This is a genomic window from Comamonas sp. (assembly GCF_036643215.1).
In the GTDB taxonomy this organism is placed as follows: Bacteria; Pseudomonadota; Gammaproteobacteria; order Burkholderiales; family Burkholderiaceae_C; genus Comamonas.
The window spans coordinates 1-56,439 of record NZ_JAVXSJ010000021.1 but is presented as its reverse complement, the minus strand read 5'-3'; the positions used below and the strand labels follow the sequence as shown (position 1 = coordinate 56,439).

The window sequence follows — 56,439 nt, the reverse complement described above, 5'->3', positions numbered from 1 at the left end:
TTTTGGTGGCGACGGCTGCTGCGCCGCCCAGCACCAGTGCGCCCAGACCGATAGCGGCCACCTTGTCGCCATTTTTGAACTCGGTATAGGTTTGGCCGCTGTTGTAGTCGAAGCCGGTCAGCACTTTCTGAAACGCTGCGGTGTTCTGGCTCAGGGTCTCGGTGTCAGACACCAGAGTGGCCGTCATCACGCCACCACGACCCAGAATGCGCGAGGTGTAGTTCACATTCTTCTCGCCCGATTCATCGCGCAGACGCAGACCCCATTCCAGGCGCTTGGTGGCCATGTCGTAGTGGGGAGCCACCTGCCAGCCGTCGGTGTAGAGGGCGGCCAGACCCAGTTTCTTGCGCTCTTCATTGCCGGCCTTGTCGCCAGACTTCATGGACTTGAGCAAATCGTCTGCATCGATTTTCTCGTCGTCCTTCACATAGCCGGTGTCGTCATAGGAGAAGACGGCAAACCAGTCCAGCGACTTGGGTGCTATCAAAAAATGATCGCTGCTGGGCGGGTTGCCAAAGGCTTGCAGCAGCTTGGAGGTATCGGCCTGACCAAGGAAGGCATAGCCCGATGGAATCTGAACGCTGGCCTCACCGGCGATTTCGCCTTTACCGCTTTCCTGCCAGTTCAAGGCCTTGATTTCAGCAGGCAGCTCTGGCGCGGATTCGGTCTTGGCCCAAACCCCCAGAGACAATGAAATGCCGAGCAGGGCGGCGGCAATGGTTTTTATCATGCGATGAACTCCCGTGTTATGAATCTATTAATGAAAGCTATTTTTATCAGATATTGATAGTTTTATGCAAACACCAATGACGAAGCTGATGTAAATACGCCGCAGCGCCGAGCGGGCGGAAACTGAGCTGACCAAAGCAGCGAGATTGATAGCGCCGGGCGCTTGTAGCATCAGGGGAAACTGCTTTATCTCAAAGGAATTTTTCATGACTGTGACTGAGACCTCTACCCAGACTCCCCACCCTTCATCCTTTTTAGCCCCGCACGCTCATCTGGGTATGGGCAGCTGGCATCTGGGTCAAGGGCGCCGTAGCTGGGATGAGGAAAAGCGGGCCTTGCTGACCGGTCTGCAACTGGGGCTGACGCTGATCGACACGGCCGAGATGTATGGCGACGGTCTGTCTGAAGAGTTGATCGGCGACGCGCTACGGGACTGGCCCGCCAGCCAGCCGCAGCCTTTTCTGGTCAGCAAGGTGCTGCCCATGAATGCCAGTCGCAATGGGGTTAAGCGTGCGTTTGAAGCCAGCGCCTATAAGCTGGGCGTGGACTGCATCGACCTGTACCTGCTGCACTGGCGCGGCAACACCCCGCTGGCCGAGACCGTGGCCGCGCTGGAAGAGCTGAAGGCGCAGGGAAAAATTCGGCACTGGGGCGTCTCTAATTTCGACACCGACGATATGCAGGAGCTGTGGCAGGTGCCCGGCGGGCGCAATTGCGTGGTCAACCAGGTGCTCTACAACGTCTTTAGCCGAGGCATTGAATATGACTTGCTGCCCTGGTGCGTGCAGCATGGTGTGACCGTTATGGCCTATTGCCCGCTGGGGCATGGCGAGCTGGTGGATGAATCGTTGCTGGCGGACATTGGCGAGCGGCATGGCGTCAGCGCCAGTGTGGTGGCCCTGGCTTGGGCCATGCGCAGCGGTCATGTGGTGGCCATCCCCGAAAGCGGCTCTAGTGAGCATGTGAGAGACAACGCCCGGGCGCTGCAGCTCAAACTCACTGAGCAAGATCTGGCGCTGATTGACAGCGCATCACCTGCGCCGCTCCAAAAAGAGCCGCTGGATATTCTTTAAGAGCGTAAACAGGCTCTAACCCAGATAGATAGTCCAAAGCCGTGCCTGCTATGCCCTATGCTAGATAGTTGACATATTAGCTACCTGAGAAAAAGAGACAACACGGTGGAGACTATCCAGACAATGGCGAAGCGGGGCCTGAACCCCTCATGGATCATCGTTGCAGCGGGCGTCAGTGCTTCGCTGCATGTGGGCAAGCTGCCGCCGGCCGTGCCCGTGCTGCAGCAAGAGCTGGGCATATCGTTGGTGCAGGCTGGCTTTTTGCTCTCTACCGTGCAGGTCGCAGGCATGGCGTTTGGGCTGGTGGTGGGGCTGGGGGCCGATAAATGGGGGCTGCGGCGCAGCATGCTGGTGGGGCTGGCACTGATTGCCTTGTCCAGCATGGTGGGGGCTGCTGCCACGGGCTTTGCCTGGCTGCTGGCGCTGCGCGTGCTGGAAGGCATGGGCTTTTTGCTGATCGCCATGCCCGCGCCGGGCCTGATTCGCCGCAGCGTCAAACCGTCTGAGCTGGGTGCGCGCATGGGCTGGTGGGGCTCTTATATGCCTATTGGCAGTGCTATTGGCCTGTTTCTCGGCCCCTGGGTGCTGCAGGCGACCAGCTGGCAGACCTGGTGGATTGCGCTGGGTTGCACCTCCATTTTGGCCTTTTTGGCGGTATGGCGCATGGTACCTGCGGATGCTGCTCATGCTTTGGTAGCAACAACGCCTAGCAATGATGGCTGTCGGCCGCGCCTGGCGCTTACGCTGCGCAGCCCCGGGCCATGGCTGGTGTCGCTGGGCTTCATGCTGTATTCGAGCCAGTGGATGGGTGTCATCGGCTTTTTGCCCACGCTTTATGGGCAGGCAGGGCTTAGCGCCAAGCTGGCAGGCGTGCTCACTGCGGCGGTGGCGGCGGCCAATTTGCTGGGCAATGTGGCTTCTGGCAAGTTGCAAAAGCGTGGCTGGAGCCCCGCGCGCTGCTTGCAAACCGGTTTTGTACTGATGGGCCTGTGCGCGCTGCTGGCCTATGTGCAGGTTGGCGGCGAACCGCTTGCGCCGCTGTGGCTGCGTTTTGTGGCGGTGTTTTTGTTTTCGGCCACGGGCGGCCTGATTCCGGCCACCTTGTTCACCACGGCTATGCATCTGGCACCCAGTCCATCAACGGTGTCGACCACTGTGGGCTTTATGCAGCAGTGGTCTTGCGTAGGCCAGTTTGCCGGACCTCCACTGGTGGCCGCCGTAGCCATGCGGATGGGCGGCTGGCAGTTCACCTGGCTGGTGACGGGCAGCATGTGCGTGCTTGGCTGGTTGCTGGCGCTGGGCGTGAACCGCTGCTGGGGCCGCCTCAAAGTCTGAGGCGGTAGCGGGTTCTGATGCTCTGTATTTAGTAGCTCTCTGCGCTTGATGAGAAAGCGCTAGAGCCTGATTGGATGGTTTTTTTGCGCTGACTCAGATGATTTTCCAAGACAAGCGCGCATGATTTCTGCTGCGGCAGAGGTTACGCTGCAGTCTTCTGGAGGTTCATCATGCAAAAGCGCCAGTTTCTCGCCACCGCAGCTTCGCTGACGGCATTGTCATCAACACCCTGGCTCGCGGGCTGTGCTTCGCGCAAGTCTGCTGCGGTCAAGCCTGCAGATGCCATTTACTATGGCGGCCCGATTCTCACCATGAACGACGCCCAGCCTCAGGTGGAGGCGGTGGCCGTCACGGCTGGGCTGATCACGGCCGCAGGTCCTCTGCAAGAGTTGGAGGCGATGCGCGGCCAGGCCACGCGCATGCTGGATTTGCAGGGGCGCACGCTGATTCCCGGGTTCGTGGACCCACACAGTCATATCGGCGGCGTGGGGCTGCAGGCGATTGCTGCCAACCTGCTGCCGCCCCCTGATGCTGGCAATGCGTCCATCGCCGATCTGCAGCAGACGCTGCGTGAATACATCAAGGTCTCGCCCGAGGTCAAGCAGCTGGGCATCGTGCTGGGTTTTGGCTATGACGACTCTCAGCTGAAGGAAAAGCGCCACCCCACAAGAGACGATCTGGATGCGGTATCACGCGATCTGCCGATTGCCCTGATTCACCAGTCAGGGCACTTTGGCGCGCTCAATTCGGCAGCGCTGGCACGCGCTGGCATTGGGGCAGGTACGCCCAACCCTGAAGGCGGAGTGATTCGCCGCCGTGCGGGCAGCCAGCAGCCCAATGGCGTGCTGGAGGAAAACGCTTTCTTCCATACGCTGGGCAAGATCATGCCCAAGCTCACGCTGGAGCAGTCCATGGACTGGCTGGAAAAAGCCCAGAAGCTCTACCTGGAGTTTGGCTACACCACGGCGCAGGATGGGCGCTCAGACGCAGGCTCCATCGCCACCGCCATGGCCGCTGCCGAGTCGCGCCGCCTGGTCATCGATGTGGTGTCTTACCCCGACATGCTGCAACTGGGTGACAGCGCGCTCATGAACAAGCTGAACTTCAGCCGCAGCTATACCAATCGTTTTCGCATCGGCGGCGTAAAGCTCACGCTCGATGGCTCGCCCCAAGGCAAGACCGCCTGGCTGACTGAACCTTATCTGGTGCCGCCCGAGGGTCAGAAGCAAGGCTATCGAGGCTATGGCGCGATTAGCGACGCCAAGGCCAACGAACAAGTGGCCAAGGCCATCAACAACGGCAGGCAGATTCTGGTGCATGGCAACGGCGATGCCGCCATCGACCAGTTCATTGCTGCAGTGCGGGCCAGCGGCCCGGTCGAAAAAGCGCGGGCCGTGCGCCCGGTGCTGATTCATGGCCAGACACTGCGCCGCGATCAGATTCCTCAGCTCAAGGAGCTGGGTATCTTCCCCTCGCTATTCCCCATGCACACCTTTTACTGGGGCGATTGGCACCGCGATTCGGTGCTGGGCAATCCGCGCGCTCAGAACATCTCGCCCACGGGCTGGGTGCTGGAGGAGGGCATGGTGTTCACCTCTCACCACGATGCGCCCGTGGCGCTGCCCTCATCCATGCGCGTTCTCGATGCCACGGTCAACCGCACCACGCGCACGGGCAAGGTGCTGGGGCCAGAGCACCGAGTCTCGCCCTGGGTGGCCCTCAAGGCTCAGACCATCTGGTCGGCCTATCAGCACTTTGAAGATGACCGCAAGGGCTCCATCGAGGTCGGCAAGCTGGCCGACCTGGTGATTCTTTCAGACAACCCGCTGACCGTTGCGCCGCACCAGCTGGCGTCCTTGCAGGTGCTGGAGACCATCAAGGAAGGGCGCAGTGTCTACAAGCGCCAATAACTCCTGAAACAGTAGCGCCTGGCGCTTGCTATCTTGCTATACAAACGCTAGAGGCTGTTTTTATCTGAAATATGCCGGGTGTGGATGGATTCCACCCCGGTGTTTTCAGGGCAGCATGGCCGCTAAATTCAATCAGTGATAGAGTTATTCATAAACCTATTCATTGATTTATTCAAAACCTATGTCATCCACACTCGATACCAGTACAGATTTGCTCAGAAAGCTGCTGTCTGCAGGTGTCCAGACCAGTAAAAGCATTGCGCAGACTTTAGATGTCAGCCAGCCTACGGTGTCGCGCTTGCTTAAATCGCTGGGGGATGAGGCTATTCGTATATCTATTCATGGTTCTATTCAGTACGCCTTGCGAGATGCGCGGCGTGCGGGTCTGGAGTCCTCCGTTTCGCGCATCACGCCTGAGGGGAGGTTGCAGCGTCTGGGGCAATTGGTGCCGGTGCTACCGGAAGGTTTTGCCTTGCTGAGCGGGCAGGGGGCAGATAGCTATAGCGAAGGCTTGCCATGGTGGCTGTACGACATGCGGCCTCAGGGCTATCTGGGCCGGGCCTATGCACGGCAGAACGCAAGACGCTTGTCTCTGCCGCTGCGGCTCAGCGACTGGTCAGATACGCATGTGATTCAGGCTTTGCAGCAAAGCGGGGATGATCTGCCCGGCAATCTGCTGATGAGCGAGCAGGCCGAGCAGCGCTTTATCAATGCCGACTTGCCCCAGCCCGTGGCGCTGGCGGACAAGCTGGCCGGCTATGTCGCGCTGGCAGGTGCAGCCGAGGCCGGAGAGCTGCCTGGTTCATCCGCCGGTGGCGAGCAGCCCAAATTCACTGCCTACGTGCAGACGGGTTTGCCGGGCGATGCTGCGGCTGGAGCTGATGCTGACGCCGATAGAAATGCGGCCCATGTGATCGTCAAGTTCAGCGCCGCTGAAGATAACGCCGTCAGCGAACGCTGGCGCGATCTGCTGCTGGCTGAGCATGTCGCTCTGTCGGTACTGGCCGAAAGTGGCGTGGCGGCTGCCAGCAGCTGCGTGCTGGATGCCGGTGGTCAGCGCTTTCTGGAGGTGCAGCGTTTCGATCGCGTGGGAGCCATGGGGCGCGTGGCCTTGCTGTCACTGTCGGCGCTGGATGCTGAATTTGTCGGCAGCGGTGGCTCTTGGCATGAGGTCACGCAGGCCTTGATTGCGCAGGACTGCGTGGTCAGCTTAGCTGCGCATGGCGCGGCGCTGCTTTGGGCGTTTGGCACTTTGATTGGCAATACCGACAAGCACAACGGCAACCTGTCCTTTACCTCAGACAAGGGTAGGCCGTACCAGCTGGCCCCGGCCTACGATATGACGCCCATGGGCTTTGCCCCCCATGCAGGCGGCGGCATGAACCACCAACTGAGTGCACCGCTTATCGTGCCAGCCATCAGTGGTGATATCTGGCGTGCGGCACTGGAGATGGCTCAGCGCTATGCGCAACAGCTGGCAGCAGAGCCGCGCTTCAGCCCACGGTTTGCGCCTTGCATAGAGGCTACGCAGGCGCATCTGGCCGCAGCTCAGATGCGCATTGACCGGCTGGCCTGACGCTTTTCACGGCCAGCTTGCCTATTTACTCAATATCCTCGCGGTATTGCGGTGCAGCGCTGCGAAAGCCACCGGTGATGATGCCCAGATACAGCAGGCCAATGCTGCCCCAGATCAGGCCCGAGGTCAGCGACGTCATCTCCACCTTGAGCCACATGGCGCCCACGCTCATAAAGCCCAGCACGGGCGTGACGATGTAGCGCAGCACATCACCCACGGTGTGCCAGCGCTGCTGGCGCCAGACATATTCGGCCAGCACGGACAGGTTTACAAAGCTGAAGGCCGTGAGCGCGCCAAAGCTGATGAGCGCGACCACGTATTCCAGATTCAGAAAGCCTGCGGTCAGCGCCACCGCACCGACCAGCACAATGTTGTAGGAAGGCGTGAAGGACTTGGGGCTGATGTGGCCGAAAAAGCGCTTGTGAATCACGCCATCACGCCCCATCACATACATCAGGCGCGAGACACCGGCGTGCGCTGCAATGCCTGAAGCCATGACGGTGATGATGGCAAAGGCCAGCACCACCGACTTGAACAGCGCACCACCCACCAGAAAGAGGATTTCGGGCTGGGTCTCATCCACGGCTTCAAAGTACTGCTTGGGGTCGCCCGGAAAGTACAACTGCAGAAAGTAGGTGGCGGCAATAAAGATCAGGCCCGAGATCAGCGCGGTCAGAAAAATCGCCTTGGGTAGCGTGTTTTCGGTGTCGTGCGTTTCCTCGGCCAGCGAGCTCAGCGAGTCAAACCCGGTAAAAGAGAAGCACAGAATCGTCGCCCCGGTAATCAGCGCGCCAACCTCGGCCTGGGCTGACCAGAACGGCGACAGGTTCCACAAGCTGTTGCCGCCATGCTCGGCAATCGGGCCCAGTGCGTTATGACCGGCATGCAGATCGCGCCAGACCATGAAGGTGAAGATGGCGATGATGAGCAACTGAAAGAAGACGATCAGCCCGTTGAAATTGGCCACAAAGCGAATCCCGCGCAGGTTGACCAGCACCATCACGGCAGTAAGGCCGACAATCCAGAACCAGTGGTTGACCTCGGGGAAGATGGCCGTCAGGTAGATCTTGGCCAGCAAGATATTGACCATGGGCGAGAGCAGATAGTCCAGCAGCGACGACCAGCCCACCATGAAGCCCACATTGGGGTGAATGGCCTTTTGCGCATAGGTATAGGCCGAGCCCGAGGACGGGTAGCGCCGGATCATATGTCCGTAGCTCAGCGAGGTGAGCAGTACAGCCAGAAGTGCCACAAAGTAAGAGGCGGGCACATGCTGCAGCGAATCGCGCGAGACCATGCCGAAGGTGTCCAGCAGCGTCATGGGCTGGATATAAGCCAAGCCGATGATGACCACATGCCAGAGCAGCAGGGTCTTTTGCAGACGAGGATGGGATGAGGCCGGGGCCGCAGCGGGCGGGCGATCAGTCAAGGCAGTCTTCCTTCTCAAGAACAAGAGTGCCGGGCTGTTTCCACCCCGGCCTGCGCATGAGCGCTGCACAAAGGCGGCGATCACATTGTTGTCTATGGTTTGGCGCACCCCGAAGTGGGGCGCCGTTCTTGGCTTTCGCGCCGGGCCAGACTTTGCGAGTCCCGCCCGCGCGAAAAACGCGACATTATCGGCCTTTGATTTGCAGGGTGTGAATATGCAGTGAAATTGCCTTCAAATTAAGGCGGAATAAGCGCTATCTGCTATGAATTAAAGAGCTTTAATAGAGCGCTAGCAAGCTGCTATGGGCTAGCGCCCCTCAAGCAGGCCGAGAATGCACTGCCATTCGGCTTCGCTCACGGGTGTGATGGACAGGCGGTTGCCTTTTTGCAGCACGCGCATATCGGTCAGTTCAGGGTGCTCGCGCAGCTCGGCAATCAGCAAAGGGCGGGTTTTGCGCAGGGCTTGCACATCCAGCATCAGCCAGCGCGGCTTGTCTTGCGGGGACTTTGGGTCGTAATACGGGTCGGCGGGGTCGAATTGCGAGGGATCCACGCGCAGGTTTCCCGCAATGCGGGCGATGCCATAGATGCCGGGCTCGGCGCAGCTCGAATGCCAGTACAGCACGCCATCGCCCACCTGCATATCGTCGCGCATGAAGTTGCGGGCCTGATAGTTGCGCACGCCGTTCCAGGCAATGGTCTGCGCGGGCGCGGCCAGAGCGTGATCAATCGAGTATTCGTCAGGCTCGTTTTTCATGAGCCAGTAACGCTGGCTGCTAGGTGTGGTGCTGCTGTCGTTCATGGAGATATTGTCGGGTACAGACAGCATAAAACGCTTAATCCTTGGACTGGCGTTGCCAGGGACCTCTGTCATTTTGCTGCCAGCTGCGAACCAGGTCGCTATTGCGCTGCAGCAGGTTTTTGGTATCCAGCCAGCGCTCGGGTATCTCCAGCTCAGCCTGCTCCACCACGCGTATGCAGTCCTGAATATGCCGCTCGCCCAGATAGCGCAGCGTGGCATAGCCAATGGAGGCGGCAGCGAGCTGACCTATTAGCGGTACATATTTGGCGGCTTGCTTGGTACTCAGTCTCAGGCCAATGACCTTGGTCAGGCGCAGCACCATGTCGCGTGTAATGAACTTGCCGATCAAAACGGAGCCCACCATGGCAATCGCTTTTTGTACCTGTTCGCGCTTGCCAGGGGTGAGCTGGTCCAGTTGCTCCGGTGTCAGGCCAAACTCTGCATTGATACGCGGGTAGAGGCGCGAGAGCAGGGCTGCATCTGTGGCCCAGTCCAGCCCGGGCACAGGCAGGCTGCTGGCCGCAGCGCTGATGAGAGCGCGTTTTCTCAGTAATTTGCGTGCACGGTCTGCGGCCAGTGCGACATCCTTGCGAGCCGTTCTTGTTGCAGACAGATTTCTGAAGCTTGGATCTTTTTTCCACATGATCGATAAAGAGATGATGGAAATGAAAAAAGGGGCTTGTCAGCCCCCTTGGTTTTTTCAACGCGATTATTTGGCCTTGCTGCGCACCATGCCATAAATAAACAAAAGAATCACTGCGCCAATGACAGAGGCAATCCAGCCAGCGGCTTCGCCGGCCTTGTACCAGCCCAGGGCTGAGCCCAGATAAGTGGCCACAAACGAGCCCACGATACCCAGCAAAATGGTCATGATCCAGCCCATGCTGTCATTGCCGGGCTTGATGGCCCGGGCGATCAGGCCAACGATAAGACCTACGATGATGGTGCCGATAATCTCCATGGTTAATTCCTTTAGATTATTTCAATATGAAATCACTCTACGCGGTTGCGTACAGCAATCTTGTCGGACGACATTGCATGTCCACGCGGGTTTGATTCTTTCACAGATTATTGGCGCAAGGCCTGTCTCCACAAGATGCTTTACAAAGCAAAAACGCCTGCAGGAGCAGGCGTTTTGTAGATGGCGCTGAAAAATCAGAGCTAAGTAATCAGGGCTGTATGGGCGACATGGCGCTGTAAGCCGCAGCCGTGGTGGCCGATGCGTCAGCACCTTCAACCCGGCGGGCGCCATCAAAGCGGCGTGCCCAGTAAGAGGTCTGCATGCTTTCTACACGCACGCTGGCACCTGTGCGCGGGGCGTGGATGAATTTGCCATCGCCCACATAAATGCCGACATGGCTGAAAGTGCGGCGCATGGTGTTGAAGAATACGAGATCACCGGGCTTGAGGTCGCTGCGGTCAATTTGCTGAGTGGCGTTGGCCTGTTCAGCAGAGACGCGTGGCAGCATCTTGCCCATGGTCTGGGAGTAGATTGCGCGAACAAAGCCGCTGCAATCGAAGCCGGTTTCAGCGCTGGTGCCGCCAAGGCGATAAGGCACGCCAAGGAAGCCCATGGCCGTCACCACCAAGTCGGAGGTTTTTTCGGCCACGTTCTGGCGTGCTTCACGCACGAAGTCAGTCGTCTTCTCGGCCACGGTGTGGCGAGCTTCACGTAACTGGGTGATGAGACCGCGGTTGACTAGCAACTGGGTCATGTCGTCGTCACGCTGTTCACTGGGCGCAGCATGCGCGGAAGTAACGCCGACAAAAAGAAGTGCAATAAGCCATCTGGACATGGGGGCTGAGAGTAACACGTTCATTTGTAGGATAGGGACTTTAATTCCAAGTTTCTGACCTGGTTTTTGATCTCCCTCAGTAAATGAACTTTACGCATAAGCTTATTGCGTAGTTTGCTCTTAATTTTGTAGCGAGTTGGGCTGCGTATTTTCCCTGTTCTGGTCACTGCGGAGTGGGTGCTGATGATTTCGTGCTATGTCTTGAAATCCTCGCTGCAATGCCTGTTTCACTGCCTTGGCGGCGGCTTGCAGCGACAATAGCGGCATTCATTGCTGGCAGATGGCGGGAGTGCTGAAAGTGCCTGCCCTCTGCTCCTCACTGCCGCAGGAATGTGCACATGCACATTGCCGTGCGGCAGCCAAATTATTTTGAGAAAGATTTGCCATGTTGTTAGAAGCTTCTGAGTCGCAACTGGTTCTGGTGGACTACCAGGACAAGCTCATGCCCGTCATCCATGAAGGTCAGCAAGTGCTGTCCAACGCCGTCAAGCTGGCCAAGATGGCCGAGTTGCTGGATGTGCCGGTCTGGGGTACAGAGCAGAACCCGTCGCGTTTGGGTGCCAATGATGCGGAACTCAAGTCGCTGTGCAAGAAGACACTTGAGAAGATGTACTTCAGCGCTGTGGCTGAAGGCTTGGGCGAATGGCTGCGCCCCCCCGCAAAGCCACAGGGCGGCAATGCACGCAGCCTGCCCAAGCATTTGCAAAAGCCCCAGGAGCAAGCGCCTGAGCGCAATATGGTGGTGATTGCCGGCTGCGAAACCCATGTTTGCCTGCTGCAGACGGCTCTGGAGTTGCTGGAAGAAGAGTTCGACGTCTGGGTGGTAACCGATGCGAGCAGCTCGCGCACAGAGCGCAACCGCGATGCCGCGTTTGACCGCCTGGCCGGTGCCGGTGCTGAGCTGGTGACGACGGAGATGGTGCTGTTTGAGTGGCTGCGTACCTGTGAAGACCCAGCCTTCAAGGACATGCTGGCCCTTGTCAAATAAGCGGCTCCAGCTATCAAAATAACAAAGCGCCTTCAGGGCGCTTTGTCGTTTCTGGGTGGAAGTTTCTGTGAAACAGCGACCTATCAAGGCTTGTCTTAGCGTCGCCAAGAGTTGCCGGATGGGATGAGGCCGCAATAAAGGAAATACCTTCTGGCGGTTTTGCGGCGATAGAAGTTCAATGGAGATGGGTAGCGCTTGTTATGAGTTGTCAGTCTTAGGCAAGCGCGTTATGAATAATTATGAATTCAGAAGGCTTTCTGCAATGGATGGAAAGCCAAGGAGACCTATTCATGAGTATGCGTTTCGAAGATTTCTACCGTCGCTCCATTGAGGATAGAGACCAGTTCTGGGCCGAGCAGGCTGAGCTGATCGACTGGCAGCAAAAACCGCAGCAGACCTGCGACTACAGCAATCCGCCATTTGCCAAATGGTTTGTGGGTGGCAAGACAAACCTTTGCCACAACGCCATCGATCGCCATCTGGCCGCGCGCGCCGACCAGAACGCGCTGATTGCAATTTCTACCGAGACAAATTCCGAAAAGGTTTACAGCTACGGCGAACTGCACGCCGAGGTCAACCGCATGGCTGCTGCTCTGCAAGCGCTGGGTGTGCAAAAAGGCGACCGCGTACAGATTTACATGCCCATGATTGCCGAGGCCTGCTTTGCGATGCTGGCCTGCGTACGTCTGGGGGCTATCCACTCCGTGGTGTTTGGCGGCTTCGCCTCGGGGGCACTGGCTTCGCGTATTGATGATGCAGAGCCCAAGGTCATCATCAGCGCTGATGCTGGCTCGCGCGGTGGCCGAGTGGTGGCGTACAAGCCCTTGCTGGACGAGGCGCTCAAGCAATCCACGCACCAGCCTGCGGGCGTGCTGATGGTCAACCGTGGCCTGGCTGATATGCCCATGCAGACGGGGCGCGACCATGACTGGGCCAGTCTGCGTGCTCAGCACCTGAATGCCAAGGTCGATTGTGTCTGGGTCGAATCGACTCACCCCAGCTACACGCTCTATACCAGCGGCACCACTGGCAAGCCCAAGGGCGTGCAGCGCGATACGGGGGGATACACCGTTGCGCTGGCGTCCAGCATGCCCAGTATTTTTGATGGGCAACCTGGTCAGACCTTTTTCTGTACCAGCGATATTGGCTGGGTGGTGGGTCACAGCTACATCATTTATGCGCCGCTGATTGCGGGCATGGCGACGGTTCTATATGAAGGCCTGCCGATTCGCCCGGACGCAGGCATCTGGTGGAGCATTGTCGAGAAGTACAAAGTCACCCACATGTTCTCGGCGCCCACGGCAATCCGGGTGCTGAAAAAGCATGACGCCGAATATCTGACGCGCTATGACATCTCTAGCTTGAAGGCCTTATGGCTGGCGGGGGAACCACTTGATGAGCCCACGGCCGCGTGGATCAGCGCCGCCATCAAAAAGCCCATCATCGACAACTACTGGCAGACCGAAACTGGCTGGCCCATCATGACGCTGTGCAACGGCGTGGAGAAGCAAGCGACGCGCTTTGGCAGCCCCGGCAAGGCGGTCTATGGCTACAACGTCAAGCTGATTGACGATGCAACGGGCGAGGAGTTGACGGGCGCGAACCAGAAAGGCGTGCTGGCGATTGAAGGCCCGCTGCCGCCCGGCTGCATGCAAACCGTCTGGCGCGATGACAAGCGTTTTGTCAGCACCTACTGGAGCAGCATTCCGGGCCGTCAGATCTACAACACCTTTGACTGGGGTATTCGCGATGAAGAGGGTTACTACTTCATCCTGGGCCGAACCGACGATGTGATCAATGTGGCCGGCCACAGACTGGGCACGCGTGAAATTGAGGAGAGCATTTCTGCCCACGCCCAGATTGCGGAAGTGGCTGTGGTGGGCGTGGCCGATACCCTCAAGGGGCAGGCTGCTCTGGCCTTTTGCGTAGTGCGTGATGCCAGCGTGGTCGCTGATGAAGCAAGCAGCAAGGCGATGGAAGCCGATGTGATGAAACTGGTCGATGCGCGACTGGGCGCGGTAGCCCGCCCATCACGCGTGATTTTTGTAACGGCGCTGCCCAAGACCCGCAGCGGCAAACTGCTGCGCCGTGCCCTTCAGGCCGTGGCGGAGGGCCGTGATCCCGGCGATCTGAGCACGATGGAAGACCCTGCGGTTCTGGAGCAAGTACAGCAGCGCCTGTAACTTCTGCGGTCCGCTGAAGCGCCAAAGAAAGGGGCGGTCATCAAGGGCCGCCGTCCCTTTCAGGGGGAAGGCGCGAAGCGGTTCAGGGGGATCTTTGACAACAAGGCCCGATGCCATCACGCTCGGGCCTTGTTGTTTGCGGCCTAAAATCGACGGGTTACGCCGCACAGACTTGTGCTGGGCGCTATGGAATTAGAAAACTTCAAGAAAGTCCTATCGTGCAAGTTGCATCTTCCATCTTCAAGGCTTATGACATTCGCGGCATCGTGCCGTCCACGTTGACTGAAGAAGTCGCGCGCGGCATTGGCCGTGCGTTCGGCATGGCAGCGCTGGTCGCGGGTGAAAAAACCGTGGCCGTGGGCCGCGATGGTCGTTTGTCTGGCCCATCGCTGTCGGCAGCCCTGATGCAAGGCCTGACCGATGTGGGCGTGAACGTGATCGATATCGGTCTGGCCACCACCCCCATGCTGTACTACGCAGCAGCTACCTTGTGCACCAGCGGCATTCAGGTAACGGGTAGCCACAACCCTAAGGATTACAACGGCTTCAAGATGGTTCTGGGTGGCCGCGCGATCTACGGCGACGAAATTCAGGCGCTGCGCGTGCGGATGGACGCTGAAGACTGGACGATTACCGGGGCTGGCCAGATCAGCCAAGCCAATGTGCTGGCTGACTACACCGCGCGCATCGTGGGCGACGTGAAGCTGGCCCGCCCCATGAAGATTGTGGTGGACTGCGGTAACGGCGTGGCCGGTGCTTCTGCCCCCGAAATCTTCCGTCAGCTGGGCTGTGAGGTGGTCGAGCTGTTCTCTGAGGTGGATGGCAACTTCCCCAACCACCACCCCGACCCCAGCAAGCCCGAGAACCTGCGCGATGTGATCAAGGCCTTGCAGACCACCGGTGCTGAGCTGGGTCTGGCCTTTGACGGCGACGGTGACCGTCTGGGCATTGTGACCAAGGACGGCCAGAACATTTACCCTGACCGCCAAATGATGCTGTTCGCCAAAGACGTGCTCTCGCGCGTGCCCGGCGGCTCCATCGTGTTTGACGTCAAGTGCACCCAGCGTCTGGCCCCTGAGATTGAAGCCGCTGGCGGCAAGCCCGTCATGTTCAAGACCGGCCACTCGCTGGTCAAGGCCCGCATGAAAGAGCTGGGCGCGCCACTGGGTGGCGAGATGAGCGGCCATATCTTCTTCAAAGAGCGCTGGTACGGTTTTGACGACGGCACCTACGCCGGTAGCCGCCTGCTGGAAATTGTCAGCCGCGAAACCGACCCCAGCGCCTTGCTGAACGCGCTGCCCACCAGCTTCTCAACACCCGAGCTGAATGTTGCCTGCGCAGAAGGTGAACCCCATCGTCTGGCGGCCGAGTTGCAGGCTCTGGCGGCTACGGAATTTGAAGCCCCCGCACAGGTCAGCACCATTGATGGCTTGCGCGTGGACTGGGCCGACGGCTTTGGCCTGATTCGCGCCAGCAACACCACGCCCGTGCTGGTTCTGCGTTTTGAAGGTCAGACGCAAGAAGCGCTGCACCGCATCGAAGCGAAGATGCTGGCTTTGCTCAAGCGCGTCAAGCCCGATGCGCAAGTCGGCTCGGCCGCGCACTGACCCCAGAGAGCGACGCTGCGCATGGCCAAAAAAGTTCGCATGACCTTTGCCCGTGGGCTTTTCAGCCTGCTGGCGTGGGCCGCGCAGCCGTTGTTGCGCCGCAAGCTGAGGCGCCGCGCTGTGGCCGAGCCGGGCTATGCGGTAGCGGTTCCAGAGCGCTTTGGCCATTACCAGCCGCCCACTATTGGGCAGGACGGGCGTGGCCAGTGGGTCTGGATACATTCGGTGTCGCTGGGCGAGACCCGCGCCGCCGCGATTCTGGTTCAGGCCCTGCGCGAGCGGCTGCCTGGCATGCGCCTGCTGCTGACCCACAATACGGCCACAGGCAGGGAAGAGGGAAAAAAACTGTTGCAAACGGGCGATGTTCAGGTCTGGCTGCCCTGGGACACCCTGGGTGCGACACAGCGTTTCATCACGCAGTTTCGGCCGGCACTCGGCATCCTCATGGAAACCGAAATCTGGCCCAATCTGATTGCGAATTGCACCAATGCGGGCATTCCCATGGCGCTGGCCAATGCCCGGCTCAATGAAAAATCCGAGAAGGGCGCGCGGCGAATGGATCCGATTTCGCGCCCCACCTATGGCGCACTGGCAGCTGTCTGGGCGCAGACGCAGGAGGATGCCCGCCGCCTGCGCAACGTGGGTGCCCGGGTCAGTGCCGTGCTGGGCAATCTCAAATTTGATGTGCAGCCGGATGAAGCGCAACTGGGCCGCGCAGCCCACTGGCGACAAGGCTGGCAAAAGCCCGTCGTGCTTTTCGCCAGTAGCCGCGAGGGCGAAGAGGCACTGCTGCTGGAGCAGCTCAAACAGCAGCCCGCAGCGTTGGAGGCTGCGCAGTGGCTGATTGTGCCCCGCCATCCGCAGCGCTTTGAGACAGTGGCGCAAGAGGTGGTGGATGCTGGATTTACCGTATCCAGGCGCAGTCAGTGGGGAGAGCAGCCGCCGGTGCAGGATGGCGCCATCTGGCTGGGCGACTCGCTGGGTGAGATGCCGTTGTACTTTGGGCTGGCTGATCTGGCCCTGATGGGGGGCAGCTTTGCGCCGCTGGGTGGGCAGAACCTGATCGAGTCACTGGCCTGTGGCACGCCGGTGGTGCTGGGGCCGCATACCTTTAACTTCAGTCAGGCGTCCGAAGAAGCGGTGAAGGCAGGCGCTGCATTGCGTGTGGCCGATATGAAAAGCGCTTTGAGCGAGGCGCTGGCCTTGGTGGCCGATCCTGAGCGCCTGAATGCCGCCAGACAAAGCGGCAAGCAGATGATGCAAGGCAATCGCGGTGCAGCTGCCGCCACGGCACAGGCTGTTATTGAACTGATGAATGCTCCTGAATAAAGAGCTTCTAGCGCATATGTAGCAAGGGCTTGAGGTCAATATGACTTCAAGCCCTTGTTTGTTTGGAGCGCTGAAACGATTTAGCGCTTGGCAGTTTTGGCGATGTTTTTTGCTTGGGGCTGAGGCGCCGTTGTTGCTACGGGTTTTGCAGCCACGGGCTTTGCGGCTGCGGGTGCAAGATCAGGCACTCGCGTCAGTGCATCAATCATGCGCAGGTCATCGTCCGTCAGCACACCTGCGGCCTGCCGCAGCTTCAACTGGCCCAGCAGTACCTGATAGCGGGCCGTGGCCAGATCGCGCTCGGTCTGGTAGACCTGACTCTGGGCGTTGAGTACGTCGATATTGATGCGCACGCCGACGTCATAGCCCATGCGGTTGGCTTCCAGTGCGCTCTGGCTGGAGGCCAGAGCTGCTTCCAGCGCTTTGACCTGTGCCTGACCCGATTGCACGCCAAGGAACGCTGTGCGCGTGCCTTGCTGCACATTGCGGCGTGCATCATCGAGCTGGGCGCGGGCTTTGTCTTCCAGCGCCACGGTTTCCTTGATGCGGTTTTGTACGGCAAAGCCTGCAAACAGCGGCATGTTCATCACCACGCCAATCTGGGCGGAGTTGGTGCGCGTGCCAGCGGGCAGGCTGGGGGTCATAAAGCCATTGGGGTAGCGATTGACGGCATAGCCGGCCTGCAGGTCGACGGTTGGCTTGTGGCCGGTTTCGGCTTTTTTCGTATCGAGCTGGGCAATGTCCAGTGCCAGCTGGGCCTGGCGCAGCTGGGGTTGGCTGGCCAATGCGGTATCGACCCAGCTTTGCATATTGTCTGGCGTGACTTTTGGCAAAGTCAGTGGCGCAGCAAGGCGAGTGGGAATGGTGCCGACGCGGCCCACCAGTTGGTCAAGTGCGACATGCTTGACCTGCAGATCATTCTGCGCGGCGATCTCCTGCGCCGTGACCAGATCAAAGCGTGCCTGCGCTTCGCGCGAATCGGTGATGGTGGCGGTACCGACCTCGAAATTGCGCTTGGCCATTTCCAGCTGGGTGTTGATGGCCTGCTTTTGCGACTGGGCCACTTGCACATTGTCTTGCGCGGCCAGTACGTCGAAGTAGGCCTGCGCCACGCGCACGATCAGGTTTTGCGAAGCGCTGTCGATCTGGGCCTGCGCCACATCTACGCCGCGCTGGCCCTGCTCGTAGGCGATCTTGTTGGCCGGGCGGTACAGCGGCTGCTGAGCACTGAGCTGCAGGTTCTGCACAGAGTTGTTGACGCTGGTGTTGACCTGCGGCAGGTTGATTTCGGTATGTGTGCGGTTCACACCAGCAGACAGACCCACGCTGGGCAAGAGGCCAGACAAAGCCTGATCGGCACGGCTAGCGGCTGCGCGGGCATCAGCCTGCTGGGCTTGCCATGATGCGTCATAGCCCCGGGCTTGCATCACCAGCTCTGACAGCGTCTGCGCCTGAGCCTGTGCGCTGATCCATGCCAGCAAAACTCCCAAAGAAATAGCACGCATCGCGTGGACGGAGGGGGCTTGCAGGGGCCGGAGCAGCTTGGTCATAGATGTCAGGGTTGGACGGTCTCTATCAAAAAACGAAACTCAACAGGGCTGGAGCTGAGGGCCGGGGGCGCTCAGCTCATCGCATCAATAGCGGGGAACGCTGGGGTCGGCGCTGAGCGACCAGGCATCAATGCCGCCAGTGATGTTGTAGACATCTTCAAAGCCGTTGTTGACCAGAAAAGCGGCCACGCTCATGCTGCGTGCGCCGTGGTGGCACAGGCAGGCGATGGGGTGGTCGGGGTTCAGCTCTTGAAGGCGGCCGGGAATTTCGTGCATGGGAATGCACACCAGCTCAAAGCCTTCGCCGGGCTGGATGCTGGACAGAGAAATTTCCCAGGGCTCGCGAACATCCAGCACCACGGGCTTGACGCCATTGTCGGCATGAGTAGCCAGCCATTGCTGAAACTGTGCGGGCAAAACCTGAGTCAACATACAAAAACTCCTGCTGGCTGAGCGCTTTCTGTGACGCTCAACCTTGATCTGAATACAGGCCCTGCCCGAAAGAGATCGGGAAGGGCGAACGCCATGCGCGTTTTAGAACGAAAAGCGCGAAGGCTCTTCAAAGCTCGCCAGGCGCGATGCAGCGGTATCCCAGGGTTGCTTGACTTCGTAGTTTTCGCCGTTTTTGGTCACCAGCGTGAAGCGCATCACGGGCATGTGGCCCACGATAGCGGCAATGCGGCCACCGGCGTTGAGCTGGGCGAAGAGGGCTTCGGGCACTTGAGCGACCGAGCCGCTGAGCATGATGACGTCAAACGTGCCTTGTGCCAGAGAGTTGGTTGCGCCGTCAGCCAGCTTGACTTCTACGTTCTTGACGCCAGCGCTCAGCAGGTTTTCGCGGGCCATTTCAGCCAGCTCGGGGTCGATTTCGAGCGTCACGACTTCCTTGGCCTGTGCGGCCATCAGGGCAGCCATGTAGCCAGAGCCGGTGCCGATTTCAAGCACGCGATCAGTAGGCTGGATCTTGACGTCTTGCAGCATGCGGGCCTCGATCTTGGGCGCCAGCATGTGCCAACCCTTGGCAGCGCATTCTTCGGCGTTGCTCTTGAGAGGCACTTCAATGTCCATATAGGCCAGATTGGCGTATTCGGGCGGCACAAAGTCTTCGCGGTGGATCTTGCCCATCAACTCCAGCACAGCCTCGTCCAGCACGTTCCAGGGGCGTACTTGCTGTTCGATCATGTTGAAACGAGCCTGCGCGTGCACGTCGCTCGGGTTCACTTGGGCATTCATTGGCAGGGCCATGGTATCTCCGGGGAAAGACTTATCAAGACAAACCATCGATTCTACGAGCCTCAGAGGCTTCGTGCGGCGGCTCATCGGTTTTTGAGGGGGTGCCAGACCATTTACGGAGCAGCCACTGCGAAAAATCGTCCAGATAGCAGTACACAACAGGCACTACCACCAGCGTGAGCAGCGATGAGGTAATGACCCCGCCAATCACGGCCTGGCCCATAGGCGCGCGCTGCTCTGAGCCTTCGGTCACGGCAAAGGCCAGCGGCACCATGCCGAAGATCATGGCCAGCGTGGTCATCAGAATAGGGCGCAGGCGCACCTGTGCGGCCAGCAGCAGGGCTTCGCTGCGAGGCAGGCCGGGCGTGGTCTGGCCTGTGGCTTGGTCGATGTGTGCCTCGCGAGCGCGAATGGCAAAGTCCACCAGCAAAATGGCGTTTTTGGTGACCAGGCCCATCAGCATGACAACGCCAATGATGGAGAACATGGACAGGGCCGAGCCAAACATCATCAAGGCCAGCACCACGCCAATCAGCGTCAGCGGCAGCGAGGTCATCAGCGCCAGAGGCTGGAGAAAGCTCTTGAACTGGCTGGCCAGAATCATGTAGATGAAGATGATGGCCAGCACCAGCGCCGAGATGGCGTAGCTGAAGGACTCCTCCATGTTCTTGGCCGCGCCGCTGAACTGGTAGCTGTAGCCGGGCGGCATGGGGATGGTGGCCAGCGCCTTTTTGATGTCGGCGCTGACCTCGCCCGTGCTGCGCTGGTAGACGTTGGCGTTGATGGCGACTTCGCGGTTCAGGTTGCGGCGGTTGATCTGGCTGGGGCCGGTGCTGTCCACCACGCTGGCGACCTGGTTCAGGCGCACGATGCGTGTGCTGCCATCGCTGGCGGACAGGGCAAAGGGCAGGCGCTCCAGGTCTTGCGGCGTGGTGCGGGCTTCGGGCGTCAGGCGCACGTTGACGTCATAGGTCTGGTCATCGCTGGCGCGCCAGTTACCCACAGTCTGGCCTGCGACCCAGGTTCGCAGGGCACCGGCCATGCTGCCGATCGACAGGCCCAGATCAGCCGCCTGATCGCGGTGAACCTCGATGTTGACCATGGGTTTGTTGGGCTTGAGGCTGGAGTCCAGATCGACCAGGCCCGGAATGCTCTGAATACGCTCTTGGACGATGCGGTTCAGGCGAGCCAGCTCATCCAGATCAGGTCCCATGAGCGAGAACTCCACCTGCTTTTGTCCACCCACGGATTCGCGCAGGCCCACATGGGTGACCTTGATGCCCGCAATCGCGTGCAACTGCGTGCGCAACTGGGCCGAGAGTTCATCCACGCTGCGGCTGCGCTGGTTGCGGTCTACTAGGCGCACATAAATGCTGGCGTAGTTCTTGCCGTTGGCATTGCCAGTGTTGATGCTGGTCAGCGTATAGCGCACCTCGGGCAGGGCGCGCAGCACGTCGTTGACTTGCTTGGCCTTGGCTTCAGTGGCTTCAATCGACGAGCCTTCGGGTGTGTTGAAGCTGACCTGCGTTTCGGAGAAGTCGGCCTTGGGCACAAATTCGGTGCCCAGCAAGGGTACAAGTGCGATGCTTGCTATGAAAATAATGAGTGCCAGAAACAGCGTCAGCAGCTTGCGGCGCAGCGCCCAGCGCAGGATGGACTGGTAAAAGTCCGAGAGTTTGTCGCTGCTGCGCTCTACCCAGGCAGTGACCCGACCCAGTGTTTTGTCGTACAGGCCTTTTTTGCCATGCTCCCCATGGGCGTGAATGGCAGGGTCATGCCAGACGCTGGAGAGCATGGGGTCCAGCGTGAAGCTCACAAACATGGAGATCAGCACCGCCGCCACGATGGTGATGCCGAACTCATGGAAAAACTGGCCGATGATGCCGCCCATGAAGCCGATAGGCAGAAACACTGCGACGATGGACAGTGTGGTGGCGAGCACCGCCAGCCCGATTTCCTGCGTGCCCTCCAGCGCGGCCTGATAGGCGGACTTGCCCATCTGCACATGGCGCACGATGTTCTCTCGCACCACGATGGCATCGTCGATCAGCAGGCCCACGCACAGCGACAGCGCCATCAGCGTGACCATGTTGATGGAAAAGCCAAACCAGTACATGAACAAGAATGTGCCGATCAGTGCAATCGGCAGCGTCAGCCCCGTAATCACGGTGGAGCGCCACGAGTTAAGGAACAGAAACACGATCAGCACCGTGAGCCCAGCGCCTTCGATGAGCGTCTGGCGCACGTTGTCTACCCCCACGCGAATGGCGCGGGAGTTATCGGCAATGGCCTGCAGGCGCACGCCGGGCGGCAGCTCGGGGCCCATGGCCTTGATGGCGGCGTTCAGGCCATCCACCACTTCAATGGTGTTTTCGTCCTGCGCTTTTTGCACAGACATCAGCAGGGTGCGGCTGCCGTTGTAAAGCGCCAGCGTCTGCAGCTCTTGTGCATCGTCTTGCACACGTGCCAGCTGCCCTACGCGAATCGGCGCGCCGTTACGCTGGGCGACGATGATGCGGGCAAAATCCTCGGGCCGCTGTATGCGTGCGTCGATCTGTACCACGCGCTCCTGCGTTTTGGAGCGGATGGCACCTACGGGCAGGTCTTGATTTTCGGCTCGCACGGCCTGAGCGACCTGATCGGGCGTGATGGAGTAGGCCTCCAGCGCCTGCGGGTCCAGATAGATGTTGATCTCGCGTTGGGTGGCACCCACCATGTTCACCGCGCCCACGCCGCGTACGTTTTCAAGGCGCTTTTTCAGTACCTGATCGGCCCAGCTGGTCAGGGCAATGGCATCGGGCGGCGTCACGCTCTGGCCGCCCGGTGCAGTTTGGCCATTCAGAGCATGGGGGTCTGGCAGCACGGCCAGTGACCATACGGCGGTGCTGGCCGGGTCAAAGCGAATGACGCGGGGCTCTTTCACCTCATCGCGCAGCGTGGGGCGCACGGCCGCCACCTTCTCGCGTACATCATCGGCGGCGCGGCGGCCATCGATATGCAGCTGAAATTCGATGATGACGACGCTGGTTCCCTCGTAACTGCGCGAGGTGAGGGTGTTTATACCGGCAACCGAGTTAACGCTTTCCTCAATTTTCTTGGTGACTTCGCTCTCCACAATCTCGGGCGAGGCACCGGGGTAGGCCACCGTCACCACGACCACCGGAAACTCAATATTGGGGAACTGGTCAACCTTGAGCCGCTGGTAAGAGAACACGCCCAGCACCACAAAGGCCAGCATGAGCATGGTGGCCAGCACCGGGTTTTTCAGGCTGATACGCGTGAACCACATTTACAGACCCTCGGCTTTGGGGGCTGTGGTTTCGGCAGCGGGCGCAGCATCGGTCTTCGCCGTCTGCACTTCTACCAGCGTGCCTTCCCGCAGGCCACCTGCTGTGCCAGCCAGAATCTGTTCGTCTGCATTCAAGCCTTTGAGCACTTGTACCCAGGTTGCACCTTCAAATGAAGTGCGGCGGCCCAGCTCTACGGTTTTGTGAACCACGAGCAGTTCGGTCTGACTTGCCTGCGATGCCGCCGTCACTGCTGATTTGCCGCTTTGCAGCACTTGTACATAGGGCAGGGGTTTGTCGGTGCGCACAGCGTTCAAAGGCACGGCCAGCTGGCTGGCATTGCCGCTGATGATGTGGCCTTGCAAAAACAGGCCCGGGCGCAATTGGGGCGAGGGCAATAGGGAAGGGCGCAAACTGCTATCGTTTTTGTTAGCCGCACTTGACACCTTCAGGTACACCGCCACGGTGCGCGAGCCGGTCTGGGCACTGGGGCTGATGCGCACAATCTGTGCGCTGATGGGCGCCATGTCCTGCGCAGCGCCGGGCACTTGCAGCTCGGCGCTCTGGCCGACCTGTACCTGTATCGAATCTGCCGGGGCCAGCTGGGCCACGATTTCCAGCTGCCCGGTATCCACCACCTCCACAATGCGGGCTTCAATGCCCACACGCTCGCCATTTTGTACAAAACGCTGGGCAATCTGGCCGTTCATGGGGCTGGTGATGACGGCATCGGTCACCGCCTTGCGGGCTGCATCTGCAGCGGCCTGAGCCGCGGCCAGATTGGCGCGGGCCGAATCCAGATTGGCCTGAGACGTCACCAGCGCCGTGGTGGAAATAAAGCCTTTTTGCACCAGCGCGACGTTGTTGTCATGGTTGCGCTGGGCAATGGACAGTTGCGCTCTGGAGGCATCGGCCTGCTGCTGCGCCTGGCGCAGGCGGGCCTCGGCCTCGGTGGCATCAATCCGGGCCAGTTGCTGGCCTTTTTTGACGCTATCTCCTTCACGCACGGTAAACCCGCGCAGCTCGCCCGCCACATAGGCCTTCACCACCGCAGAATTCACCGCCTGCACAGCGCCGTTGATGGGCACGGTCAGTGCAAGCTGGCGGGGCTGCACTCTCAGCACTTCTTGAGCGGCGATCTGAATCGGCAGCTCCAGCGGAGCTGCGCTGGTCTGAAGCGCCTGTTTTTTGTGCTGTTGATTGACGGCAACGCGCCAGCCAGAGACGGCCAGCAGGCCGATAACGACCAGGCCCACGGCCCAGCGCCCTGAACGCTTCATGGTGTGACTTCCCTCAGAGGCAAAATTTTGTTGTGATTTGAGGCGGGGAGAACTGTCAATTGCATCCTATGACCGGGACGCAGCCCTTTTATTGCAGAGCAGCAAGCAGTTTAGTGGGCGCTGTGAAGCATAGCGGCGCTGCAATCGCTGTCATTGGTAAAAATGGGTAGTTGATTTGAGCTACGCTTACCGGGTCTTAGCAAAAAGGAATGTGTGATGGCTGCGGAAACCATTTACCTGGGCGGTGGTTGCTTCTGGTGCACTGAAGCCGTCTTCGATCGCGTGCGCGGCGTGCTTGATGTGGAAAGCGGTTACGCCAATGGCCACCTGGATCATCCCAGCTACGACGATATTTGCACGGGCCAGACCGGCCATGCGGAGGTGGTGAAGCTGGAGTTCGACCCGGCCGTCATCAGCCTGCGCGATGTGCTGCTGGTCTTTTTTGGCACGCACGACCCGACCACACTCAACCGCCAGGGCAACGATGTGGGCACGCAATACCGCAGCGCCATCTACACCACGACGGACGAGCAGGCGGCCACAGCGCGTGCACTGCTTGATGAAATGCAGGCCGAAAAAGCGTTTGATGCCCCAGTCGTCACCGAGGTGGAGCCTATTCAAAAGTACTGGCCAGCAGAGGACTACCACCAGGACTACTTTTTGCAGAACCCTAATCAGGGCTACTGCTCATTTGTCGTCGGCCCCAAGGTGCAGAAGTTTCAAAAGGCTTTCACGCGCTGGCTCAAGGATTGAGCGAGGACATTGCTACACTCTGCAACCTTTCGTTGGGTTCCGTTTCAACTCGCAGTTCCCGGCCTTTTTCAGCCCTTTAGACCTTGTCCTCCCCCATTCGCCAGCGTACTCACCGCCGCTCAGCCCGTGCTGACGCTCGCGTGAGCCTGCGTGAAATCTGGATGATGCGCTGGAGCATGGGTTGGCTCACGACCCTGCTAGCGCTGGCCATGGTGCTGAGCCCCGCGCTGGGGCAGATGCACCGTGCAGTGCATGCGGGGGCGACGCAAAACGCGGCTCACGGCCCGCATTGGGGCCATGCAGCGGCGACTACGGCGCTGCTGACGCAAGCCACGACAGTCAGTTCTGGGGCGGATTGCATCAGTGCGAGTACTGATCGCAGTGACTGTGCCTCCGATCTGTCATGGGTTCATGCGCTATTCGCGGGCCACGGCCCGGCTGAATGTCAGCTGCTTGATCAAGCCAATCATGGCTATGCCGGGCCGCCAGCCGTGGTGGCCTTTGTGGCGCCCGTTCCGGCGACTGCGCTGCCGCAACCATTTGCGCCTGAGCCGCGAGTCATCTTCTTCGCCGCGCCGTTCGATGCGCGTGGGCCTCCCTCACTTCTCAGCTCCATGGCTTAGATCGCTTCATGCTTTGGCATGAAGAAGTATCGACGCCCACAACTCCCAAACTGATAGCTGATAGCGCTTGCTTCATAAGCGCTAGAGCCAGTTTTGATTGAAATTTCCGTGCGCATTTCACGTGGCTGATGATGGCCTGCGTGCGCACGGTTGTTGGTGGAACTGAGATGTCTCAACGTTTTTCTAAATTTTCTCCTCGTCGTTTTCATAAGGCGACCCAAACCGCTGTGCTCATGAGCACCGGGCTGGGCCTGCTGGCCTGCTCCCCCTTGGTTCTGGCGCAGCAAGAGAGCAGCTTGGGCGAGGTCACGGTATCCGCCACCGGCATGGCGGCAGGCGATATGGCCACGCCCGTGCAGGTGCTGGGTGAAGAAGAGCTGCGCCTGCGCCGCGCCGCCACTTTGGGCGAAACCTTGGCGGCCGAGCCCGGCATCAATGCCAGCCACTTTGGCGCAGGTGCCAGCCGCCCCGTGATTCGCGGCATGGATGGTGCGCGGGTCTCCATCCTCAGCGATGGCTCCGAGCTTCTCGATGCATCAACGATCAGCCCCGACCATGCGGTCACCACCGAGCCTTTGCTGGCCAGCCAGATCGAGGTGCTGCGCGGCCCATCCGCCTTGCTTTACAGCCCAGGTGCGATGGGCGGCGTGGTCAATGTGCTGGATGGAAAGATTCCCACCCGCGTGCCCGAGAAGGGCGTGGAAGGTTCGGCCGAAGTGCAGGCCGGTACGGCGGCAGGCATGTCGGCCGGTGCGTTCTCTTTGACAACGGCGACTCCGCTCAAAAACGATAACGGCCAGTTGGTGCTGCATGCCGAAGGGGTGGCCCGCAATGCGGGCGACTACCGTGTGGGCAGCGGTTGGGGCCAGAACAAGGTGCCGGGCAGCTTCAGCCGTGGCAACACCGGCAGCGTGGGGCTGTCCTGGGTGGGCAGTCAGGGCTATCTGGGTCTGGCCTATACGCGCCAGCAGGCCAAGTATGGCTTGCCCGGTCATCAGCACAGCTTTGAAGGCTGCCACGCCCATGGCGATCATCTGCATTGCGGCGACCATGGGCATGACGGTGAGGGCCATGACCACGATCACGCCGAAAGCAGCAGCGTACCGGTGGTCGATCTGACCAGCGAGCGCTGGGATCTGCGCGGCGAATGGCGCAAGCCCACGGCGGGCATTGCAGCACTGCGCGTTCGTGGTGGCTTGACCAACTATCGCCACGATGAAATTGAAGACGGCAGCGTGGCCACCCAGTTCAGAAACAAGGCCCATGACCTGCGCCTGGAAATGGAGCACGAACCAATTGCTGGATGGCGTGGCACGCTGGGACTACAGACGCTCAAGCGCCGCTTCAGTGCTACCGGTGAAGAAGCCTATGTGCAGCCCACCGATACCCAGCGCAACAGCCTGTACCTGCTCGAAGAATATCGCTGGCAGGACTGGAGCTTTCAAGGCGCTCTGCGCCATGACCGCCAGCGCGTGGAGGCCGAACTGAGCAACGAACGCCGCAGCCACAGCGCTACATCGGCATCGCTGGGAACGGTCTGGAAATTCCAGCCCGGCTACAGCGCCACAGCCTCGTTCACCAGCGGCAGCCGCATGCCTACGGCCGAAGAAATGTTTGCCAACGGCTTGCACATGGCGACGGCGACTTATGAAATTGGCAACCCCAACCTGTCCCGAGAGCGTTCGCAGGCACTGGACCTGGGCCTTGCCAAGACTGCTGGCGATACAAGCTGGAAGCTCAACGCCTATCACTACCGCATCAAAGGCTATATCTACGGCGCCACGCTCGATGCGCATGAAGGCCTGCAACTGCTGCAATACACGCAGGGCGATGCGCGCTTTACCGGCTGGGAAGCGAAACTCACCCAGCGCCTCAACCGTGATCTGAGCGTGACGGTTTTTGGCGATGGCGTGCGCGCCCGACTGGAAGATGGCTCGGCCTTGCCGCGCATTCCTGCGCTGCGAGCTGGTTTGCGTGTCAATGCGCGAGTCGCCAAGTGGGATGCCTCTGCGGAATGGACGCAGGTGCTGCGCCAGAACCGTACGGCTCAATACGAAACCCAGACCGCTGGCTACGGCATGCTGAACCTGGGCGCAAGCTACCAGTGGCAAAGCGGGGGCAATCAGTGGCAGTTCTATGTCAAGGGCCAGAACCTGACCAACCGCCTGGCTTACGCCGCCACCTCATTCATCAAGACCACAGCGCCGTTGACAGGCCGCAATCTGGTGGTGGGGCTGAGAATGGATTTCTAAGCATTTTCAGGATCTGATTAGCAGGTAGCCCTTGTCTAGCTTGGGCTACCTGCTATAGATAGTGTTGCAAATGGCGCAGGGCTCTTGTGCTGTTCACGCCAATTCTGGCGATGACTTCCAGCTCTGGCACACCTGCGCGCAGCCACTGAACAATGGCGGTATTGCGTAGCACCTGCGGGCCCACGCGCTGCAGGGGAGACTTCTGGCTGTCCTCAGTCTGCGCTTCGTGTGCGCGCTGAATGATTTGTGAAGCCACATGAAACAGCATGCGTACAGACAATTCACCGCCCCGGCGTGAATAAAACACGATGTGATCGCCATGCACCACCGTCGGCCCGCGCTGTGCAGCGCTGAACCGCCGCCAGTCCAGCAGTGCTTTGGCGACGGATTCAGGCAGCTCAAGCAGTCGTTGCTGTGCGGCCCGGCCGCCGTCAATCCGCAAGAAGCGGGGCAGTGCAGGCGGGGTATCTGCTATCTCTTTAGATGTGGTGTCCCAAGCCAGCTCTGCGCTACAGCGTAAATCCTTCCAGAGCAGCGCACGTACTTCTTCAGGGGCTAATGCCATTTCATACAGCAGCACGACAATCGCCCGGTCACGCGCATTCTGATAACCATCGGCCTGCGGAAAGTGGCGCGGCAAAGATTGCCAGAGCAGGGGAGGCAGGCAGTGGCCTTTGCCATCTTCTGAAGGCGGGCGATCAATGGGCTCAAGCCCCGTGGCTGGGTTTGTGTGAATCCAGCCATGCTCCATGGCGTGATCGTAGATGCGCTCCAGCAGCCGCCAGTAACGCCTGCGGGTCACCGGGCTGATCTTGCGCTCGGGGTGGTGATGCGCCCGCTGCCCATCTCGAATCTGCAGAAAATGCTGCACATCCACCGCAGTGGCCTGATGCCAGTCCTTGGGTTCATGGGCGCAAGAGGGCTGGCGAGCCTTGTCTTCGGCATAAGCTTCTCCACTCAAATGCCAGAGCCAGGCCTGCCAGACCTTTTCATAGTTGCCGTCAGGGGAGGTATCCAGCGCATCCCAGCTCTTGCTGCCTTCATGCTCCAGCCAGTCTCTAAAAACTGTCTGCCCATTGGGTAAGAGCTTTGTCTGAGCATCCGTCATTGCGTGATTTCTATTCTTTATTAATTCATCCAATGTAACTTACATGAAATTCATTTGAGTCCTTAAAAACAGATAAAGAACAAACCACCCGTTAGTTAATCAGGGGAGAGGGCCGATTTCGTCATGAAACCAGCCTTCTCAGCATCAATCTAGAGATAGATGCCCGAACGCATACCAACGATCTCAGGGCGCCAGACGCTCACGAATCCAGTTCTGTCCATCCTCACGGTAGCTCAGGCGATCATGCAGACGGCTCTTGCGGCCTTGCCAGAATTCCCAGCGGTCGGGCACCAGTCGAAAACCGCCCCAGTGCGGCGGGCGAGGAGGATTCAGCAAGAACTGGGCGCTGTATTTGGCAGCATTGGCCACCAGCACTCCACGGCCGCTGATGATCTGGCTCTGGGGGCTGGCCCAGGCGCCAATGCGTGAATCCAAAGGGCGGCTGGCAAAGTAAGCGTCGCTTTCCTGATCGCTGACTTTTTCCACGCGGCCTTCAATTCGCACCACGCGCTCAAGCTCTACCCAGTGAAATTGCAGCGCAGCAAACGGGTTACCCGCCAGTTGCTGGCCCTTGCGGCTGTCGTAATTGGTGTACCAGACGATGCCGCGCTCGTCATAGCCTTTGATCAGCACAATCCGCGTGCTGGGGCGCATGTCGCCGCCCACAGTGGCCACGGTCATGGCGTTAGGTTCGGGAACCTCGGCGCTCACGGCTTCTTGCAGCCATTGGTCAAACTGCTTCAATGGGTTAGCGTTGGAGGCGGATTCGCTCAGCTCTGCGCGCTCGTAGCTTTTGCGCAGATCGGCAATGGAAGAAGATAGTCGGCTCATGCCCCACATTCTGCCGCGCAGCCAAAGCCAGCGTTATGCTTAACCGCAATATGCAGCAAGAAGTTTTGGTCAGCCCTCCCATCAACCTAGAGCAGCCCTGCGTGCTGGTTCTCGCCGCAGGCAGGGGAGAGCGCTTTCTCGCTTCGGGCGGCACTACGCACAAGCTGCAAGCTATGCTGGGCCAGCAAACCGTGTTGCAGACGACTCTGGCCACTGTTCAGGCCTCAGGCCTGCCCTGGCATGTCGAATACGGCCCACACCCCGGCATGGGCGACAGCATTGCCGCTGCCGTGAAAGCCACAGCCAGCGCCAATGGCTGGCTGATCTTGCCAGCTGATCTGCCGCTGATGCAGCCCCAGACGCTCAAAACACTGGCTTTGCAGCTTTTGAGCGCTGATGCGGGCGATGGCGTTTTGCAAGTCATTCAGCCTTTCTATCAAGCCGCGGATCCAGCTATCAACCAAGCCCAAGAGGGTCTGAAAGGCCACCCCGTCGCCTTCAGCCGTGCCGCTGCGCAGGCGCTGATGCAGTTGAGTGGCGATCAAGGCGCATCCGCCATCGTCCGCAAAGCGGCAGAAAATCAGCAACTGAAGCGCTGGGTGTGCGATGACATCGGCTGCGTGCTCGATGTGGACACGATGCAGACCTTGGAGCAGGCTCGCAAAATCTGGCAAGAACGCCAGTAAAAAATCCTGCTCGCAGCCATAAAAAAAGCCCCTGAAGCAGGGGCGCAGGGGGGGGATCAAGGCATTGAAGCTAAAAATCTGCTTACGCGCCGCGTTCAATCACCGCACAAGCCAAGCGAGCGCCAGAGTTGCCGGTGGGCTGAGTGGTGTAGTCGTCGGGATCGTTATGCACGATCAAAGAACGGCCCAGAATGCCGTTGCTGCCTCGGTCCAGAGTAAGGCTCTTGCTCACAAAATCGATAGTGGCAACGCCTTGTGTATCTGCATCCAGACTGGGCAGATCACCCAGATGATGGGCCTTGCTGTCACCAAACTTGCCATGTGCCTGCTGCGCAGGGTTGAAGTGGCCGCCAGCGCTCAGGCCGTCGCCGCTGGAGCAATCGCCTTTTTCATGGATGTGAAAACCGTGCTCGGAGTTCGGCGCCAGCCCTTCCACACGTCCCTGCACGCGAACACCACCTTCAGCCAGCGGAAAGAACTGCAGCGTTCCTGTGACCTGGCTTCCCTTGGTCGAAGCCAGCCGCGCGATGGATTGCACGCCCTTGCTCTTGGCTGCAGCAGGTTCAGCTGCAAAGGAGGGCGCGGCTGTGTTGCTGGCTGTTGAACAAGCCGTCAGGGCCAAGGTGGCTGCGAGCGTCAGACCCGTCCAGACAGGGCGAGAAAAGAGGGCGGCAACACGGTTCGGGGACATGGCAATCTCTCCAGCAATCAAAAAGCTTATTGTGCCGAAGTGGCCCAAAGTTTCAAGCCATTTTGCCTCGCAGCCCAATCAGCGAAAGCGCAAGCAGCTATGTTTCAAATAGCAAGCGACTGCGTTTTCTGCTGGTTCTGGGCATGGCGGCACTCCGCATAAGCCAGCAGGCGCTTCAAGGCCTTGTCATCAATGCCCAGCCGCTGCAGCTCATCAAATGTGGCCTGCGCATAGTCCAGCGTCGTTCCATAAATGCCCTGCGCCTGCGAAAAAATACGGCGGTAATCTTCCGGCGCCAGCTCACCCGTGTGGTGCGGGCTTTGGCGCGACAGCGTGAACGCCAAAGCCTTCACCGGCCCGTTCACCGTTTTGCAAGGCAGCCAGCGTGGGTCATAGACGGCATTGGGCATCTCGCGCTGCCAAAGCTTGCGCATCACCGTATCTGCCTCAGCACGCGGAATGCGAAACACCATGCCCTGACAACTGCCGCCAGAGAGCATGCCAAACACAAGGCCCGGAGTCTGCGGCGTGCCGCGGTTGATGGTGCTCCACATTTTGAGAGCACGGTGCCAGCCGTGGACATGGCCTGCGTGGCGTTCACTAAACTCAAAATCAGGCCTCCAGATCAATGAGCCATAGCCAAAGACCCACAAATCCCCATCGCCACCCCATTGCGCCAGAGTTTGCTCCAGCATCTGATCTGCGTTACGCATGGATGTGTTGAACAAGGGCAGGGTGGACATGAAAACTCCCCAAATTGGCTTTAAAGCTGAATGAACCTCATGTATAACGCGCCACATCGCTGGCGGTGCACTTGTCCTGGGTCAAAGCACAAATTCAGAGCGTAAAAGCAACGCCTTTGTTGCGCCTGCGCGGTTCACAGTTCAGTAAAGAGCCCGATACGGCTTGCGCTGCATCGGGCGTACTTCATTTGCGTGGGCGTTTAACCCAGTCGCTCAGCTGTTCTCAATAAACCCCGCAGCAGGCGGCTCACCCAGCGCCAGCACCTTCTCCGCGCCATCCGCATCAACCTGACGCATCACAAAAGAGCCTCTTTGAAAGCGCATGCTGCGAATCTGCCAGCGTCCATTCATCCGCTCGTACTCGTCGGTGTATTGGCCCGAGAGATTGACGATGGTGCGCTCCTTCACATTGACCTGGCAGAAATCCAGATCCCACAGGCCTATGGCCTGATCTGGCCCCGTAAAGCTGATCTGCGGGTTGTGCCCGTGGTGCATGTCCTGAATGGCGGGGTTCTCCACGGCCAGCTTGGTGAAGGTCTCCACCCAGCCATCGCGGCTGGTAAAAGCCGGAAATCCATCCGCCTCAATCACTGCGCCATGCGCTACAAAGCATTCACGCATCGCATCAGGCTGCTTACGGTCGCAGGCACGCAAATACTGCGATTTAAGCGCCTGTATGGCCTGAAGATCTTCAAGGCGCTGCAAGCGCTGCTGTATCTGCACCAGAACCAAATCGCTCATTGTTTGTCTCCTCATTGGTTTTATGAACGGTGATTCTTCAAACAAGGCTCAATATCACGAAACCTGCATTTGGACGATAGGACTTGTCGACAAATACAACAGGCGTAAAAAAGCGGCCCCAAAGTGCCGCTCATTCAAAAGGTCAGAAAGGTCAAGAGAGCCGCTTAACGCAGACCAGTGCCTGAAACCTGATCGTCTTTGCGCTCGATTAATTCAATCTTGTAGCCATCGGGGTCCGTCACAAAAGCAATCACCGTGCTGCCGCCTTTGACGGGACCTGCTTCACGCGTCACATTGCCGCCAGCGGCCTTGATCTTCTCGCAAGCAGCATAAGCGTCTGGCACGCCCAGAGCGATATGCCCATAGGCCGTGCCCATGTCATAGCTCTCGGTGTCCCAGTTATGGGTCAGCTCAATCTCTGCCTGTGCGGGGTTACCGCCATCGAAGCCCAGAAAGGCCAGCGAGTACTTGTACTCTGTATTTTCAGAGGTACGCAGCAACTGCATACCGATGACAGTGGTATAAAAATCAATAGAGCGCTGGAGATTGCCAACGCGCAGCATGGTGTGGAGAAATCTCATGCCTTTATTGTGCCAGTCGGCTCGCAGCATTGCTGACGTGGCAGTTATGCCAGGAAAACGGCGGCTTCTTGACAGCCACTGGTCGCGCAACGCACTTGGACCGCTCCTGGCCCGATAAACAAACCATGTTTGTTTTGTTGCATAGGAAGCGGTCCACCTGTTTTACAAGACCTCTTGGAAACCAAGCAGATCATGCTGTATTGATTCAGCGTGTCAGCGCCAGCATTTCCTTGATCAGATCAGACTTTCCTTCGAATCCGATGCCGGGGAGCGGGGGAAGCGTCACATAGCCGTTATCGACCTTGACACCATCCGGGAAGCCGCCGTAAGGCTGGAAAAGATCTGGGTAGCTTTCATTGCCGCCCAGGCCCAGGCCGGCCGCAATGGCGAGTGACATTTGGTGTCCGCCATGTGGAATGCAGCGGCTTGGGGACCAGCCGTTTTCCTTGAGCATATCCAGCGTGCGCAGGTACTCCACCAAGCCATAGCTCAAGGCACAGTCGAACTGCAGGTAGTCGCGCTCAGGATTCATGCCACCATGGCGGATCAGGTTGCGAGCATCCTGCATCGAGAACAGGTTCTCACCTGTGGCCATAGGGCCCTTGTAGACCTCGCCCAGCTTTGCCTGCAACTCATAGTCGAGAGGGTCACCGGCTTCCTCGTACCAAAACAGAGAGTACTGTGAGAGCGCCTTGCCATAGTCAATAGCTGTCTTCAGGTCGAAGCGGCCATTGGCATCAACGGCCAGTTGCTTTCCAGGACCCAGTATTTTCAGCACCGATTCGATACGTTCGCAATCCTCGGCAATGCTGGCACCGCCAATTTTCATTTTCACGACCGAGTAGCCGCGCGCAAGATAGCTTTCCATTTCCTGCTTGAGCTTGTCCAAGCCCTTTCCGGGGTAGTAGTAGCCCCCGGCGGCATACACAAAAACGCGAGGATTGGGCGTGCCGTTGCCGTAACGCTCCGCCAGCAACTGGAACAGTGGCTTGCCTTCGATCTTTGCGACTGCATCCCAAATCGCCATGTCGATGGTGCCGACCGCCACCGATCGCTCGCCATGACCACCTGGTTTTTCATTGGTCATCATGCAGGCCCAGATCTTGTGGGGGTCCAGGTTCTCGCCGCTCTCATCAATCAGAGTGGCAGGATCAGCTTCGAGAACACGGGGGATGAAGCGATCGCGCATCAGGGCACCTTGCCCATAACGACCATTGGAGTTGAATCCGTAGCCAATGACCGGCTTGCCATCGCGGATCACGTCCGTCACCACAGCCACAAGGCTGAGGGTCATCTTGGAGAAGTCAATGTAGGCGTTACGAATGTCGGACTTGATTGGGCGCGTCGACTCGATGATGTTGACGATTTTCATATTGATTTTTCTCGGTACACGTTGATGTTCATTGCGACAGGGACGATCCGCCGCAGATGTTGAGGTTCTGGCCGGTAATTGCCGCTGCTGCGGGTGACAGCAGGTAGCTGACCAGCGAGGCGATCTCTCTGGGCTCTATCAAGCGGCCCATGGGCGGCATACGTGGAGCACTGCCTGAGCGGGCAGGATCTTTGAGCATGGGCGTGGCCGTAGCGCCGGGAGAGACGACGTTCACCGTGACGCCCATTGGCGCCACTTCCACGGCCCAGCTGCGGGCCATGGCAATCACCGCCGCTTTGGTGGCTGCGTACTGGCCGCGTCCTGGCAAGCCCTGGGCAACTCTGCTGCCTATGAAGACCACGCGACCGAAGCCGCGCTCGGCCATTGCCGGGACCAAGGCGTCAGCCAGTTGAGATGCCGCGTCTACATGCAACTTCCACATCAGCTCACCGGCTTTGGCATCCAGCTTTCCAAGCTCACCCACTCGAAGTACTCCCGCTGCGTGCACTAGAGCATCGACGTTGGCAAGACCAGCCACCACCGTACGTGTCTGCTCGTGGTTGCTGAGATCCAGTGGCTGATGGGTGAAAGATCTGTGTTCTATCGTTGCTGGCGACAGATCGACACCGGTGATGCGCCAGCCAGCAGTTAACAGCTCTTCACAGATGGCTTTGCCGATGCCGCCACTGCTGCCGGTGACGACGGCGTGCAATTGTTTCGCATCATTCGACACGGATCTTCCCTTCGGTCACGATCTTCTGGGAACGCTCCATGTCCATCTTCTGAAATTTAGCGAAGTCTTCGGACGTACCAGTCGTGGCCAGAATGCCTTGCTCTTTGAGCTTCTCTTTCATGTCGCCAGACAGCGCTTTGTTGACTTCGGCATTGAGCTTTTTGCTGATGTCGGCAGGCAGCTTGGCCGGACCCCACAGCCCATACCAGCTGTAGAACTCAAAGCCAGGAATAGTCTCGCCCACGGTGGGTACATCTGGCAGGCTTGCAGCACGCTCAGCCGAGGTCACGGCCACAACGCGCAGCATTCCGCTCTTGTGATATTGCAATGAACCAAGAATGGGGTCGATGAAGCCGTCGATCTGGCCACCAATCAAGTCCTGAAAAGCTGGTGCGGTTCCCTTGTAGGGGACGATCAGATAGTCCAGCTTGCCTGCACGCTTCAGGAGCTCGGTGGACAGGTGCCCAGCAGAGCCAATGGAGCCCACCGCAAAAGACATTTTTCCTGGATTGGCCTTCGCATAGGAGATCAGCGATTTGATGTCCGTGATGGGCAATCGCTTGTTGACCGCAACCGATAGTGGCGCTTTGGCGACCAGTGCCACAGGAGTAAAGTCTTTTTCCACCGCATAAGACACAGACTTCATTGTCATGGGTGCGGTGGTGAAAGTGGAGGCGTTGAAGAGCAGGGTATAGCCGTCCGCCGCAGCCTTTGCCACGACATCACCGCCTATCACGCCATTACCGCCAGGACGGTTTTCAATGATGAATGGCTGGCCCATCTGTTCGCTGAGCTTTTGTGCCAGCTGTCGCCCTACAGTGTCCAATGTGCCGCCCGGCGGAAATGGGATCACGACCTTCACGGGTTTGCTAGGGTAGGCCTGTGCTGCGGCCAAGCTGGCGACGGCCATGGTGATAACACTCACGGCAAGCTTGATGAAACTTTTGCGTTGCATGTTCTTTGTCTCCTGTCGTTTTTTAGGAAAGTCCATGGCCGTGGCGTCTTTGTGCGCCACGGCAAACGAATCCGCTATCAGCGCTTGAGCAGGCCCGCCTGTGCTACGGCAGCGCGCAGGGCTGCCGTCTCCTGTTCATTCGGCGCTTCGGTCGGTGGGCGCACGGTGGCGTCATCAATCACACCAGCTAGGTACATGCCGCCCTTCATGCGGGCATGGGCCTCGCCAGTCGGCTCGCCGCTGCCGTAGACGGCATCCTTGAGTGGGGTGATCACAGCCTGAATTTCCATGGCCTTTTTCAGATCACCAGCCTTTACGGAATTCCACAAATCGATGATCAGTTGAGGAATGAACGTGGCGAAACCGACCAAGGCGCCATCCACACCCTGCACCATGGAAGCCAGCAGGTATTCGTCGTGGCATGTCAGGATGGCCTTGCTGGCATCTGCTTCGCGGATAGCCTGAATGTCGCGGGCATATTTATTCATGTCGCGCTGGCCGACCTTGAAGGCTTGCAAATAGGGCAACTTGGCCAGCTGCGCGAGCAGCTGGGAAGAGTAAGAGGCGCGCGTCCAGGCCGGATATACGTGGCACACCAGATCCAGGCCGGGTGCTGCTTTGTGAATGGCTTCGAAGTACTGCAGGGCATGCTCAGAAGTGAAACCAAACCGCAGCCAGTGGTGAGGAGGCATGACATCCAGTGCTACAGCGCCAGCTTCTTTGGCGGCCCGTGCATGCTCGGCTGCTTCAGCCAGGCCTTCGCACACGATGGATGAGATGACTGGCAGGCGCCCTTTAAGTTCGTCAGCAACGATGCGGGTGACTTCGGCGCGCTCGTAGGGCGTCAGTGAAAAAACCTCGCCAGTGTGCCCATTGGTCATGATGGCGACGACGCCGTCATGGCCCGCAAGCCAGGATGCAAGCTTGCGCAGTGCCGCTTCATCGATCTTGTGATCAGGCGTGAATGGACAAGAAATCGCGGGGATGATCCCCTTGTAGTTGGAAATCGATGGCATGTATAGTCTCCGAGCGTTGGCTTTGTTGATCTGAGACTCCATCATTTCTCAGAGTGCAAATCAGCACCAATACTAGAAATGCATACAACTATCTAGTTCATAGAACACTACGAGCGCAGAGCATGGGACCTGGTAATCGCAACCTCGATTTAGAGTGGCTTGAAGACTTTATTGCCCTTGCTGAAAGCGGAAACTTTTCCCGTGCTGCCGAGGTTAGAGCCATCGCTCAACCGGCTTTCAGTCGCCACATTCGTGGACTTGAGGAGTGGGTAGGAGTCGATTTATTTGACCGAAGTGCTCATCCAGCAGCGCTGACGGCTGCCGGTCAGCGCTTCTTGCCACTGCTGGAAGGCGTGCTCGGAGACCTTGAGGCAGCCAGAATCAAGGCCCTGGCGGCGCACAACCAGGAAGAGTCCACTTTGCGGTTTGCGGCAACGCATGTTCTGTCGTTGACGTTCTTTCCCCGCTGGCTTGCTGAAATCGAATCAAGGCTGCACATAGGCTCGTTACAGACCATGTCGGACAGCTCTCGCAGCTGCGAATTTCTGATGTTCCAAAGGCGGGTGCAATTCGTGCTTTGCCATGGGCATGCCAATGTTCCGGGAAGACTGGACGAACAAGAGTACCCCATGCTCTTGCTTGGCAGAGACATGCTTCTGCCAGTGTGTGTACCGCATCCAGACGGAACCATGGGAAAAGCCTTGCACGCGATTGGCAATGCACCGCCGGTACCCGTGCTGGCGTATAGCCAGGACTCAGGCCTTGGGCGAATCATGAGGACGCTGCTGCGGCCCAATATGCCCAAGACCGGCAGGAGCACATCCGAGTCCGATCTTCAAGAGGTCTTTACCGCGCACCACGCCGTGCTGCTGAAAACCATGGCTTTGGAGGGGCGAGGCATTGCCTGGCTTCCCCAATCACTGATAGAGCTGGAACTGGCCAATGGAACCTTGGTAGGCGCTGGTCCAAAGGCGTGGAATATACCGGTGGAGATACGTATGTACAGGCAACGTGCAGAGATGTCGGATAAGGCCGAAGCGCTTTGGGAGCTAGCCAAGAAGCAAGCTCTTGTGTGACCTGATCAGAGAAATCAAAAGCTTCTTTTCCTCAAGCAGAGATACTGGGTCCAATGACTGCCGATTTGCCTTCTACCTCAACAGATATGAATGCTGCCGTGGACCGACTTATTCAGCTGTATGAGCAGCTCACACCGGATCTCATCAGGCAACTTGATACGTTTTATGCAGCAGACGCGCACTTCAAGGATCCATTCAACGATGTTCGTGGGGTTCCGGCTATTGCCGGTATCTTCGATCACATGTTTGACACCTTGCAGAACCCGCATTTCATAGTCACGCAGAAGCTGGTGCAGGGCCAGCAGGCCTTTTTGGCATGGGAGTTTCACTTTCGATTGCAACGCTGGCGGCCCGGTATTGATCAATGCATCAACGGGGCCACACTGCTGTGTTTTGATGCCCAAGGCCGCGTTAGCCAGCACCGTGACTACTGGGATACGGCTGAAGAGTTATATGAAAAATTACCACTGCTTGGAGCCTTGATGCGCTGGCTGCGCAAAGCGGGCTCCGCTTCTAGGAAGACTGCCCATGCTGACCGTTCATCACCTTGAAACCTCGCGCTCTCAGCGCGTCCTCTGGCTGCTTGAAGAACTTGGCGTTCCTTATGAATTGCGCCACTACAAGCGCGATCCCCACACACACTTGGCACCACCCGAGCTCAAGCGCGTCCATCCACTGGGAAAATCGCCGGTTATCAGCAACGGCGACACCGTGGTCGCCGAGTCTGGCGCCATCATCGAATATCTCATTGAGTGCTATGGCAATCAGGCTCCGATGGAGCTGTCGCACCTGGAGCCGTTGCGTGGAACAGTAGAGCACCGCCAGTGCCGTTTCTGGATGCACTATGCCGAGGGTTCACTCATGAATTGGCTGGTGATGAAACTGGTTTTTGACACCATCCCGAACCAGCCCATGCCATTTTTCGTGCGCCCGGTAGCTCGCGAGCTGTGCGGCAAGGTGCAGCAAAAACTCATTGCGCCCAACGTGCAGACCGCCTTGGCCTTTATGGAAGATCACCTGGCAAGTCATCGCTGGTTCGCTGGTGAGCATTTGAGCATGGCCGACTTCCAGATGAGCTTTGCCGTTGAAGCTGCTTTGACTCGCGGCGGTAATGAAGCCGCTTGGCCTCATCTGATCGCCTACCGCGAACGTATGCAGGCCCGTCCCGCATACCAGCGGGCCTTGAGCAAGGGCGGGCCGGTAATGATGGAGTCCTGAGCCTCAGGGGTTCATGCTTGGCTTGAACGGCTCGCTAAGAGCTGAGTTCAGTTTTCCTACCGCCAAGCCTTGGCCAAACTAAGGTTGTTGGCTTGTCTGCCCCGGTACAGCCAATCCGCCAAAGGTCGTGCTCGACACCCAGTCGATGATTTGCGTATGCGTGTACTGGCCCGATTCCTTGAGAAGGGCCACCACGGGATCGCAGGCGCGCGCAAACAGCGTGTAGAGCACCAGTTCGGCCGGCAGCGTGGGCTGCAGCTGGCCGCTGATTTGGGCCTCGGTGATCCAGATACTGAGGCGGTTGCTCAGCGAAATCAACCGGTCCATATAGGCGTCGTTGGATTGCAGCGAGGCACTGAGGTTGGAGTTCTGCGCGGGCAGGGAAGGCATCTGGCCTTCCAGTTGAGTCTGCATGGCCCAGCATGTCACAGCCTTGAGCTGGTCCAGCGGGCGAATGGGCGTTCCGGTCTCGGCAGCCTGAGCGGCCTCGCCGCGCAAGCCATCCACAAAGGCCAGGGCCCGGTCCAGCACTCCGACCATGGCGGCCCCCGCCAGCTCCTCCTTGGAGGTGAACAGCTTGTACAGGCTGGCCTTGGCCATGCCGGCCTCGGCTGCGACCTCATCCACCGTCATGGCGTCGTAGCCCTTGGTGGCCAACAGCCGATTGACGGCCGTCACGATGGCCTGCTCGCGCACGCGCTGTATCTGTTCTTTGATGGAGGTGCGGCTTGTCATGAGCCCATTTTAGACATCGCAGGTCATATCTGATACTAGATAGTGCAAAGTGGATATGTTTGGTCTATAGTTTGAACTCATTAGTTCACAGTTTGATCTCTGTAGTCTGGTTGATTGATTCAACCAAGAAAGACGCTCCCATGCATCGCATTGCAGTCATCGGGTCGGGGATTTCGGGTCTGGCCGCAGCACGGCGGCTGGCCGGCACATCGGGCCGGCATAGCGTGACCTTGTTGGAGGCGGGCAGCTATTTTGGCGGCCATGCCAACACCGTCGACATGACGCTGGACGGGGTTAGTCAGGGCGTGGACACGGGCTTCCTGGTGTTCAACCACCGTACCTATCCGCTGCTGACCCGCTTGTTTGAGGAGCTGCAGGTGCCCACGGCGGCAGCTGAGATGTCATTTTCGGTGCAGGTGCCGCAGGCCGATGGCGGTGCGGGCCTGGAGTGGAGCGGCAGCTCGCTGGGCGGCGTGTTCGCCCAGCGCCGCAATCTGCTGCGGCCTCGTTTTCTGAAGATGCTGGCCGAGATCCTGCGCTTCAACCGCCTGGCCACGCGTATTGCCCAAGAAGGCAATGAAGTTCAGTTACGCAGCTCTATAGAAGTTTTTCTGGACGAGCACGGCTTTGGAGCCGCCTTCCGACAAGACTATCTGCTGCCCATGATGGGCTGCATCTGGTCCTGCCCTACGGATCAGATGCTTTGTTTTCCCGTGGCCACGCTGATCCGCTTTTGCCACAACCACGGCCTGATCCAGATCACGGACCGGCCGCAGTGGCACACGGTGCGCGGCGGCTCACGTCAGTACGTGCGGCGCATGGTGGCTGCGCTGCAGCAGGACGGCCGCCACGAGGCACGACTGAATTCACCCGTGCTGGGCTTGCACCGCATGGAGCAGGGCGTGCTGCTGCAGACGGCGCACGGCACGGAGCAGTTCGACGCCGTGGTTCTGGCCTGCCACAGCGACCAGGCTCTGAAGCTGCTGGACAGCGATGCCACACCGCAGGAGCGCAGCGTGCTGGGCGCGATTCGCTACCAACCCAACCAAGCCGTGCTGCATACCGATGCCAGCGTGTTGCCGCGCCGTGAAGCGGCCTGGGCCGCTTGGAACTACGAACGCGCGGCCAACCCCGGGCAGGATCAGGCCGGCGTCTGCCTGCACTATCTGCTCAATCGCCTGCAGTCCCTGCCATGGCAGCAGCCCCTGATGGTTTCACTGAATCCGGTGCGACCCATTGATGACAGCCAAGTTCATGCGCGCATAGCGTACAGCCACCCGGTGTTCGACTTAGCGGCCATTGAGGCGCAAGGCAAGGTGAGCACTCTGCAAGGCCAGCGCCGAACCTGGTTTTGCGGTGCATGGTGCGGCTACGGATTCCATGAGGACGGCCTGCGCTCTGGCCTGGAAGCGGCCGACAACTTGCTGCATGCCTTGCGGGCGCTACCTGTCAGCACCGCCTTTGAGGGGGTTGCATGACTGCCCGTCCACTCATCGGCTTTGGCCATGTCTGGCACCACCGCCTGCGGCCGGTGGAGCATGTGTTTCGCTATCCGGGCTACTTCCTGCTGCTGCCCCTTCGCAGCCTGCGCTCGCAGCCGGACGCCGTGCTCAGGCGCAACCGGCGCGGCTGGCTGAGCTTTTATGACCGCGACCACGGTGAGGGCGGGACCGATGCGCTGGCCTGGTTCGAGCATCTGCTGCACAGCGAAGGCATTGAAGATGCCGATGGTGAAGTCTGGCTGCACACTTTCCCGCGCGTGCTGGGCTATGTGTTCAAGCCCGTGAGCTTCTGGTATGCCCACCGCACCGATGGCTCGCTGGCTGCCGTGCTGGCCGAGGTCAACAACACCTTTGGCGAGCGCCATGCCTATCTGCTGGCAGGACCGGATCTGGCCTGGGGCACAGAGCAGGTGGCACACAAGCAATTCCATGTCTCGCCGTTCTGCGAAGTGCAGGGCGAGTACCACTTTCGCTTCGAGCGCAGCGAAGACCGCACCCTGGCGCGCGTAGACCTACATGACGAAGATGGCCCTCTGCTGCAAACCAGCGTGGGCGGTGTGCTGCACCCACTGGATGTAAGCACCGTGCGCCGCGCCTTTTTCGGAACTCCTTTGATGACGCTGGGTGTCATCGTCCGCATCCACTGGCAAGCGCTGCGCCTTTGGGCAAAACGCGTGCCGTTCCATGGCAAACCCTCCGAGCCCAAGCGCTTCGTCACACGATGAACACTACCGCCGCCTCTTTGCTGAGCTCCTCTGCCGCAGCGCCGCATCGCATTCCTGCGAGGGCACGCCGTGTGCTGAACCTGCTCGAACGTCTGCCGCACGGGCAGCTAAACCTGGAGCAACCCGACGGACACTTGCTGCACTTGCCCCGGATGCCATCGGGCGCTGCAGACGCGCATTGCGTGCTGCACAACTGGCAAGCGCTGGAACGCACGCTGAAATCGGGGGATATCGGCCTAGCCGAGGGCTATATCGCCGGCGAGTGGGACAGCCCGGACCTGGCAGCTTTGCTCCGGCTTTGCATGACTAACCGCGACCATGTTCAAAGCCTGGTCTACGGCAGCTGGTGGGGCAGGCTAGGCTACCGGCTGCGCCATCTGCTGCAACGCAATACGCGGGCCGGAAGCGCCAGAAACATCCATGCCCATTACGACCTGGGCAACGATTTTTACCGCCTTTGGCTGGACCCTGGCATGAGCTACAGCGCAGCCTGGTTCGAGAGACGAACCGGCGAATCTCTGCACCAGGCAGATCTGCAAGAAGCCCAGCAAGCCAAACTCAGACGCACGCTGAATGAGGTGCAGCTTCAGCCCGGCCAGCGCTTGCTTGAAATCGGCTGCGGCTGGGGCGGCCTAGCTGAAACGGCTGCGCAAGAGTTTGATGCCCAGGTCACCGGCGTGACTCTGTCGCGCGAGCAACTGGTCTGGGGTCAGCGTCGCATGCTTCAGGCCGGTCTGGTCGACAACGTGGAGCTGCGCTACCAGGACTATCGCGACCTGCCTGCGCAGTATTCAGGCAAGCCTTTTGATGCGATCGTTTCCATAGAAATGTTCGAAGCCGTGGGCCGCGAATACTGGCGCGGCTACTTCGAGATGCTGCGTGACTGCCTTAAGCCCGGCGGTCTGGCCTGCATACAGACCATCACGCTGCGCGAAGACCTGTTCGCCCGGTATCTGCGCTCCACCGATTTCATTCAGCAATATATTTTTCCGGGTGGCCTGCTGCCCAGCATCCCGGCCTTCGAAGAGGAGGCGCAGCGCGCCGGCCTTGTGGTGGAAAATCACATGGCCTTTGGCCGCGACTACGCGGAGACGCTGCGGCGCTGGCGCCAGTCCTTCGAACACCAGCTCGACACCGTGCGCGCCCAGGGCTTTGACGAACGCTTTGTGCGCATCTGGCGTTTCTACCTCGCCTACTGCGAGGCAGCCTTTGACACCGGCAACACCGACGTAGTCCAGTTCACGCTGCGCAGGCCCATGCCATGACATACCTCCAACACCGACATCCCATCAAACGCCGCCAGGCCATGTCCTGGGGTGCGGCTAGTGTTCTTGCTCCTTTATTGATCACCATGTCCAACGAACTTCAAGCCATGACCCCGACGGCCGATCTTCCGGCCGAGCTGCGCAGCACCCTGCCAGCCGCGCGCCAAGTAGGCTCAGCCGTGCTGCGCTTCTTTGGACTGCGCGTATACGAAGCTCGGTTATGGGCCGCGAACGGATTCACGCCGGAAGACTACAACCGTCACCCGTTTGGGCTGGAGTTGGTCTATGACCGCAAGCTTGAAGGCGCGGCGATTGCCGAGCGCTCCATCGCCGAAATGCGCAGGGTTGGCAGCTTCACCGATGAGCAGGCCCGCCAGTGGCTGAGCCTAATGAAGCAGGCGTTTCCCGACGTGGTAACCCATGACAGGCTGCTGGGCCTGAATGACGGCCAAGGCGAAGTGCGCTTTTTCCACAACGGCCGGCAGACTGCGCAGATACGCGACGCCGAGTTCGCGCGCCTGTTCTTCGGCATCTGGCTCTCGCCCCAGACCTCGGCGCCCGCCATGCGCAACTCACTGCTCGGCTTGGGCTGAGCACCGCCACCGGACCTCGCCATGGCCTCACACCCCGCCACCGCCCACATGCTGCCCTGGCGAACCGGGTTGGCCTATGGCGGGCTGGCCGCGCCACTGGCCTTTGTATCCCTGCCTTTGTATGTGAACCTGCCGCACCACTATGCCAGCGTGGAGGGCGCACCACTGGCGGGACTGGGTGCTGTGCTGCTAGCCACACGCGCATTCGATGCCTTGGTGGATCCCGCCATTGGCCGCCAGGCCGACTGGCTGCTGCGCCGTGGTGCATGGCCGGCTTGGTGTGCAGCTGCGCTGGGTAGCCTGCTGATGGTGCTGGGATTTTGGGCACTCTGGCACTCGCCGCGCAGTACCGAGGCCGCCATGCTGGGCTGGCTGGCCTTCAGCCTGCTCGTGTGTACGCTGGCCTATAGCTTCGTTGCTATTCTTCATCAGGCTTGGGGAACCCGCTGGGGAGGCGACCCCGGCTGGCGTGCCCGTGTCACTGCGTGGCGCGAAGGAGCCACACTGGCGGGCGTGCTTCTGGCCAGCGTCCTACCAGCTTGGCTGGGCTATGACGCGATCAGCGCCGTGCTGGCTATGGGCCTGGCGCTGGGCCTGATCGGTTTGTATCGCCTCAAGGCTCCCGTCCTACTGCCACCGCAGCCCGCAGCAACCCATCAGGCTTCGCCGTGGGCCGATGCTGGCTTTCGGCGTTTGCTTGCCATCTTTATGCTCAATGGCGTAGCAGCCGCCATTCCCGCGACCCTACTGCCTTTTTTCGTGGCGGACCGGATACAGGCACCCCAGCTACAGCCCTTGCTGCTGTTGTGCTATTTCGGCGCGGCGGCCCTGGGCTTGCCGCTGTGGGTAAAAGCCGTCTCGCGCTGGGGCCTGGCACCCTGCTGGCGCATGGGCATGCTGATCAGCGTGCTGGCTTTTGGATTTACGCCCTGGCTGGGTGCAGGCGACGGCGTGGCTTTCGCCGTGATTTGCCTGGTTAGTGGACTGGCTCTGGGCGCTGATCTGGCTTTGCCGGGTGCCTTGTTGACGGGCGTGATCCACGAGGCAGGAGAGGGCGGTCGGGGCGAGGGCCGCTACCTGGGCTGGTGGACCTGCGCAACCAAACTCAACCTCGCCTTGGCTGCGGGCCTGGCATTGCCATTGCTCTCAGCCGCAGGTTATCGCAGCGGCGGCACCGACCCAGCAGGCTTGCAGGCGCTTGCCTGGGCCTATGGCGGGCTGCCCTGTTTGCTCAAGCTGGCGGCGGCAGCACTTCTCTGGCGTGCTGAACACCTGCATTCTTCCTGGAGGCATATATGAGCCATACGTCCTTCCCCCTTTTATCTTCGCCCTTGCGCCGGGCCATTCTGGGCGTTGCAGTCGCATTGTCCCTCACGGGTTGTGCTGGGCCCACGGTTCAGGACTACGCCAAGGAGCTGCCCCAGCTGAACCTGAGTCAATACTTCAATGGGCCGTTGACGGCACATGGCATCTTCACAGACCGCTCAGGCAAGGTGATCAAGCGCTTCACCGTGCGAATGACAGGGCGCTGGAATAGCGAGCAAGGCACTCTAGAAGAGCACTTTGTCTACAGCGACGGCAGCACGCAGCAGCGTGTCTGGCATATCCAGCACCTGGGCGATGGCCGCTACAGCGGCAGGGCAGACGATGTGGTGGGCGAGGCCCAGGGCAAGAGTGCGGGTAACGCCATTCGCTGGACCTATGTGCTGGCACTGCCCGTGGACGGAAAAGTCTGGAACGTCAACATGGATGACTGGATGTACCTGATGGACGAGCGCACTTTGCTCAACCGTACGTCCATGAGCAAGTTCGGCGTGCATCTGGGCGATGTGACGCTGGCCTTTGTTAAGGAGTAAGGGCCATGTCACTTTTCTCCAGCCAGCTGAATCCACCGCTATCCGACTGGCACGGACGCACGGCATGGATTTTAGGTGCCTCTTCAGGCATAGGACGCGCCACGGCCGAAGCGCTACACAAGCAAGGGGCCAGCGTAATCGTTTCGGCGCGGCAAAGCGCTGCGCTGCAGGATTTTGTGCGTAACCGCCCCGACTGCCTGGCACTGCCTCTGGACGTGACCGATGCCAAGGCCGTGGCTGCTGCAGCTCAGGCCGTGCAGGCCCATGCGGGCAGGGCACCCGACCTAATACTCTACTGCGCCGGCCACTACAAGCCACTGCGCGCCACGGAGTTTGACTTGGCCGAGATGCAGCACCACCTGGCAGTGAACTATGGTGGCGCGCTGCATCTGCTCGATACCGTGCTCCCCATGCTACTAGCCGCTGGCAAAGGCCATCTGGCCTTGGTCGGTAGCGTGGCCGGCTACAGGGGGCTTCCCAAGTCGCTTGCCTATGGGCCCACCAAGGCAGCCCTCAACAACCTGGCGGAAAACCTCTATCTGGACCTGCACGAAAAAGGCCTGGGCGTATCCATCATCAACCCCGGCTTTGTCGAGACGCCACTGACCGCGCAAAACAACTTCAGGATGCCCGCACTAATTAGCGCTGACGAAGCAGCGCAGCACATGCTGCACGGCTGGGCACAGGGACGTTTCGAGATGAACTTCCCGAGACGCTTTACACGCTGGATGCGCTTGCTGCGCTGCCTTCCCGACGTTTGGTACTTCGCCGCTGTGCGACGCACCACGGGTGTTTGATCTGCTGGCTAAACGCTATTGCCTTGAACGTAGTTCAAGAGAGCGCGCTCATGTGGAAATTGGCTTTAATGGTAAACACAAGATTTAACATAATATACATCGTATCTAGTTAAACAAAGGCTCGGTATCCGGCGTCATGACCGTGATACTCGCCTCCAGCTTGCCCGTAGCTTCCGCGCCATGTACCGGAATCTGGGCATGGATCTGCACGCCTGTGCGCAGTTTCTTCATGTGTCGACCCGGACTGTACATAACTGGGAATCCGGCAAGCACGACATCCCGTACGCCACCTACAAGCTGCTGCGGCTGCTCAACCGTATGGAGCTGCCTGGCCAAGCATGGCAAGGCTGGTGCTTCTATGGCAACAAGCTGATTTCACCTGAAGGTCGCTCGTTCGAGGGCAAGGACAGCAACTGGTGGGGCCTGCTGATCATGAGGGCTCGTGTCAACGACCGTCTACGGCAACGCGATGGGGTCGAAGGCGCAGCGCGCACGGCCACCGGGGCAGCGCAAGCGGACCGGGTGGCCGGGAGCGTAGAGCCTCGTCCCACGGACTTGTCCGTGGGACGGCGCGAAGCGCCGGCCCTAGATTTATCTCATAGACACTTTAGAACATACACGGAGCAAAGCACGGCTGGATACGGCTTGCAGCACCGTTTGAGCTACCACTACCAACCCCTGTTCAACGCAAGAAAGGAATTGCCATGAACGAACTCAAGCCCGTCCGTACCCGTGAAGACCTCTTTGGCTGGCTCAGCCTTGAAGACGTCGAGAAAGAGGTGTTTGCGGCCTATGTGGGAGCCAAGCAGCATGCCCTCAAGCATGACTTTGAAGCTGATGCTCGCGTGGACTACGCTGATGATCCTCTGATGCCGGGAACGGTCCTGTTTAAGGACGGAACACCTTGGCAAGACCGCCACGACTTCTTGGAATACATGCTCTGCGGCATTGTTTGGCGTCTGGAGGCGCTTGCTGAGCGCAAAGGGGTTGCTCTGGATCGATTGAACATGTCTGACGCTGTGCAGGGTCCTCCTGGCTGCCCCAAGGCAGTTGACAAGCTTGCTCATCCTCACTGGAACTACTTGGCTGGAGAGGTTCAAACTATCACCAAGGCTGACATTGATGCCATGCCTCCTGCGCAGCGCAAAGCAATGAAGCAGGCCCTTGGCAAGGCTCAGGTGCGATGATCTGCGCACCCCAAAAGAAAGCCCCAGCGAGTGCTACCAACACTCCTGAGGCCATGACCAATCTTGAAAAGGACAAGACTGATGGAACGGATTGTAGGGCGTGATCGCCTTGTTAGCACCTCTGGCGGCGGATACGAGTTGGTTCGTCGCCCTCTTGGCAATGGCCATGTCGAGTGCACTGTTCGGGAACTGGTGACTTGGCATCATGCTGGGGAACTGACCGAGGATGCCTATCAACAGTACTTAGAGGCCCGTGAAGCGAACGCTGAAGAGCGGCATCAAGCCAATCTGGAGCGCTCGGCCAAACGTGCCAAAACCCGTGTACGGCATCTGTGCAAGGCTGCAGGGGTGGATACCCTCCTCACCCTCACCTACCATCAAAACATGACCGATTGGGGGCTTCTCAAGCGGCATGTCAAAGAGTTCAACCGTCGTATGGCCCGGATCATTCCCGGCTGGTTCTACGTCGCTGCGTATGAGCGCCAAGCCCGTGGGGCTTGGCATGTTCACATGGCTGTGCATCGTGTACCGCGCATGCTGGAGCATGCTCGTGGCGTCAAGGTCAAAAGCTACAGCGTCATACGTTCCGTGTGGCATGCAGTCGTTGGTGAACTGGGCGGCAACGTGGATTTGCAGGCCAGCAAGCGCATGCGGGCGCCCTCCCGCATTGCTGCGTACCTCTCCAAATACATGACCAAGGCCTTTGCAGACGGGGATGCCTGGAGCAACAGGTTCTCCTCTAGCAAGGGCCTGTCTGTGCCCAAGCCCCAGCGCATCCGCTTTGTGGGCTGGAACATGCCAGACGTGTTGCAGGCAGTGTTTGATGACTTGGACTCGGTTGGCTACCAGTGCTCAGCACAACTGAGCGTACGGCTAAGCCACTTCAAGGATGCCTGCTGGTTCATCTTGGACACCAACATCCCCATGCGAGAGCCCGCTTGGGCTTGATCCTCCTGTAGCGGTTATTGGGGCTCAGGGGGTATCGGGGGCGTAGCCCCTGATGTAGCGAAGCGAAACCCAGCGGCCTTCGATTAATCACTGGCCATATCCGCGATTAACTGCCGTTGAATATCAACGGAGCGCTCATTCGCGTCCTGATAAACAGAAAACTCTGAAAATAAATCCTCAACAGGGGATAAATAGGGTTCATTTACTCGCTAATGAAGATTATTATCTCGGGGAGTCCAGATAATGCCTTATACATCGTATCTATCAAATGCCGAGGCCTGAGGAGGTGTCAAACCAAGGAAGTTTTAGCCCTCTCGGACTGTTATTGGCATGTTTCACGACCTGTGCCTGCTATCGCAACGTACGGCGGTTGATTGATCGGCGTGTGGCCGCCAAATTGGTACGGCGGCTGGCTGCTTGAGTTGTATTCGAGTCCATTGCTGCAGGAATACTGGACAAACGTTGCTGCGCCTCCAGCAAGCTCTTTAGGTCTGCCGCGCGTTCTTGCGCCAGTGCTGCGGTGTTTTGTGTGCTTTGCAGCTGTGTGTGCAAGTTCAAAATTTCCTGCTCGGACTGCTCAAAGCGGTTTTGCAGCTCCTGATGCTTGGACTCCGTCTTGCGCTCTTGCTCTTGCTGAGCTTTGCGGGCGGCGGTTAGCTCCTGGCGGGCGCGATCTACTTCGTTGAGCATGTGGCGCTCGTTGCCTGCATATTGTTCGGCCATGCGTTGTCGCTCTGCCGCTGCCGACTGGATTTCTTCGCTGTGCTTTTGTTGCTGCAGATCACGCTGGCGCACGGCGCTGCTCAGTTCTTCACGGGACTCTTCCAAGCGCTGATCGCGGTCTTGGAGCTGCTGCTGCATTTCATCAAGTCGACGAGCCAGGTCTTGCGCATGGTTTTGCGCAGCCTGCAGCGCCTGATTCATGGCTTCTTTTTGTGCCTGCATGGTGGCTTCGCGCTGCACTAACTGTTCTTGCTGAGCCACAAATTCTTGCTCTTGCGCTTTCAATTCATCTTCGCGCTGGGCCAATGCAATGGTGGCTGATTTTTTCGCCTCTTCCTGAGCGCTATCCCACAACTCTTGAGCCAGGCGCTGAACGGGGTCTGGCACGGACTTCCGCACTGATGGGTCTTGCTCGCCAGCAACGCCCAGTCTGCGCCCCAGCGTTGCAAACCAGGTCTCCAGCATCGGGCTGACCGTATTGGGAGAGCCGCGTCCTATGTGCTGGCGCACGCGCTCGATGGTTGGACGCAGGCCTTGGGCGATCAAAGCATCTGCCGCAGCCCAGACATCGGACTCTTGCACGCCTCGCGACGTTGTTTTTGCTGTATTCATATCAATACTCAATATTACTAACGATAAGTGATTGTTATCGTGATTTATAAATAACATGCGTAATACACACTACATCTTATGTATTAAATATTACGTATGAAATTTTCATACAGATGAAAACGTACATTACAGCGTTTTGTATCCATGAACACAGCCACAGTGGCTGTTTTAGTCTTTGGATGGCGAAATTGCTCCGCGCTCTCAACATCGCGCTCAATGAAGGTGGTCCATGCGCTGCGTTGAGCAGGCCAAGAACTGAGGTACGGCTCTTTTTGCGCAATGTGAAGCCGAGGCCACAGCAAACACCCTGGCTAAACCGTTCTCGCGGCGAAAATACGGATATGGATTCCCGCAAGCGCTCACCCTTCCCTGCCCCTGTGGCTTTTCACTCTGATGGTCTATCTGTGCCTGGCGTACTGACATCGCCGCTGGCGCCCAAGGCGCATCAAGCCATCAAGGAGTTGATGCATGAAGGCGAATCGGCCAACACCCGCAACAGCTATCAAAGCGCCATGCGCTACTGGGCGGCTTGGCATGTGCTGCGTCTGGGGCAGCCCATGCAATTGCCACTGACTGTGGCAAGCGTGCTGCAATTCATCATTGACCATGCCCAGCGGCAGACGGGTGCAGGATTGGTCAGTGAAATGCCTTTGGACATTGATGAAGCGCTGGTCGCAGCGGGTTACAAAGCCAGAAAAGGCCCGCCTTCGCACAACACGCTGGTGCACCGTATGGCGGTGATGTCCAAGGCGCACCAGGTGCATTCCATGCCCAACCCTTGTCAGGATGGTGCGGTCAAAGAATTAATGTCGCGCACTCGCAAGGCTTATGCGCGGCGCGGGGAGCTGCCGCAAAAAAAAGAAGCCTTGACGCGTGATGTATTGGAGGAGCTGCTGACCACCTGCGACGATAGCCTGCGCGGCCAGCGTGACCGCGCCCTGCTCTTGTTTGCCTGGGCCAGCGGCGGGCGCCGGCGCTCAGAAGTGGCAAGCGCCGATATGCGTTACTTGCGGGCAGTGGGTGATGATGACTTTATCTATACGCTGACGCACAGCAAGACCAATCAGAGCGGCAATGATGCACCGGAAAATCACAAGCCGGTCACCGGCCGAGCCGCTCAGGCGCTGAAGAGTTGGCTACAAGCAGCAGAGATTGTCGAAGGGCCGATTTTTCGCCGCATTCGCAAAGGTGGTCATGTCGCCGAGCCGCTGACACCCGCTGCCGTGCGCAATATCGTCAAGGAGCGCTGCGCTCTGGCTGGTGTAGAGGGCGATTTTTCCGCGCACTCGCTGCGTTCTGGTTTTGTCACTGAGGCAGGTCGCCAAAATGTGCCGCTACCGGACACCATGGCGCTAACGGGCCACCAAAGCGTCAATACCGTGCTGGGCTACTACAGAGCCGATACGGCGTTGCAGAACAGGGCTGCACGACTACTCGACAGCGAGCCTATGCCCAATCCCAAACGCCCCTCCGCTCTCAGTTGAATACTTTTCAAAACCTTGAATATTCAACACCAGACGCTGCAATTCATTTTTTATACATCTTCATTCATTGCGCAGCAACGCCATAAGATACTATTTATTTCAAATTCAGCAACTCAATTTCGGCATGAAATCACAATTGTTTGTACGTCTGAGCGCCTTGGTCGTTGCTTTCTCGGTCATTTCACTGCTTCAAGGCTGTGCCAACACAACACAAGCGGGAGCTGTGGGTATCAACCGCACTCAGTTATTGGTGATCCCCAGCGCACAAATCAATCAGCAGGCGGCTGAAGGTTTTTCAAAGCTCTCCCAGGAAGCCGCAAAGCAAAGCAAGCTCAATAAAGATGCGGCCATGACCAAACGCGTGCGCGGTATTGGTGAGCGCTTGATTAAGCATGTACCCGTCTTTCGCGAAGATGCTGCCCAGTGGGCCTGGGAAATCAATGTCTTCGAATCGGATGAGATGAATGCCTTTTGCGCACCAGGCGGGAAAATTGGTTTCTACACCGGCATCATTCGCAAGCTTCAGCTGACTGATGATGAAATCGCGGCCATCATGGGTCACGAAATTGCACATGCTCTGCGCGAGCATTCCCGCGAAAAAGCATCGCAAAAAGGCGTTGCAAACATGGTGCTACAGACTGCGACCTCACTCGATAAGTCGGGAGCGGTTGGCAGCCTCGGTGGAATCGGACTGGAGATGCTTGTGCATTTACCCAACTCCAGAGCCATGGAGCTGGAATCCGACGTCATGGGGCTGGAATTAATGGCTCGGGCGGGTTATGACCCGCGCAACGCGGCCAATGTCTGGGTCAAGATGGAAAAATACAGCAGCGGCAAACAAAACATGGCTTTTTTAAGTACTCACCCACAGGGCGAAGACCGTATTAGCCTGCTCGAATCCAAAGTTCCCTCGGTGATGCCGTTGTACGAGGAGGCGATTGCCAGTAACGTCAATAAGTCTGCTGTGGAAAATATGACGAAGGCTGCTGTATCACGTAAAAAATCAACGCGCAATTCAAAGAAATAATTCAGAAGACGTTCTTAAAGACCCGCATTGCGGGTCTTTATTCATTGAGTCAATTGATCACTCAAATCAACCCAGCGCTGCAATCACATCCGCAGGTGCCTGCACCAGCTCAATCAGCACGCCCTCGCCTGCGATGGGGAACTCATCATTGCTCTTGGGGTGCAGAAAAGTGATGTCATAGCCCGCCGCGCCCTTGCGGATACCGCCGGGGGCAAAGCGCACGCCGTTAGCAGTCAGCCATTCGACGGCCTTGGGCAGATCGTCGATCCACAGGCCGATGTGGTTGAGCGGCGTGGCGTGCACGGCAGGCTTTTTGTCGATGTCCATGGGCTGCATGATGTCGACTTCCACCTTCATCGCCCCCTTGCCCATGGCCAGAATGTCTTCGTCCACATTCTCGCGCTCGCTCTGGAAGGTGCCGGTCTGCTCCAGACCCAGCATATCCACCCACAGCTTTTTCATGCGGCTCTTGTCGGTGCCGCCGATAGCGACTTGCTGAATGCCTAGAACCTTGAAAGGACGATTGCTCATAGAAGACTCCTAGATTAATAGCTGCTAACGCCTGTTGATTAAGCATTGCAGCCGGTTTTATTCAAATTTTCAGACCTCACCCAGCAGCCAGCTGCTAGCCATGGCGAAGTACTCTCTCAGCCACGCGTTAAAGCGCGTCGCCAAGGGTGTGGGTGCGGCCACGGGGTAGACCTGTGGCAGATGCTGCCGACTGGCGATATTCATGGCGCGCATCAGATGAAAGTCGCTGCTGACCATGGCCACGGGCGCATCTGCTGCCACGCCGCGCTCTGCCAGCAAGGGGCGGCTTAGCTGGATATTGAGTTCGGTGCTGGTGCTGAGCTTTTCCAGCACCAGCCGGTCTGCCGCAATGCCGTGGCGCTGCTGCAGATAGCGGGCCATGACCTCGGCTTCAGACTCTTTCTCGCCCCAGTCCACGCCGCCGCAGACGGCGATTAAGGCTGTGGGTTGCAGCTTTGCCAGCTCAGCCGCCGTATCCAGCCGCGCGGCCAGTACGGGGCGGGGGTGACCGTTCAAGGTGCCGCTGCCCAAGACCACGATGGATTGAACGGGCGGCACCTGCTGCGGCTCCAGCCCCAGTGTGAAAAGCCGGCTCCAGAACCATAAAAGACTCAGCAGCCAGATGGCAAAACCTGCCCAGACCAGAGCCCACAAGCGCGCATGCATAGGTCTCTTGGCTCGCCAAGCTTGCACTGCAGGCCATTTCCAGCTCAGCCACAAAGCGGCTGTACCGAGGATCGCGGGCAGCACCACACCCATGTTGAAGTGACCCATGACCATCAGCACCAGCGCATCGATCAGCAGCAGCGCGCCAGCCACCGCCAGCACCGCGCGGGTGATTCGGTGGGGTGGATATGCCGGTGAATCTGCTTGCAAAGTCATAGCTTCTAGCGCTTGATCAATATAGGTTTGAAGCCAATATAGCTTGAAAAATTACAAAAGCCCGCAGAGCCAAAGCCATGCGGGCTTTTTCATTTCAGAGCGTGAAAGTCTGCGCGTTCAGCCATGTCGGCGCAGGCCCCCGGCCCTGAAATCCTTGCATCATTCAAATTCCAGAATGATGTCGTCCACCGCCAGCGAGTCACCCTTGGTGGCGCTGATTTTGCCCACGATGCCGTCTTGCGCGGCGAACAAGATGTTTTCCATCTTCATGGCTTCGATCACGGCCAGCTTTTCGCCAGCTTGCACCTTCTGACCGGGCTGCACCGCCACGTCAACCAGCAGGCCGGGCATGGGCGAGAGCAGGAACTTGGACAGATCAGGCGGAGCCTTGTAAGGCATGAGCTTGTGCATCTCGGCACCCTTGGGCGACAGCACCATGACATCGGCTTGTGTGCCGTTGTGGATGATGCGCAGCAGCAGCGGGTTCTTTGCCGTGCCACGCTCGATCTGGCAGGTGAAATCCTTGCCATTGCACACGCCACGCACGACCAGATCACGAATGTCGGCATTGCTGCGGAATTCATAGGTCTTGCCGTTGATGACAACCTTACACTCGCGGGCGTCGGCGTCAAAGTCGGTAACCTCGCCGCTCACATACTGGTTGTTGCCTTCGGCGCCCAGCACCACAGCCGTGTACTTCTCGCCCACCTGCAGCTGGTGGCCTTGCATCTGACCGGTAATGGTCGATGCACGCGCACGGTAGCGGCGGTTGCGGAACATGGCCAGCGCGACCAGGAAGTCGGGATCGGCGTGCGGCACGTCTTCGGCGTGGAAGCCGTGGGCGTAGTGCTCAGCGATGAAGCCGGTGTTGAACTCACCCGTCACAAACTTGGGGTGGGCCAGCAGCGCTGCCTGGAAGGGAATGTTGGAGCTGATGCCGCGAATGGCAAAACCATTCAGGGCTTCGCGCGCCTTGGCAATGGCTTCGTTGCGGTCCTTGCCGTGCACGATGAGCTTGGCGATCATCGAGTCGTAGAACATGGGGATCTCGCCGCCGTCATAGACACCGGTATCCACACGCACGCCTTGCAGGTGCTCTGTGTCGCCTTGCCACATAGTCTGCTCTGGCGGCTGAAAGCGCACCAGGCGACCGGTGGAAGGCAGGAAGTTACGGAACGGGTCTTCGGCGTTGATACGGCACTCAATCGCCCAGCCGTCGCGCTTCACATCTGCCTGACCAAATGCCAGCTTTTCGCCAGCGGCCACGCGGATCATCTGCTCGACCAGATCCAGACCGGTAATGCACTCGGTCACAGGGTGTTCCACCTGCAGACGCGTGTTCATTTCCAGGAAGTAGAAGTCCTGATCCTTGCCGACCACAAATTCCACCGTACCGGCGGACTGGTACTTCACGGCCTTGGCCAGTTGCACCGCTTGCTCGCCCATAGCTTTGCGGGTTTCGTCGCTGATGAAGGGGCTTGGCGCCTCTTCGATCACCTTCTGGTGTCGACGCTGAATGGAGCACTCGCGCTCGTTCAGGTACACCACGTTGCCGTGGCTGTCGCCCAGAATCTGGATTTCGATGTGGCGCGGCTCCTGCACAAACTTCTCGATGAAGATGCGGTCGTCGCCAAAGCTGTTGCGCGCTTCGTTCTGGCAAGAAGCAAAACCTTCAAAGGCTTCCTTGTCGTTGAACGCCACGCGCAGGCCCTTGCCGCCGCCGCCGGCCGAAGCCTTGATCATCACGGGGTAGCCAATGTCCTTGGCAATTTCCACCGCTTGCTCGGGGCCAGCGATGGCATCGTTGTAGCCGGGAATGGTGTTGACTTGGGCTTCATTGGCCAGCTTCTTGGACGCAATCTTGTCGCCCATGGCGGCAATGGAATGGGCCTTGGGGCCGATGAAGGCAATGCCTTCGTCTTCGCAGCGCTTGGCAAAGGCTTCGTTTTCCGAGAGGAAGCCGTAGCCAGGGTGAATGGCTTGTGCGCCAGTGCTCTTGGCCGCCGCAATGATGCGGTCAGCCACCAGATACGACTCGCGGCTGGGCGCGGCGCCAATGTGCACGGCCTCGTCGGCCAGCTTCACAT

Annotated in this window: 54 protein-coding genes (1 of these 54 only partly in view); 27 read left to right on the top strand and 27 right to left on the bottom strand. The window is 59.0% G+C overall.

The features are described 5' to 3' along the window. Positions 1-730: the 5' portion of a DUF2167 domain-containing protein gene (locus tag RSF91_RS14575; protein WP_332569098.1), read on the bottom strand. Its footprint begins 122 nt before the window's first position; the window shows 730 of its 852 coding nt (coding positions 1-730); the start codon lies at positions 728-730; its stop codon lies off the left edge, out of view. 277 nt (positions 731-1,007) lie between these two features. Between RSF91_RS14575 and RSF91_RS14570 the strand changes: the two genes are divergently transcribed. From RSF91_RS14570 to yjjJ, 4 genes are all read left to right on the top strand, one after another. Then, positions 1,008-1,802 (top strand): aldo/keto reductase, encoded by a 795-nt coding sequence (locus tag RSF91_RS14570; protein WP_332569114.1) that lies wholly within the window; start codon positions 1,008-1,010, stop codon positions 1,800-1,802. Between the two features lie 123 nt (positions 1,803-1,925). Beyond that, entirely contained in the window at positions 1,926-3,137 is a 1,212-nt protein-coding gene (locus RSF91_RS14565; RefSeq protein ID WP_332577555.1) for an MFS transporter, read from the top strand. Positions 3,138-3,307: 170 nt separating this feature from the next. Continuing rightward, positions 3,308-5,047 (top strand): amidohydrolase, encoded by a 1,740-nt coding sequence (locus RSF91_RS14560; protein WP_332569097.1) that lies wholly within the window; start codon positions 3,308-3,310, stop codon positions 5,045-5,047. A gap of 181 nt (positions 5,048-5,228) precedes the next feature. Then, complete coding sequence (gene yjjJ / locus RSF91_RS14555; RefSeq protein WP_332569096.1) at positions 5,229-6,623, top strand: type II toxin-antitoxin system HipA family toxin YjjJ; 1,395 nt, start codon at positions 5,229-5,231, stop codon at positions 6,621-6,623. A gap of 25 nt (positions 6,624-6,648) precedes the next feature. Here yjjJ and RSF91_RS14550 read toward each other — a convergent pair whose 3' ends face one another. The 5 genes from RSF91_RS14550 to RSF91_RS14530 all read right to left on the bottom strand — a co-directional run bounded on the left by RSF91_RS14550 (position 6,649) and on the right by RSF91_RS14530 (position 10,568). Next, positions 6,649-8,052, bottom strand: coding sequence for an APC family permease (locus tag RSF91_RS14550; RefSeq protein ID WP_332569095.1), 1,404 nt, complete (start codon positions 8,050-8,052; stop codon positions 6,649-6,651). 306 nt (positions 8,053-8,358) lie between these two features. Further along, entirely contained in the window at positions 8,359-8,853 is a 495-nt protein-coding gene (locus tag RSF91_RS14545) for an EVE domain-containing protein (protein ID WP_332569112.1), read from the bottom strand. A gap of 34 nt (positions 8,854-8,887) precedes the next feature. Beyond that, a complete protein-coding gene (locus RSF91_RS14540) occupies positions 8,888-9,496 on the bottom strand; it encodes a hypothetical protein (protein ID WP_332569094.1) in 609 nt (202 codons plus the stop codon). 66 nt (positions 9,497-9,562) lie between these two features. Further along, complete coding sequence (locus tag RSF91_RS14535) at positions 9,563-9,814, bottom strand: GlsB/YeaQ/YmgE family stress response membrane protein (protein ID WP_332569093.1); 252 nt, start codon at positions 9,812-9,814, stop codon at positions 9,563-9,565. 208 nt (positions 9,815-10,022) lie between these two features. After that, a complete protein-coding gene (locus tag RSF91_RS14530; protein WP_332569092.1) occupies positions 10,023-10,568 on the bottom strand; it encodes a C40 family peptidase in 546 nt (181 codons plus the stop codon). A gap of 466 nt (positions 10,569-11,034) precedes the next feature. Here RSF91_RS14530 and RSF91_RS14525 point away from each other — a divergent pair, with 466 nt between their 5' ends. The 4 genes from RSF91_RS14525 to RSF91_RS14510 all read left to right on the top strand — a co-directional run bounded on the left by RSF91_RS14525 (position 11,035) and on the right by RSF91_RS14510 (position 16,756). Further along, positions 11,035-11,637, top strand: a complete 603-nt coding sequence (locus RSF91_RS14525; RefSeq protein ID WP_332569091.1) for an isochorismatase family protein — start codon at positions 11,035-11,037, stop codon at positions 11,635-11,637. 290 nt (positions 11,638-11,927) lie between these two features. Then, on the top strand, positions 11,928-13,820 hold the full coding sequence (locus RSF91_RS14520; protein WP_332569090.1) for a propionate--CoA ligase: 1,893 nt from the start codon (positions 11,928-11,930) through the stop codon (positions 13,818-13,820). Between the two features lie 218 nt (positions 13,821-14,038). After that, positions 14,039-15,427 carry a phosphomannomutase/phosphoglucomutase gene (locus tag RSF91_RS14515; RefSeq protein WP_332569089.1) on the top strand — a complete coding sequence of 463 codons (1,389 nt, stop codon included), beginning with the start codon at positions 14,039-14,041 and terminating at the stop codon, positions 15,425-15,427. A gap of 21 nt (positions 15,428-15,448) precedes the next feature. Then, positions 15,449-16,756 carry a 3-deoxy-D-manno-octulosonic acid transferase gene (locus tag RSF91_RS14510; RefSeq protein WP_332569088.1) on the top strand — a complete coding sequence of 436 codons (1,308 nt, stop codon included), beginning with the start codon at positions 15,449-15,451 and terminating at the stop codon, positions 16,754-16,756. 80 nt (positions 16,757-16,836) lie between these two features. On the opposite strand, the gene RSF91_RS14505 is transcribed toward RSF91_RS14510, so the two are convergent. The 5 genes from RSF91_RS14505 to RSF91_RS14485 form a co-directional block, all read right to left on the bottom strand. Beyond that, on the bottom strand, positions 16,837-18,306 hold the full coding sequence (locus RSF91_RS14505; protein WP_332569087.1) for a TolC family outer membrane protein: 1,470 nt from the start codon (positions 18,304-18,306) through the stop codon (positions 16,837-16,839). An 84-nt stretch (positions 18,307-18,390) separates the two neighbouring features. Beyond that, positions 18,391-18,738: a rhodanese-like domain-containing protein gene (locus RSF91_RS14500; RefSeq protein WP_332569086.1), complete on the bottom strand. Its 348-nt coding sequence runs from the start codon at positions 18,736-18,738 to the stop codon at positions 18,391-18,393. 102 nt (positions 18,739-18,840) lie between these two features. Then, a complete protein-coding gene (locus RSF91_RS14495) occupies positions 18,841-19,551 on the bottom strand; it encodes a protein-L-isoaspartate O-methyltransferase family protein (RefSeq protein WP_332569085.1) in 711 nt (236 codons plus the stop codon). 22 nt (positions 19,552-19,573) lie between these two features. Further along, positions 19,574-22,828, bottom strand: a complete 3,255-nt coding sequence (locus tag RSF91_RS14490; RefSeq protein ID WP_332569084.1) for an efflux RND transporter permease subunit — start codon at positions 22,826-22,828, stop codon at positions 19,574-19,576. Beyond that, positions 22,829-24,106, bottom strand: a complete 1,278-nt coding sequence (locus RSF91_RS14485) for an efflux RND transporter periplasmic adaptor subunit (protein WP_332569083.1) — start codon at positions 24,104-24,106, stop codon at positions 22,829-22,831. A 216-nt stretch (positions 24,107-24,322) separates the two neighbouring features. On the opposite strand from RSF91_RS14485, the gene msrA reads away from it, so the two are divergent. The 3 genes from msrA to RSF91_RS14470 all read left to right on the top strand — a co-directional run bounded on the left by msrA (position 24,323) and on the right by RSF91_RS14470 (position 27,734). After that, on the top strand, positions 24,323-24,859 hold the full coding sequence (gene msrA / locus RSF91_RS14480) for a peptide-methionine (S)-S-oxide reductase MsrA (RefSeq protein WP_332569082.1): 537 nt from the start codon (positions 24,323-24,325) through the stop codon (positions 24,857-24,859). A gap of 176 nt (positions 24,860-25,035) precedes the next feature. Beyond that, positions 25,036-25,482 (top strand): hypothetical protein, encoded by a 447-nt coding sequence (locus RSF91_RS14475; RefSeq protein ID WP_442878860.1) that lies wholly within the window; start codon positions 25,036-25,038, stop codon positions 25,480-25,482. 167 nt (positions 25,483-25,649) lie between these two features. Next, positions 25,650-27,734, top strand: coding sequence for a TonB-dependent receptor domain-containing protein (locus tag RSF91_RS14470; protein WP_332569080.1), 2,085 nt, complete (start codon positions 25,650-25,652; stop codon positions 27,732-27,734). A 52-nt stretch (positions 27,735-27,786) separates the two neighbouring features. Here the strand turns inward: RSF91_RS14470 and RSF91_RS14465 are convergent, their stop codons facing one another. Both RSF91_RS14465 and pdxH read right to left on the bottom strand, forming a co-directional pair. Next, positions 27,787-28,842 (bottom strand): tyrosine-type recombinase/integrase, encoded by a 1,056-nt coding sequence (locus RSF91_RS14465; RefSeq protein ID WP_332569079.1) that lies wholly within the window; start codon positions 28,840-28,842, stop codon positions 27,787-27,789. A 183-nt stretch (positions 28,843-29,025) separates the two neighbouring features. Then, positions 29,026-29,673: a pyridoxamine 5'-phosphate oxidase gene (gene pdxH / locus RSF91_RS14460; RefSeq protein WP_099736955.1), complete on the bottom strand. Its 648-nt coding sequence runs from the start codon at positions 29,671-29,673 to the stop codon at positions 29,026-29,028. A 35-nt stretch (positions 29,674-29,708) separates the two neighbouring features. Here pdxH and RSF91_RS14455 point away from each other — a divergent pair, with 35 nt between their 5' ends. Further along, positions 29,709-30,359 (top strand): nucleotidyltransferase family protein, encoded by a 651-nt coding sequence (locus tag RSF91_RS14455; RefSeq protein ID WP_332569078.1) that lies wholly within the window; start codon positions 29,709-29,711, stop codon positions 30,357-30,359. Positions 30,360-30,441: 82 nt separating this feature from the next. Here RSF91_RS14455 and RSF91_RS14450 read toward each other — a convergent pair whose 3' ends face one another. The 8 genes from RSF91_RS14450 to RSF91_RS14415 form a co-directional block, all read right to left on the bottom strand. Next, the gene (locus RSF91_RS14450; protein ID WP_332569077.1) at positions 30,442-31,050 is read right to left on the bottom strand and encodes a superoxide dismutase family protein; all 609 of its coding nucleotides are present in this window, start codon (positions 31,048-31,050) and stop codon (positions 30,442-30,444) included. A gap of 104 nt (positions 31,051-31,154) precedes the next feature. Next, a complete protein-coding gene (locus RSF91_RS14445) occupies positions 31,155-31,793 on the bottom strand; it encodes a gamma-glutamylcyclotransferase (protein ID WP_332569076.1) in 639 nt (212 codons plus the stop codon). A 213-nt stretch (positions 31,794-32,006) separates the two neighbouring features. Continuing rightward, positions 32,007-32,534, bottom strand: a complete 528-nt coding sequence (locus RSF91_RS14440) for a nuclear transport factor 2 family protein (protein WP_332569075.1) — start codon at positions 32,532-32,534, stop codon at positions 32,007-32,009. A 164-nt stretch (positions 32,535-32,698) separates the two neighbouring features. Continuing rightward, positions 32,699-33,115: a lactoylglutathione lyase gene (gene gloA, locus RSF91_RS14435; RefSeq protein ID WP_332569074.1), complete on the bottom strand. Its 417-nt coding sequence runs from the start codon at positions 33,113-33,115 to the stop codon at positions 32,699-32,701. Between the two features lie 205 nt (positions 33,116-33,320). Then, entirely contained in the window at positions 33,321-34,487 is a 1,167-nt protein-coding gene (locus tag RSF91_RS14430; RefSeq protein WP_332569073.1) for a mandelate racemase/muconate lactonizing enzyme family protein, read from the bottom strand. A gap of 28 nt (positions 34,488-34,515) precedes the next feature. Beyond that, positions 34,516-35,220: an SDR family NAD(P)-dependent oxidoreductase gene (locus RSF91_RS14425; RefSeq protein WP_332569072.1), complete on the bottom strand. Its 705-nt coding sequence runs from the start codon at positions 35,218-35,220 to the stop codon at positions 34,516-34,518. Beyond that, positions 35,210-36,175: a Bug family tripartite tricarboxylate transporter substrate binding protein gene (locus tag RSF91_RS14420; RefSeq protein ID WP_332569071.1), complete on the bottom strand. Its 966-nt coding sequence runs from the start codon at positions 36,173-36,175 to the stop codon at positions 35,210-35,212. Before RSF91_RS14420 ends, RSF91_RS14425 begins: the two co-directional genes overlap by 11 nt. Before the next feature lie 77 nt (positions 36,176-36,252). Next, the gene (locus tag RSF91_RS14415; RefSeq protein WP_332569070.1) at positions 36,253-37,191 is read right to left on the bottom strand and encodes a dihydrodipicolinate synthase family protein; all 939 of its coding nucleotides are present in this window, start codon (positions 37,189-37,191) and stop codon (positions 36,253-36,255) included. 122 nt (positions 37,192-37,313) lie between these two features. Here RSF91_RS14415 and RSF91_RS14410 point away from each other — a divergent pair, with 122 nt between their 5' ends. The 3 genes from RSF91_RS14410 to RSF91_RS14400 are packed head-to-tail and all read left to right on the top strand — an operon-like array spanning position 37,314 to position 39,485. After that, complete coding sequence (locus tag RSF91_RS14410) at positions 37,314-38,267, top strand: LysR family transcriptional regulator (protein ID WP_332569069.1); 954 nt, start codon at positions 37,314-37,316, stop codon at positions 38,265-38,267. A gap of 53 nt (positions 38,268-38,320) precedes the next feature. Continuing rightward, positions 38,321-38,818, top strand: coding sequence for a nuclear transport factor 2 family protein (locus RSF91_RS14405; protein ID WP_332569068.1), 498 nt, complete (start codon positions 38,321-38,323; stop codon positions 38,816-38,818). Beyond that, positions 38,796-39,485, top strand: coding sequence for a glutathione S-transferase family protein (locus tag RSF91_RS14400; RefSeq protein ID WP_332569067.1), 690 nt, complete (start codon positions 38,796-38,798; stop codon positions 39,483-39,485). Before RSF91_RS14405 ends, RSF91_RS14400 begins: the two co-directional genes overlap by 23 nt. Positions 39,486-39,563: 78 nt before the next feature. Here the strand turns inward: RSF91_RS14400 and RSF91_RS14395 are convergent, their stop codons facing one another. Beyond that, positions 39,564-40,220, bottom strand: a complete 657-nt coding sequence (locus RSF91_RS14395) for a TetR/AcrR family transcriptional regulator (protein ID WP_332569066.1) — start codon at positions 40,218-40,220, stop codon at positions 39,564-39,566. A gap of 140 nt (positions 40,221-40,360) precedes the next feature. On the opposite strand from RSF91_RS14395, the gene RSF91_RS14390 reads away from it, so the two are divergent. Genes RSF91_RS14390 through RSF91_RS14360 form a run of 7 tightly spaced genes read left to right on the top strand, consistent with a single transcriptional unit; the run spans position 40,361 to position 46,958 of the window. Next, positions 40,361-41,698 (top strand): NAD(P)/FAD-dependent oxidoreductase, encoded by a 1,338-nt coding sequence (locus RSF91_RS14390; protein WP_332569065.1) that lies wholly within the window; start codon positions 40,361-40,363, stop codon positions 41,696-41,698. After that, positions 41,695-42,447 (top strand): DUF1365 domain-containing protein, encoded by a 753-nt coding sequence (locus tag RSF91_RS14385; RefSeq protein WP_332569064.1) that lies wholly within the window; start codon positions 41,695-41,697, stop codon positions 42,445-42,447. Before RSF91_RS14390 ends, RSF91_RS14385 begins: the two co-directional genes overlap by 4 nt. Further along, positions 42,444-43,712, top strand: a complete 1,269-nt coding sequence (locus RSF91_RS14380; RefSeq protein ID WP_332569063.1) for a cyclopropane-fatty-acyl-phospholipid synthase family protein — start codon at positions 42,444-42,446, stop codon at positions 43,710-43,712. Before RSF91_RS14385 ends, RSF91_RS14380 begins: the two co-directional genes overlap by 4 nt. After that, complete coding sequence (locus tag RSF91_RS14375) at positions 43,709-44,305, top strand: chalcone isomerase family protein (protein WP_332569062.1); 597 nt, start codon at positions 43,709-43,711, stop codon at positions 44,303-44,305. The genes RSF91_RS14380 and RSF91_RS14375 overlap by 4 nt, the downstream gene beginning before the upstream one ends. A gap of 21 nt (positions 44,306-44,326) precedes the next feature. Beyond that, positions 44,327-45,604 carry an MFS transporter gene (locus tag RSF91_RS14370; protein WP_332569061.1) on the top strand — a complete coding sequence of 426 codons (1,278 nt, stop codon included), beginning with the start codon at positions 44,327-44,329 and terminating at the stop codon, positions 45,602-45,604. Next, positions 45,601-46,161, top strand: a complete 561-nt coding sequence (locus RSF91_RS14365; RefSeq protein ID WP_332569060.1) for a DUF3833 domain-containing protein — start codon at positions 45,601-45,603, stop codon at positions 46,159-46,161. The genes RSF91_RS14370 and RSF91_RS14365 overlap by 4 nt, the downstream gene beginning before the upstream one ends. A gap of 5 nt (positions 46,162-46,166) precedes the next feature. Continuing rightward, entirely contained in the window at positions 46,167-46,958 is a 792-nt protein-coding gene (locus RSF91_RS14360; RefSeq protein ID WP_332569059.1) for an SDR family NAD(P)-dependent oxidoreductase, read from the top strand. A 105-nt stretch (positions 46,959-47,063) separates the two neighbouring features. Here RSF91_RS14360 and RSF91_RS14355 read toward each other — a convergent pair whose 3' ends face one another. Then, on the bottom strand, positions 47,064-47,189 hold the full coding sequence (locus RSF91_RS14355) for a hypothetical protein (RefSeq protein ID WP_332569058.1): 126 nt from the start codon (positions 47,187-47,189) through the stop codon (positions 47,064-47,066). Here RSF91_RS14355 and RSF91_RS14350 point away from each other — a divergent pair, their 5' ends adjacent. The 3 genes from RSF91_RS14350 to RSF91_RS14340 all read left to right on the top strand — a co-directional run bounded on the left by RSF91_RS14350 (position 47,190) and on the right by RSF91_RS14340 (position 49,093). Next, positions 47,190-47,666, top strand: coding sequence for a VC1465 family Xer recombination activation factor (locus RSF91_RS14350; RefSeq protein WP_332569057.1), 477 nt, complete (start codon positions 47,190-47,192; stop codon positions 47,664-47,666). After that, entirely contained in the window at positions 47,663-48,145 is a 483-nt protein-coding gene (locus tag RSF91_RS14345; RefSeq protein ID WP_332569056.1) for a hypothetical protein, read from the top strand. Before RSF91_RS14350 ends, RSF91_RS14345 begins: the two co-directional genes overlap by 4 nt. A gap of 81 nt (positions 48,146-48,226) precedes the next feature. Then, positions 48,227-49,093 carry a rolling circle replication-associated protein gene (locus tag RSF91_RS14340; protein WP_332569055.1) on the top strand — a complete coding sequence of 289 codons (867 nt, stop codon included), beginning with the start codon at positions 48,227-48,229 and terminating at the stop codon, positions 49,091-49,093. Between the two features lie 351 nt (positions 49,094-49,444). Here RSF91_RS14340 and RSF91_RS14335 read toward each other — a convergent pair whose 3' ends face one another. Continuing rightward, positions 49,445-50,428: a DNA-binding protein gene (locus tag RSF91_RS14335; RefSeq protein ID WP_332569054.1), complete on the bottom strand. Its 984-nt coding sequence runs from the start codon at positions 50,426-50,428 to the stop codon at positions 49,445-49,447. A 341-nt stretch (positions 50,429-50,769) separates the two neighbouring features. Here RSF91_RS14335 and RSF91_RS14330 point away from each other — a divergent pair, with 341 nt between their 5' ends. Beyond that, positions 50,770-51,912 (top strand): site-specific integrase, encoded by a 1,143-nt coding sequence (locus tag RSF91_RS14330; protein WP_332569053.1) that lies wholly within the window; start codon positions 50,770-50,772, stop codon positions 51,910-51,912. 67 nt (positions 51,913-51,979) lie between these two features. Then, complete coding sequence (locus RSF91_RS14325; protein WP_332569052.1) at positions 51,980-52,939, top strand: M48 family metallopeptidase; 960 nt, start codon at positions 51,980-51,982, stop codon at positions 52,937-52,939. Between the two features lie 66 nt (positions 52,940-53,005). On the opposite strand, the gene RSF91_RS14320 is transcribed toward RSF91_RS14325, so the two are convergent. The 3 genes from RSF91_RS14320 to RSF91_RS14310 form a co-directional block, all read right to left on the bottom strand. Further along, positions 53,006-53,470: a VOC family protein gene (locus RSF91_RS14320; RefSeq protein ID WP_332569051.1), complete on the bottom strand. Its 465-nt coding sequence runs from the start codon at positions 53,468-53,470 to the stop codon at positions 53,006-53,008. A gap of 69 nt (positions 53,471-53,539) precedes the next feature. Beyond that, on the bottom strand, positions 53,540-54,352 hold the full coding sequence (locus tag RSF91_RS14315; RefSeq protein WP_332569050.1) for a YdcF family protein: 813 nt from the start codon (positions 54,350-54,352) through the stop codon (positions 53,540-53,542). A gap of 159 nt (positions 54,353-54,511) precedes the next feature. Further along, the coding region (locus RSF91_RS14310; protein WP_332569049.1) for an ATP-binding protein at positions 54,512-56,439 on the bottom strand (1,928 nt) is incomplete at its 5' end.

Excerpts from the sequence above, each read along its gene's own strand:
- msrA (WP_332569082.1), top strand. The coding sequence starts at position 24,323 with ATGGCTGCGGAAACCATTTACCTGGGCGGTGGTTGCTTCTGGTGCACT.
- RSF91_RS14395 (WP_332569066.1), bottom strand. The coding sequence starts at position 40,220 with ATGACAAGCCGCACCTCCATCAAAGAACAGATACAGCGCGTGCGCGAG.
- RSF91_RS14505 (WP_332569087.1), bottom strand. The coding sequence starts at position 18,306 with ATGACCAAGCTGCTCCGGCCCCTGCAAGCCCCCTCCGTCCACGCGATG.
- RSF91_RS14445 (WP_332569076.1), bottom strand. The coding sequence starts at position 31,793 with ATGTCCACCCTGCCCTTGTTCAACACATCCATGCGTAACGCAGATCAG.
- RSF91_RS14470 (WP_332569080.1), top strand. The coding sequence starts at position 25,650 with ATGTCTCAACGTTTTTCTAAATTTTCTCCTCGTCGTTTTCATAAGGCG.
- RSF91_RS14375 (WP_332569062.1), top strand. The coding sequence starts at position 43,709 with ATGACATACCTCCAACACCGACATCCCATCAAACGCCGCCAGGCCATG.
- RSF91_RS14465 (WP_332569079.1), bottom strand. The coding sequence starts at position 28,842 with ATGACGGATGCTCAGACAAAGCTCTTACCCAATGGGCAGACAGTTTTT.
- RSF91_RS14400 (WP_332569067.1), top strand. The coding sequence starts at position 38,796 with ATGCTGACCGTTCATCACCTTGAAACCTCGCGCTCTCAGCGCGTCCTC.
- RSF91_RS14545 (WP_332569112.1), bottom strand. The coding sequence starts at position 8,853 with ATGAACGACAGCAGCACCACACCTAGCAGCCAGCGTTACTGGCTCATG.
- RSF91_RS14335 (WP_332569054.1), bottom strand. The coding sequence starts at position 50,428 with ATGAATACAGCAAAAACAACGTCGCGAGGCGTGCAAGAGTCCGATGTC.
- RSF91_RS14330 (WP_332569053.1), top strand. The coding sequence starts at position 50,770 with ATGGATTCCCGCAAGCGCTCACCCTTCCCTGCCCCTGTGGCTTTTCAC.
- RSF91_RS14535 (WP_332569093.1), bottom strand. The coding sequence starts at position 9,814 with ATGGAGATTATCGGCACCATCATCGTAGGTCTTATCGTTGGCCTGATC.
- pdxH (WP_099736955.1), bottom strand. The coding sequence starts at position 29,673 with ATGAGCCGACTATCTTCTTCCATTGCCGATCTGCGCAAAAGCTACGAG.
- RSF91_RS14495 (WP_332569085.1), bottom strand. The coding sequence starts at position 19,551 with ATGGCCCTGCCAATGAATGCCCAAGTGAACCCGAGCGACGTGCACGCG.
- RSF91_RS14510 (WP_332569088.1), top strand. The coding sequence starts at position 15,449 with ATGGCCAAAAAAGTTCGCATGACCTTTGCCCGTGGGCTTTTCAGCCTG.
- RSF91_RS14415 (WP_332569070.1), bottom strand. The coding sequence starts at position 37,191 with ATGCCATCGATTTCCAACTACAAGGGGATCATCCCCGCGATTTCTTGT.
- RSF91_RS14380 (WP_332569063.1), top strand. The coding sequence starts at position 42,444 with ATGAACACTACCGCCGCCTCTTTGCTGAGCTCCTCTGCCGCAGCGCCG.
- RSF91_RS14560 (WP_332569097.1), top strand. The coding sequence starts at position 3,308 with ATGCAAAAGCGCCAGTTTCTCGCCACCGCAGCTTCGCTGACGGCATTG.
- RSF91_RS14525 (WP_332569091.1), top strand. The coding sequence starts at position 11,035 with ATGTTGTTAGAAGCTTCTGAGTCGCAACTGGTTCTGGTGGACTACCAG.
- RSF91_RS14405 (WP_332569068.1), top strand. The coding sequence starts at position 38,321 with ATGACTGCCGATTTGCCTTCTACCTCAACAGATATGAATGCTGCCGTG.
- RSF91_RS14410 (WP_332569069.1), top strand. The coding sequence starts at position 37,314 with ATGGGACCTGGTAATCGCAACCTCGATTTAGAGTGGCTTGAAGACTTT.
- RSF91_RS14365 (WP_332569060.1), top strand. The coding sequence starts at position 45,601 with ATGAGCCATACGTCCTTCCCCCTTTTATCTTCGCCCTTGCGCCGGGCC.
- RSF91_RS14315 (WP_332569050.1), bottom strand. The coding sequence starts at position 54,352 with ATGACTTTGCAAGCAGATTCACCGGCATATCCACCCCACCGAATCACC.
- RSF91_RS14565 (WP_332577555.1), top strand. The coding sequence starts at position 1,926 with ATGGCGAAGCGGGGCCTGAACCCCTCATGGATCATCGTTGCAGCGGGC.
- RSF91_RS14345 (WP_332569056.1), top strand. The coding sequence starts at position 47,663 with ATGAACGAACTCAAGCCCGTCCGTACCCGTGAAGACCTCTTTGGCTGG.
- RSF91_RS14490 (WP_332569084.1), bottom strand. The coding sequence starts at position 22,828 with ATGTGGTTCACGCGTATCAGCCTGAAAAACCCGGTGCTGGCCACCATG.
- RSF91_RS14340 (WP_332569055.1), top strand. The coding sequence starts at position 48,227 with ATGGAACGGATTGTAGGGCGTGATCGCCTTGTTAGCACCTCTGGCGGC.
- RSF91_RS14520 (WP_332569090.1), top strand. The coding sequence starts at position 11,928 with ATGAGTATGCGTTTCGAAGATTTCTACCGTCGCTCCATTGAGGATAGA.
- RSF91_RS14420 (WP_332569071.1), bottom strand. The coding sequence starts at position 36,175 with ATGCAACGCAAAAGTTTCATCAAGCTTGCCGTGAGTGTTATCACCATG.
- RSF91_RS14430 (WP_332569073.1), bottom strand. The coding sequence starts at position 34,487 with ATGAAAATCGTCAACATCATCGAGTCGACGCGCCCAATCAAGTCCGAC.
- RSF91_RS14570 (WP_332569114.1), top strand. The coding sequence starts at position 1,008 with ATGGGCAGCTGGCATCTGGGTCAAGGGCGCCGTAGCTGGGATGAGGAA.
- RSF91_RS14370 (WP_332569061.1), top strand. The coding sequence starts at position 44,327 with ATGGCCTCACACCCCGCCACCGCCCACATGCTGCCCTGGCGAACCGGG.
- RSF91_RS14360 (WP_332569059.1), top strand. The coding sequence starts at position 46,167 with ATGTCACTTTTCTCCAGCCAGCTGAATCCACCGCTATCCGACTGGCAC.
- yjjJ (WP_332569096.1), top strand. The coding sequence starts at position 5,229 with ATGTCATCCACACTCGATACCAGTACAGATTTGCTCAGAAAGCTGCTG.
- RSF91_RS14390 (WP_332569065.1), top strand. The coding sequence starts at position 40,361 with ATGCATCGCATTGCAGTCATCGGGTCGGGGATTTCGGGTCTGGCCGCA.
- gloA (WP_332569074.1), bottom strand. The coding sequence starts at position 33,115 with ATGAGATTTCTCCACACCATGCTGCGCGTTGGCAATCTCCAGCGCTCT.
- RSF91_RS14475 (WP_442878860.1), top strand. The coding sequence starts at position 25,036 with ATGGGTTGGCTCACGACCCTGCTAGCGCTGGCCATGGTGCTGAGCCCC.
- RSF91_RS14455 (WP_332569078.1), top strand. The coding sequence starts at position 29,709 with ATGCTTAACCGCAATATGCAGCAAGAAGTTTTGGTCAGCCCTCCCATC.
- RSF91_RS14485 (WP_332569083.1), bottom strand. The coding sequence starts at position 24,106 with ATGAAGCGTTCAGGGCGCTGGGCCGTGGGCCTGGTCGTTATCGGCCTG.
- RSF91_RS14500 (WP_332569086.1), bottom strand. The coding sequence starts at position 18,738 with ATGTTGACTCAGGTTTTGCCCGCACAGTTTCAGCAATGGCTGGCTACT.
- RSF91_RS14530 (WP_332569092.1), bottom strand. The coding sequence starts at position 10,568 with ATGACCCAGTTGCTAGTCAACCGCGGTCTCATCACCCAGTTACGTGAA.
- RSF91_RS14355 (WP_332569058.1), bottom strand. The coding sequence starts at position 47,189 with ATGAAGAAACTGCGCACAGGCGTGCAGATCCATGCCCAGATTCCGGTA.
- RSF91_RS14440 (WP_332569075.1), bottom strand. The coding sequence starts at position 32,534 with ATGAGCGATTTGGTTCTGGTGCAGATACAGCAGCGCTTGCAGCGCCTT.
- RSF91_RS14385 (WP_332569064.1), top strand. The coding sequence starts at position 41,695 with ATGACTGCCCGTCCACTCATCGGCTTTGGCCATGTCTGGCACCACCGC.
- RSF91_RS14320 (WP_332569051.1), bottom strand. The coding sequence starts at position 53,470 with ATGAGCAATCGTCCTTTCAAGGTTCTAGGCATTCAGCAAGTCGCTATC.
- RSF91_RS14540 (WP_332569094.1), bottom strand. The coding sequence starts at position 9,496 with ATGTGGAAAAAAGATCCAAGCTTCAGAAATCTGTCTGCAACAAGAACG.
- RSF91_RS14450 (WP_332569077.1), bottom strand. The coding sequence starts at position 31,050 with ATGTCCCCGAACCGTGTTGCCGCCCTCTTTTCTCGCCCTGTCTGGACG.